Raw genomic sequence first — 57,671 nt, forward strand, 5'->3', positions numbered from 1 at the left:
ACCTCCCACTACTACACCTCGTTTTTTGCCATTTATATACTCGTTTAATTTTTCCACATCGTCAAGGCTTCTCACTGCGTAAACACCTTTTTTATCGTTTCCTTTAACTGGTGGAACAAAACTATGACTTCCAGATGCGACTATGAGAACATCATATGTTAAAATGCTGCCGTCATCCAACTTCACAATTTTTTTATCTGTATCTACCGATAGCACATTTCTCTTAAGCAAAACGTCTATATTGTTATCTTCATACCATTGATCAGGCTTTACATATAATTTTCCCAAATCAAATTGTTGGCCAAGTAAATGTGACAATTTCACCCTGTAATACGTGTTGTATTTTTCCCTTGAGATCATCGTAATCTTTGATTCACCATCGTTCTTTCTGATATTTTCAGCAGCTTGAAGTGCAGCAATTCCGTTTCCAATGATTACGAACTTCATCATCATCAGTCCTTTCTATGTAAAAAGTTTAGCTCCGTGTTATATGCGTGATGCATATAACACTTTTATGTTATACAAGCGATGAAGCAAATATTCTTCCAAAATCTCTGCACCTTTCAATATCGTCATCGCTTGGAATAAAATTAACTTTAAGACCCGGTTCAACCAAATTAAGTTTAAGACCTTTTAGCCTTTCTTCCATCAATGGTATTGCCTCGCCACTCCATCCATAAGAACCGAAAACTGCAGCAGGCTTATTTTTATTCTTTATTGGATTTATTCTATCTATGACATTCCATATAGGTTCAACAGCATCACCAGTAATTGTAGGAGAACCAAACAAAAGTCCATCTGCTTTTTCAAGCTTATCTCTAACATCATCTAAATCAACAGCTTTTGCGTTGTATATTTCAACATCTATGACACCAGAATCTTTTATGCCATTGCCAATCTCCTCAGCCATTTTTCTCGTGTTTCCGTATGCAGAAACATAGTATATAAGCACTTTCTTTTTTTGAGCTACATCTTCTTTGCTCCACTTCTCATAATCCTGCAAATACTTATCGATATTTTCCCTCAGCACAGGTCCATGTCCTACTGCTATTACATCAAGAGGAATATCCTTAATTTTTTCCAATGCCTCCAAAACCTTTGGCTTAAATGGGCTTATGATGGAATCAAAATAAAGCTTGTAAGCTTCTTTAAAATCATCTTCAAGATCGTTAAAAAGATGTTTAGGTGTATAATGGCAGCCAAAAGCATCGCATGTAAATAAAATTCTTTCTTCCTCCAGATAAGTAAACATTGTGTCAGGCCAATGAAGAAACGGTGCCATGATGAATTTTAATGTCTTACCGCCTAATTCAATAGAGTCACCATCATTTACTATTCTAAACTTAAAATCGCGGTTTATCTGTCCTTTCAAAAAAGTTATAGCCGTCCTGCTGCCAATGACTTCCGCGTTTACCGCCTCTTTGAGAAGTTTCGGCAATGCACCAGAATGATCAGGTTCTGTATGGTCTACAATGATATAATCAATGTCTTTTAAATTTACAAGGCTTTTTATCTTATCGACGTACTCATCGTAAAATGGCTCTTTTACCGTTTCAATCAATGCGATTTTTTCTTTTCCTTTTACAAGATATGAATTGTAAGATGTTCCCCATGGTGTTCTCCATACTATATCAAAATACTCAAGATCAGGATCTAAAACTCCCACCCAGTAAACATCATTTTTTATTTTAACGACTTTATCCATAATATCACCCCGTAAATAATAATTATTATCAATTAATATTTTATTTCCTTAACTTAATTATACCACTTGCTGCCAATATTGCAATAGTTAAAAAAATAATTTTTCAAAATTTAACATGTAATGCACCGCAAAAAAATAAAAACCTCAAAAGAGGTTTTCATTGAACGTGATTTACATTGACTTTGTATGTTTATCAGCTACTTTGCTTGCTCCGTATGAATCAGGTTTTACCTGTGCATCAAAGCCACAGCCTGTAACCATACCAACTACTTCTTTTATAATGTCTTTTGTCATGCCGTTCTCGCCAACATCAAGATGTATCTCTATATTAAAATCTTTCTTACCCATTTTTTCAAATTTTGATGACAATATATTTGCAAGCTCTATGCTGTAATTAGCCTCCATAAAAATCCTTTGCCTTAGAGATGGAATTTTTTTATGTTGAAACTTCCTGTAGTAATATCTGGCACCTTTTCCTTCGCGATATATGATTACCGCAGAAACAAAGCATATGACTTTGCCAGGTTGTGAATCAGTCCCTATCATAAGCTTGTACTTGGAATTTTTATCGCTTTTTATAAACTCCACAATATCATTAAACATCTTATCAATATCCAAAACGCCTTTTGTCGGATTTACAAAATTCAAGGCTATCCATCTCCTTTGATTCGCATAAGAATCCTTTTTATATATTATACACTATTTTTGTTTCTTCTGTGTTAAATTTTCATTAAACAATTAATTTTGTGACAAAGAGAATCAAATGAGATGCCGGTACAAAGACTATTTGCGCCAATAGCGTACCTATTATTTTTCCGAATACTAATAATATCACCATTGTATTTACATCTTGCTGTGTCCTTTTCCCAGCCAGTGCTTGATCTGTAATAAGTGCTGCAACAGGATCGACAATGACTGTCAAAAGGATTGTAGCAAAGCCATTGACTATTCCCGAAAGCAGACTTGCTGTAGTTCTAAATTCTGGCAGCAATGCACCTGCATACAATGACGATATAATGCCTGTTGTGTATATAGAAGTTATTATCACATTGTAAACCAGAAAGCTCTTAGGTATTTTCGTCTCTTTAATGCCTTTTAACATGCTAAACTTAGGTAAAACTATCTTAGTCCTTATTTTCTTTATGCTGCTCCACTTTAAAGACATGAGTACAAGTTTCGGCACAGATCCAGCTTTCTCCATGCCGTTTATGGCAGACGAAAACACTGAAACAAACGTAGGCATTAACGGTGCGCCTATGACAGCGCCTAATGTAGCCGACAACAATACAAATCTCATATCGATGCTTAAAGCTGAAACCAGCTTGTACTTTATGGATATATCAACAAGACTTCCTAAAAATGGTCCTTGAATCATGTTTGACAATCTTGAAATTACAGCCATTATATTGAACAATGATAATGAAACTGCCAGCTTTCTGGTCCTTACACCTGATGGCCTTATAGAATACGATAATGTATCGATCAAATTTATTATCATTGTGAAAAAGCAAACGATTAATAGTCTCTTTACATCTACCATCTGCACACATCCTAAGCTAAAATATACAAGTTAAATTATAGACATATTTGACAAAAAAAGCAATACATGACCATGATTCTGAAAGTCACACTTCATTTCGTTTTTGTGTAAAAACTGTGTTATAATTTTTTATGTCAAAACCACTATAAAAACCGCAAGAAAGGAAAGGCACATATGGAAAAACTTCGCACTAATAAATGGATAATCTTATCTGCTGTGCTTATAGGTACCGTAATGGGACCTATAGACGGCAGTGTAACAAACATAGCAATGCCACAACTGGCAAAAATATTTCACACAGATATTACCACAACCAGTTGGATTTCCATGACATACTTATTAATGCTTTCAAGTTTAATGTTGACATTTGGCAGGCTTGGAGACATGGTAGGTTATAAAAAGCTGTATCAGTACGGTTTAATAACTTTTTCCGTCACTTCCGCCATATTAAGTATGTCAAACAATATTTACATGCTTATCATTGTAAGAGCTTTTCAAGCTGTAGGTGCTGGTATGCTTATGTCAATGGCTCCAGCTATAATAACTGCTACATTCCCTCCCAGCGAAAGAGGAAAAGCATTAGGCTTTAATGCAATGGCCGTATCTATAGGGCTTTCGATAGGACCCACATTAGGCGGTTTCTTGCTTACATACTTAGGCTGGAGATCAATATTTTATATAAACATACCAATAGGCATAATCGGCTTTATATGGGCTCAAATAGTAGTTCCAGATAATAAAGGAGTGCCAGAGAAATTTGACCCATTTGGCGCATTATCGGCATTTATCTTTCTTACCGCACTTCTCCTATTTATATCTGAAGGCGGCACTTGGGGCTGGACGTCTATTCTAAGCATTATATCTCTATTAACATTTATAACATTTTTTATAGCATTTATAATAATAGAATACAAAGTAGAGTTTCCAATGTTGGACTTAAGCCTATTTAAAATAAGGTTATTTACATTTGGAAACTTAAGTACACTAATAAATTTTATGGCGCAAAACACCATGACATTCTTGACACCTTTTCTCTTGCAGAAAATCGGATATTCTACAGACTTATCCGGTATCATAATGACGTCTTTTCCTCTTATAATGCTTGTTGTCGCACCATTAAGTGGCATTTTATCTGATAGATATGGAGCACAAATTTTATCTACTATTGGCGCTTTGATTACAGCCGTTGCACTTTTCTCTATGTCAACGCTGACATTACATTCATCGATGGCATCAATAATGTTAAGATTAGGTATTTTCGGCGTTGGCAACGGAATCTTCCAAACGCCTAACAACAGCTCTATAATGGGCAGTGTATCAAGAAATAGACTCGGCATCGCATCTGCCTTCTTAGCCACAATGAGAAATGCAGGAATGGTTCTCGGTATAGCAATGGGAAGTGCAATATTTACCAACAGGCAGATGTTTTATGAATCAATAAAAATAAACAATAGCAGTGCGTTTTTATTTGGATTGAGAGACGCATATATAGTAGCAGGAATATTTTCCATAATCTGTGCATTAACATCCCTTGTTAGGGATAAAATTAATAAAAAGAATAATTTAGAAAAGGATGGAATGTAAATGGAAAAGACATTTGCTATGGTAAAGCCAGACGGTGTAAAGCGCGGGCTCATAGGCGAGATATTAAAAAGGTACGAAAGCAAAGGACTTAATCTTGTGGCTGCAAAAGTTATATGGCCTTCTTTGGAACTCCTTCAAAAGCACTATGAGGAGCACAAAGACAAACCATTTTATGCTGACTTAATTCAATATATGATGTCTGGACCTGTCTTCGCCATGGTCTTAGAAGGTGATAATGCTGTTAAAATAGTAAGGCTCTTAAACGGTCCTACAAAAATTGAAGATGCTCAACCAGGTACAATACGAGGGGATTTTTGCACAAATACGACATTCAATATAGTGCACGGCTCTGACAGCTTAGAAAGTGCAAAAAGAGAAATACTTTTATGGTTTCCAGAATACGCGAATAAAATTTAGGACAAGTAAATAAACTCTAATAGAAGAAAAATTCTATTGGAGGAGTATTCAATGATCAAAGTATACAGCAAAACCAACAAGTATGGAATCATATATGGAAAGATAGACGACTACAATTGGTATGCTTTAGTGCAAGCTGATGTCGTCGATTACGGAATAAATCCGGAGACATTGTCAAAAGGTGCTGGAAGGGTTTCAAGGCTTTTTATATACAAAGACATTGAAAGAGATGAATTAAATCAAAGCACAATATCAAAATCCATCATTGCAGACTACAGGCATAAATGGAATTTCATAAATGACGATAAGAAAGACGTAGTAAAAAAACTTGTAAACTACTTAGAACTTAGATATTCTTTGAAAGTTTTAAAAGAGGCGAAGTAACTTACTTCGCCTCTTTTTTAGGAAGTACAAAGGCAGTATACAGATTATTAAAGACAAATTCTATAGATGAAAAAAATACTACTACCAACCAATCAAACCAAGTCAAAGGTACAGTCCTAAAAACAGCGCTTAAAAATGGTATGTATATAGTTGAGAGAAAAAGCAAGAATGATGCAGTAACTGCAACTACTAAATATTTGTTAGTAAATAAGCCTAACTCAAATATCAAATGCCTCTCTGATCTACATTCAAACGAATGTATAAGCTCTACCATGACTAAAGTTGAAAACGCAATCGTTCTTGCTCTGTCCAATGTGCCGTAAGTCAATGCAAATATGTACGATGACAAGGTGCAAACAGCCATTAAAGTTCCAACGATGCCTATTCTTATTCCAAGGCCGTTTGCAAAGATGCTTTCATCTGCCTTTCTCGGTTTTAAATTCATTATGTCTTTATCAGCAGGATCAAGCCCCAACGCTAATGCGGGTAGCCCGTCTGTCACAAGATTTACCATCAAAATTTGTATAGGAACAAGCGGAAGCTCTAAAGATGACAAAGCAGCTAAAAACATCGTTATTACTTCTCCAATGTTGCATGATAATAAATATCTTATAAATTTTCTTATGTTGTCGTATATAATCCTCCCTTCTTCAATCGCCGCTACAATGGTAGCAAAATTGTCATCAGTCAAAATCATAGAAGACGCCTCTTTCGCTACATCTGTACCGCTTTTCCCCATAGAAATGCCAATATCAGCCTCTTTAATGGCAGGTGCATCATTTACACCATCGCCAGTCATGGCTACAACATATCCCCTGCTTTTTAAAGCTCTTACAATCCTCAATTTATGTTTTGGAGAAACTCTCGCGTAAACAGTCGTATTCTCTACTGCTTCATTAAGTTTCTTATCATCTAATCTATCTATCTCCTCTCCTGTCATGATGTTATCAGTTTTTGAGTGTATATTTAATTCATCTGCAATAGCTGCAGCAGTTAACTTATGATCTCCTGTTATCATTATAGGTTTAATGCCTGCCAATTTACATTTTAATACAGCATCGTATGCTTCTCTTCTGGGCGGATCTATCATTCCTTCCAATCCGACAAAGACCAAATCCCTCTCAATAACTGATGGATCACTGTATCTAACTCCTTTAGGAAGCCTCCTATAGGCAAATGCCAACACCCTAAGAGCATCCTTACTGAACTTTTCATTCGCCTCAAGTATTTTCTTTTTTTCAAAAGAGCTGAGTGGAACCTCCCTTCCATCCCTTAAAACCTTAGTGCATAGTTCGACTACAACATCTGGGGCACCCTTCGTAAATGCATACATCAAGCCATTTTCCTCAACTACGACGCTCATCCTTTTTCTGTCTGAATCAAATGGAATTTCTTCAATTCGTTTCATCTTTTTTTCTACGTATTCTTTAGATACACCTCCCAAAATTGAGGCATACATAATAGCAGCTTCTGTAGGATCACCAACGTATTTAACATCTTCTACAACTTCATTTCTTACTTTGATCTTTTCTATTTTTACATCTGCATTATTACACATATATCCTATTTCTAGTAGCCTTTTTAATGCGGGATCGTAAATAGGCTCTACTTTTCTACCATTTATTGTAAATTTAACGTTGTTTGACTTTCCTTCAATTTCTACAACACCATCATTTACAAAAATCTTTTTAACTGTCATTTTGTTTTCCGTTAAAGTGCCTGTTTTATCAGTGCAGATGACATTTGTACATCCAAGGGTCTCTACAGCCGGAAGTTTCCTGACAATCGCATTTCGCTTTAACATTCTTTGAACTCCTATTGCAAGGGACACTGTAACAACGGCAGGAAGACCTTCAGGTATGGCAGCTACTGCAAGACTGACTCCAGACAAAAACATGTAATAGATAGATTCGCCTCTAATGATTCCCATAACTACCACAAGAGCGCAAATTAATAAAGAACCTGTTACAAGGATCTTCCCTAATTTATCAAGCCTTCTTTGAAGTGGCGTCATACTGTCGTCAATATCCTTAATCATCCCTGCAATTTTGCCCATTTCAGTCCTCATGCCTACATCAACAACTAAAGCTTTGCAGCGTCCGCTTGTGACTACAGTACCCATGTATATAAAGCTATTTTTTGGCGCCACCTTCCTGTTTCCTATTTCGACAGGTTCTTTTGTTACAGGAATAGACTCACCTGTTAAAATAGATTCATCAAGCCTTAAGTTATAAGCTTCAAATACGATAGCATCTGCTGGTACTTTATCTCCTGCTTCAAGCAATATTACATCATCGACTGTTATCTCTTCTGAAGGTATTTCTTTTACAGCACCATCCCTTAAAACCTTTGAAGATGGTGCAGAAAGTTTTTTCAGAGCATCCAGCGACTGTTCGGTCCTGTATTCTTGCACAAAACCAAGAATTGCGTTAAGGATTATAATAACCGTAATCGTCACAGCATCGGCTATTTCTCCCATTAGAGCAGAAATCAACGTTGCAACTAACAAAACCATTACAATAAAATCTTTAAATTGATCTAAAAAAATATCAAAAGCAGTCAATTTTCTACCTTCATCAAGAACATTAAGACCGTATTTTAATAATCTCTTACGTGCTTCTTGTTCGCTTAACCCATTTTTGATAAATTCATTATTAAAGAAGTAAATTGTACTATTTTCTGGTTTTTTTGTCTGAAACATTTGTATCCCCCTTTGTACATTTCTCCTCATATAAAAATATGAGGTCACATGTAAAAACATGACCTCATATTTTTAGGCTTTGCCATTCATCTCTTGCAAAATCAACTATCATAGAATAATTGCTTCTCAATGGATGATTTATTACCTTGTTAAACCATTTTAGAGCTTCATCTCTATTGCCTAATATCTTGTTTAACTCACCTATCAAATATATAAGCTGTATCTCGCCTTCAAATGAATCATTTCCTTCATATGCTTTCTCATATTTGTCTAATGAAATCTTTAAGAACTTTATTTTATTTGCAGTATCTCCTAATATGTCGTATATCCAACTTATCCTCAAGCATGTCTTAGCAAACATTATATCTTTATCGTTTTTTATCTCTGAACAATATAAAGACAAAAGATACGATTCTAAAGCTTTTTTAGGAGTCCTTTCACCAGAAAACTTTCTTTTCGTCCAATTTGTAGTGATTCTTGAAAGAACCTCCTTTCTACTTTCTTCATTAATATTGTTAAAAGACTCGTTTAATGCAGCATAACCGCAATTGGGACATACAATAGGATCATAAAAAAAAGGCTCTATTCCTTCATATTTTGTATACAGATCCTTTCTGATTTCCACAACTCTTAAATGAGACATTCTAACTTTAGTATAAGTAAATTCTCTGCCACAAACTGGGCATTTTGTCTTTGCATCGTACAAAAAAGAGTTCATGTTTTCACTCCTGTCTATAAAGTCTGCAGCAACACTATTTATCCAATATATATTTCGAAACACAAGCAAAAAACATTAGCAAAATAGCTCATTTACATCATTTTTTCTTAATCAAACCATACGTTATCCCAATCAGCATCACAATTCCAGCATAACCTGCAATCGGATATATATAGTGTACTAATTTTGAAAATCCAAATCCGCTTAATATCAGTCCTACACCACCTGTAATGATTGTACAGACTTTATACAATATGCTTCTGGTATCAGTCAATCTTGCCACAAAACCATAAAGATTTCCAACAGCAGTCGTATAAATTTCTGCAATCAAAATAAAACTGTATATTAGCTTTAGCAACGTTGAAAACTTTCCGGCGATATAAAGCATAGGTATTTGATAATTTGAAACTTTAGGCATGTTCAAAAGAATGGCCACCAAGATCATCGTAGCACCGGCCCACAAGCCTAAACCTCCAAATAAAGCACCTAATTTTAAATCCGATTTATTCGTTGTTTGATTCCCAAGAGGTGCTAATATCGCTACAGACATCAATAAATTATATGAAGCGTAGATAACCCCTGATATAAAAAAATTTTTAACTGCTGCATCAAATGGCATTGATATACGACTTAACACAAAAATATCTGGTGTATAAAAAAGAGCTAATGCACTTATCAAAAATACTCCCAGCAATAAAATCGGCACCACAAAAGAAATAGCAGAAATAACACCTGCTATTCCTGTCAACACTGTCATAACAGATATCACAGCCATCAAAACAGCTCCAAACTGAGATGGTAGCCCAAACTGTTCTTTAAAAATCGCTGCCGTACCTGCCAGCATTGCCGTAAAAGCTCCAAATAAAAAAAATATGATTACATAATCCATTATTTTGCCAAAAAAAGGGCCTCCAACATCCATAATAACCTCATAATGTGAAGAAGCATTAAGCCTATTGCCCAATAATAAAATAAAATACCCATATACGATAAACATAATGGCTGCGGCAAAAAGACCCACGAATCCTTTAACACCGTGGTATCCAAAGAATTGCAGTACTTCCTGTCCAGACGCAAATCCAGCCCCCACCACAGTACCTATATATGTTGCAGCAATTGAAAATACCGACAATCCTTTATTCTTCAAGATTGCGCCTCCTAAACGCTTTTTTAATAATATATATATTCTCCTAAACGATTTTTATTTATAATCACTTTTAATATTATGAAACTCTCTATAAAATCTTTCAATAACAATAAAAATCCCATCTTAACAAAGCGGGATTTTTATTGTTTAACTCTATTATTTTTTTTCAACTTTGGCACTGGTACTTTTCCAATATTCTGCAAAAAATACCACAAACACACTTACCATAAGACCTAATATAAAGGCAATTGCTATATTTAATGATTTCTTCGGCGATACAGGTTTATCAGGAACGATGGCTTTTGATGTAACCATTATGCCTTGCTCACCTAAGTTAGATGCTTTTACAAGTTGAAGCATGTTGTACTTTTCCAGCATTATATCTCTTGTATTCTTTAAAAGATTCAATTTAGTTTGATTTTGTTCATATTCAGTCTTGTTTGCTGGATTTATAATGTTTAATTCATTTGTGGCCGCTTCGATCTTTGAATTTTGAAGATTTATGAGGTTCTCTATCGTGGCTATAAGTTTATCTGTCTGCCTATTGTTTCTTGATACTATGTAAGATTTAAAATTTGCTGCAATAGCATCAGCTATTTTAGCCGCTAATTTGGGATCTTTCTCTTTTACAGTAATTGTTATTAAATTAGTGTTATCAATTGTTTGCACGTCAATTTCATTTTTGAAATTATCAAGCGTGTATCTTTTAGGGTCAAGCTTTAATTGTTTAATCGTGTTTAACAATACTTGTGGATTCGTGACCTCTTCTTTATATGTATTTACTGTCATATCTTGATACTTTAAAATAGAAGATAATAAATACGACAAATCTTTATCCGCCGTATCGCTTTGTATCATTGACCCATCACTGCTATTTTGATTAGGCAAAACAACTGTTGTATTTGAACCAAAAAATCCTGTCTGTGGCGTTATATCTGACACACTTAAAGTCGTAGTTGCTTCATAAGTTGGTTTTATCACAAAAAAGCTCAATAAACCAGCTATCAATACAGATACAATAGTTATCAAAGCGATAGTCTTTCGCCATTTCCATATAATCTCCAATAATTCTCTCAAAGAAATTTCTTCTTCCATCTTATTCCTCCTATATTGTTATTTATTTTTCACTGTGTGTAGCTACCTCTTCGGCAATAGCTGCAATTTCTTTCAAGTATTTTCTAAATTCATCTTTCAAATCATCTCTCTTTAAGGCGTACTCTACCGTCGCTTTCAAGTACCCCATCTTATCTCCCACATCATACCTCTTACCTTCAAAATTATATGCATATATGGCTTCATACTCCAATAACACTTTAAGCGCATCAGTAAGCTGTATCTCTCCACCTGCTCCAGGCTTTACATCTTTCAATATTTCAAATATCCTTGGCGATATTATGTACCTTCCTAATATCGCCATGTTTGATGGCGCTTCATCTATTCTTGGCTTCTCTATAAGGTTGTTTACTCTATACAGCCTATCGTCAATCATATTGGCATCTACTATGCCGTATTTGTCTACTTCACTCTTTGGCACTTCTTGTACGCCTATTATAGAGCAGTTGTACCTTTCGTATTGTTCTATCATCTGTTTTAATACGGGTACTTCTGCATCAACTATGTCATCACCTAATAAAACTGCAAATGGCTCATCTCCTACAAATGCTCTGGCACAGTAAATAGCATGGCCTAATCCCTTTGGCTCTTTCTGCCTTATATAATGTATGTCAACCATATTTGTTATGTCTTCAACGAGGCTTAAAAGATTTTCTTTGCCTTTCTTCTTAAGCTCCAATTCCAATTCTATCGATTTGTCAAAATGGTCTTCTATCGCTCTTTTGTTTCTTCCTGTTATTATGAGTATATCCTCTATGCCTGAGTTTACAGCTTCTTCAACTATATACTGAATCGTAGGCTTGTCTACTATTGGCAGCATTTCCTTTGGCTGTGCTTTTGTTGCAGGCAAAAACCTTGTCCCAAGTCCTGCCGCAGGTATTATAGCTTTTCTTATTTTCATGCGTATTCCTCCATCACATCACGAAACTTCTGATAGCTTATCTTCGTTTTTATCTAAATTTTCCACAATTCGGATGCCTAAATCAACCAGGTTGACATTTCCAGATACATTTAGCCTAACTTTTACCCTTCCTTTCCGTTTGTCGATTTTTTCGATAAGACCTTCAAACCCTTTAAGCGGTCCATCGATGATTTTTACCTTTCCGCCTACTTTTATGCCTGTCGAAAATCCGACTATATCGGAGTCTCCTATAAGTGCCAGTATGATATTTATTTCTTCTTCTCTTACCTCAGCAGGCTCAATCCCATCTTTTAAAAATTTTAAAAAGCGAGGTAATCTTTTAATATCATTGTAAAGTTCGTGGCTCATGCACGTCTTTATAAATACGTAACCTGGAAATAAAAACTTTATTTTCTCTACACGGTTCTTGCCTTTTCTTTCAATTATTGCCCTTTTAGGTATCAACACTCTAATAGATTTTCTTTTCAATTTACAAAATAGCAATTCAATCAACCTTTTTACTTTCAGTTCATCTCCCGTTCTAGTATATATAACATACCATTTTTCATCATCTTCCACATATGCTGCCTCCTTTTGATGTGTTTTTAAGATGTATTCGACATGAGACATTAAAAATCCTTCTTTAGTGACCGTTTACAACAAAAAAATCATAAAATTTTTCCAACACAAAAGGGACGTGATATTTTTCACAGTCCCTTCGTACATTTCTATTTAAGCTCAACACCGTATTCTTTTAGCACACCTGCAAGCTCATCTTTTATCTCTTCAAGCCTTTTCTCAGTATCAGCTTCACACCTTACAATCAATTCAGGGCCTGTATTAGATGCTCTAACAAGCCCCCATCCGCCATTAAACATGACTCTTGCGCCGTCAATGTCTATTAAATCGTACCCTTTTTCTCTAAAATGTTCCGTCACACCCTTTACAACGTCAAATTTCTTATCATCATCGCAGTGCAATCTCAATTCAGGCGTTGACGGATATTTTGGCACATCAGAAAGAAGCTCTGACAATGTCTTATCCGTATTAGAAAGTATTCTTAAAAGCCTTGCTGCAGCATACGCCGCGTCATCATAGCCATAATACTCATCAGCAAAGAACATGTGGCCTGACATCTCACCTGTAAAAACAGCATTGATTTCTTTCATCTTTGCCTTTATAAGGCTGTGACCAGTTTTATAAAAGATCGGATTTCCACCAAGTTTCTTTATCTCTTCAGGCAATGCCTTTGAACATTTAACTTCAACAATAGCATCTGCGCCAGGGTGCTTTTTCATTATTTCTCTCCAGTAAAGCACCATCAGCATATCGCCCCATATTATATTGCCTTTTTCGTCAACGACGCCAATTCTATCTCCGTCACCGTCAAAAGCTATGCCAACGTCTGCGCCAAGTCTTTTAACCTCACTTATCAAGTCTTTCAGATTGTCTGCGTTCACTGGATCAGGAAAATGGTTTGGAAATGTTGGATCTGATTCGCAGTACAGTGGGTATACTTCGCACCCCAGCCCGTATATAATATCAGGATATATGTTTGAACATGTACCGTTTCCACAGTCTACAACAACTTTAAGCTTTTTATCGCCAAGTTTTACCTTATCCTGAATCATCTTTATGTAGCTTTGTATTGGATATGCGTATTTCAAAGAACCTATCCCCGTCTTGAAATCGCCTTTTTCCGCAATATGATAGAGCTTCTTAAGCTCATCACCATATATAGTTGATGGTCCAAATGCAACTTTAAATCCGTTAAACTGCGGTGGATTGTGGCTTGCCGTTATCATAAGCCCTGCATCGTAATTGTATAGTATTCGGGAATAGTAAAAAGCAGGCGTCGACAGAACACCGATATCCAACACATTGCAACCTGTAGATGTAAGTCCATTTACTACTGCATTTCTTATAGGCTTTGATGATATCCTGTTGTCTCTGCCTACAATTACATCTTTTATGCCTTTTTCATTTTGAATATATGTACCGAAGGCTTTACCAATAAGCTCTGCTGTTTCTTCGGTAAGGTCATCATTCCATACACCGCGTATATCGTACATCCTGAACATATTTTGATTTAGAGCCATAAAACTCCCTCCTTTAAAATTAGCGTTTCATAATATATTATATACTAAAATATTACATTCACAAGCCGCATCAATAAAATTCTGTCAAATTAACAATTGCGTTTTAAATATTTCTTATATTATTGACAATACATCTTTAATGATATCATCGAGAATAAGCTCTTGATAACCAGTTTTTTTCAATATCTTCATCTTGTCAGTCAAAGGCTTTAATTGAGCCGTATCGATTTTATCTAGCATTTTAAGCCTTGATTCCGTCAATGTCTTATCTGACAAGGCTTTTATGTAGTCCTCAACATCATACCTCCAAAAATGAAATCTGTCAGGATATCTTTTAAAAAGTCTTTGGGCTATTTGTATACCTTCAGGGTCAAAATCACCTGAATAATATATGTCTGTGCCATTTTTATACAGCATATCTAAGAGGACAAGCAGAGATAATCTGGGCTGGCCATATGCACATACAAGCGGAACAGGCTTCTTAATAAAATCGCATACGGACAAAAAAACACCTGGATTTTCTAATACAAATACCTTTTTTGATGGGCTCTCGACCATATCCAGCGCGCTCAAATTGTAAAGCGGTACTTGCAAAACTTCATTGCACTCATACGCAGCTTTAAACACCTTGTCACTCTTACCTTTGCTATATGCCAAAAGTCCTTTAAGCGTCACGAAATTCGATATCTCGTCAATCACTATGCCAGTCCTATATAAAAGCTCAGCAATCTCTTCCGAATTTTTTATATCATTGACTCCGAAAATCGTAGCCAGTGCATTTATGAACATTTTACCGCAGTCAGTATTTACATCGAATCTATGTGGATCTCTAGTGATGTACGATGAAAATACTGGTAACCTTAATTTCTTTCCTTCATAAACTGGAAGTTTATTCAGTGCATCACATACGTATTTTATATCTCTTTTAAGCAACATACGATCACTGTCATATCTTTGGTTTATCGTTCTTACTCCTACAGCTTTATTTTCATAAACAGATTTCAACCATTGCCAACAATTAGTCCCTTCATACTCGGATAAAAACCTGTTAAAGAACTTTTCTTTTTCATTTTCATACTGATACATGTCCTCTTTTTTACTGGTTAACTTTTCATCAAAATACGATTCTAATATATCAATCAAACTGTATTTTTCAAATCTCGTATTTAAAAATGTCTCTGCAAATTTATTGACATCAATACTTATCGATTTTCGTTTGCTAAAGTCCTTCTTAAAATGGTTAGACAATACTACTTTCTCAGAATTTGTCAAATCATCAAGTTTGATTACACCACCTATCCTTCCTATGCTTTTATATTTATCCCTAATAGCTTTAAATATCCTTTCATACCCTTTGTTTTTTCTAAAAAATGCTATATCATCGGCTTTCATCTACTCACCTACTCTTGTAAATGCAACCTCATTGTATGAAAAATCATCTGCCGCTTTAACACTTTTTTTAATTCCAGTAACTAAATGCCTAACCTTTCCATCCCATTTATATCTTACCAACGATACATAACTTGCATTTTTAGGTCTTATAAGCTCATATATAGATAGCTCTGGCACTGTATCGTAATCGCCCCACAGTACTTGAGAGTTCATGATGAAATTCAATCCCAAGTCTTCTATAAGCTTAAACATATCTCTTATATTGTTATCATCCACCCCTGCAAAAGCTTCATCAAGTGATATAATCTTTGGAGCTTGTGATGACGCTGATTGATACATGGAGTACACGGCTGAGAAAAGAGGTATATACATAGCCATGGCTTTCTCTCCACCGCTGAACTTGTAAAAGGCATTGTTTGTAAGTTCTTTGCGATTTTCCCCTTCTTTTTTGAAATATAACTTAAACTCAAACCAATCTCTATAGTCGAGAATACTTTTCATAATCTGGTGGAATGTATCAGTGCTGCTGTTTTCTTCATATATTTTCTTTGCACTTTCAACCTTTGATCTAAAATGATTTACTACTAAATTAAAATCTTCTTCTTTCATCATATCTGCGTCAAGCTTTAAAAGCTCCACAAGCTCCCTTGTATTAAGTTCTTGCTCGTTTGTAGCAGCTTTTGGCTTCCATTCCAATTGAAACTTAAGACCGCTTGAAGTATCTCGCTGTGACATTAACTCATTCATCTTTTTTACCCATTCTTCTGCCTTAAAGATTCTGCTTCTTATTTTGCGCCCTACATTGTGCATGATTATGTCCTCAAAAAGCTGCCTATCTTTTTCTTTCATAAGGTTTTCGTTTATCTTTATATCTTCATCTATCATGTTATAAAGTCCATAAAGGGATATCTTTTTGTCATTTACTTTCGCTGTTATTTGATATCTTCTTAAATCTTTATATATTTCTTGATAATCATTAATATCCAAATCACTTTGTCCATTTTCAACCACATCTAACGAAAGCCCAAATTCCACAAGCTCATTTATACAGACATAAAACGCATTTCTAATCTTTTCTGTGACACTATCTTTATCAAACTTTGCAAACATTTCTTTGTACTGTGATTGAATAGTCTTAGCTGCTTTATAAACGTCGTCTATATCTTTAATCTCATCAACGAATCCAAATATTATCTCATCTTTTAACCCTTTATGGTATATGTTCAAAATGTCATGGTTTTTCCTTATTTCCTCTCTCAATCTTTCATACTCTTTTTCTTGTAGGACTACTCTCTCTTTAAGCGCAGCAGTTTTAGCAGTTAAATCATTTATTTCCTTTGGTATATCTTCAATCCTTTTTATGCACTGTGAAAGCTCCTTTTGAAGGTCCTCTATACCAAGTTTTTCAATGGTTTCTTTTAATACATTGATCTTTTCTATGCTGTTTTTTATCTTCGTATCTAATACATCAATCTCAAAATTGTAATTATCAATGTCATACTCGATATCTTGTTTCTGCATTTTTCTAGTCTCTACACTTCTTAAGACAGTAATATAGCTATTGTAGTTTATCTGTAATTTCTGCAGGAGATTTTTGTACTCATCTAATTGTTCTAAAGCACTTTCGTAAGATTTGGCGTCTGCATGAATGCCAATTCCCGACGTCAACTTTCTAACAATTGCTTTCTTTTCTTGAAGCACATCAAAAAGCTTCTTAGCAGCAATTATTGCGTCGTTTAATCTATTTTCAGTAAACTTTTGATTAGATTGGGCTTCTTTCAATTCCTTTAACGCTTCTTCCAAATCATCTTTTCCTGGGAAATTTTTATATTCTACGTCTAAATCACTTAGCTGAGATTTTATTAACAATTGTCTATCATTTAATTCTCTTATCTCATCTTTTATGATGCTTATTTCCTTAGCTATGGATGATATCATCTCATCTTTAAAACGCCGTCTCGACTCAAAACCTATATACCTTGACTTTACATTCCCTGCAGCTTTTCCCTTTAAAACTCCTATTCCATACGTGCCATCATCATTTATATATGTTGCATCCTCTTCCTCATAGATAAATACATTGCTTAAAGCATCTGAAATTTCGTCTAATCCGACACCGCTATTTGAATCGACAACATTAAAATACTGCAATACATTAAGCTTCATGTTAAAAGTCCCCGGAACGATATACTTATCTGCCATGTCCTTATCCATTTTCATTGCTCTGTCTAAATCGCTTCTTGACACAATAAGTGCATCCAAGATTCCCATGTCTATAAGAGCTGATTCAATATTTCCCTTTGTATCATCATCAATATCATTTTTAAAATCAATCGCTTTATAAAGTGGTACATATGCAATTCCCGCTTTATCCAGTCTTTTTCTGTTTTCTAAAACTTGTTCACTGCGCTCTGGCTCAGGATCCTCCGTCTCTTTCCATTTTCTTAATTCCTCTTCTTTTTCATCCAGCTTAGAATTTTTTAAGTCTAATTCATTTTTAACTTTAATCAAGTCCATCTGAAACTTCTCTCTGATATCCTCGTATGGCTTCCTTACAAATGAAATAAGATCTTCATAAGTACTTGTTTTCCCGTATGATAGCACTATTCTGGAAAGTTCTTCGATTTTTTCTCTATTGAGCTTCAAAAATTTATTCGTATCTGACCAATCGTAAATTTTATCAATAAACCTGTTTTTTTCTTCATCAAACAAAATCTCAATTTCATTGATTTTTCGCTTTAAATGCTCATTTGCCTTTCTCAATCTATCTTCTTCTAACAATGCTTCATTGTATTTTTTGTTTGCATCTGCCTCCTCATTGATAGCATCTAATGCCTTTCTCACTTTTCCTGTATACTCTTTTAGTGAATTGTTCCAAAAGTCAAAGTCAAAATCTTTACCATAAGACTTTTTTAATTCTTCTTCTGAAAAGCTGTGCTCATCAAAATTGACTTCTTCAGATATAGAAGCCATATCTAAAAGATTTTCTCTTATTCTTTCATCAATACTATATTCTCTACCGTAAAGCTCCTTTAGTTCTTCTTCTATTTGGAAATATCTCTCTTGTTTCTTTTTAAGCTGAACCTCTTTTAAATCCTTGTCTTTTCTATATTGTTTCAAAATATTTTCTTCTTCAACAAGCTCTCTTTGTGTATTAAAAGCATCGTTTTTTCTTAGTTGAATTTCTTTATTTTTCAAAGCTTGGAGCTCGCTTTCAAGTTCTGATATCCTATTTTCACCATAGAAAACATCTTGATTATTTTTTTCAATACTTTGCAACAATTCATCGCTTTGTTTTTGCACTTTGGAAAGCTCATTTTTCTGCGTCAGAAGCTTTTCTGCTTTGTAATAAAGCATAAATCTATTGTACCTATCGTATTCATTTTTAAGCTTCTTTAAAGATTTCATGTTTTTATTCAGCGAATCCAAATGCAGCTTTATTTGATCCATGTTTTCTATCGTTTCAGACATAGGTCTTAAATCATCATCTGTCAAAGTTGAAAGAGACGCATTCAATATGTCGTAAATACGGCTTGGCCTTAAATCATTGGAAAGCTTTGGACTCCTAAGCTGTATTAAAAGCTTTATAAGTTCATCATAGTCATCAATGCTTGAAAAGCCAAATATATTTTTATTTACTAATTCCATGTATTCTCTTTGTGTGTCAACTACTTCTCCGCCACTTCCAATGCAATTTTTAAGCTCTTTTTTGGATAGAGGTATTTTGACTCTTTTCCCATCCATTCCTGTCTCTAACTTGTAAAGCAATATGTCAATGCCTATACGCCGTCCATCTTTAATGATAAATCCCCAAAAATCCATACTTTGATGTCTTTTTGCTTTAAGGCCTATGCCTATAGAGATATAATTATCTTTATTTTCCCTCTTAAATTCCATATAAAGATAGCCAGTTCTCTCGTCAATTCCATTTACATCTTCTTCACCTAAAAGATAATCCTCAAGCCTTCTGGCTCTTGAGCCAAATGAATCCAGTCTTTCAGGGCTTTTATTGCCATCTAAAAGAAGAGGTATGAAGCTCTGCATAGTTACAGATTTTCCTGAACCATTGGAACCTCTTAGAAGAAGCCTCCCTCCAGAAAATTCAAACACTTCATCATCATAGTACCAAAAATTAAGAAGACCAGCTCTGCTAATTACCCATCTATCATTCATTTTGAATTGCTCCTTTAAAATCATTTCGATATTCACCAATAAACTTTCCTAAGATCGGCATCAAAGTATATGAGTGGGTATCATCATTGTATATTACCATTTTCCAACTTTTCATAAACTCTGTAATTTCATCAAATAATTTTTCATCACTCATATCAGTGTAAATCTTGCTCCATCCGCTTTTAAACCTACTCTTTACATCTGATACGATGCTCATAAATTGTCCCTCTGTAATTTCAATACAATCATCTATTCCTACATTTAAACTGCCAGAATCTATCATATCTCTTAAGACATAGGCTATTTGAAGCACTATGTCAGATATATTTTTATTGTCTGGAAAGTAAGATGAAGCATATTTATTCTCATCAAAAATTATGTATGCAGACGTTTTGTGAATGTGCAATTTTGCATCGAGATAATCGTCAAAATCTTTTTCTAATGTATTTCTGTAGTTTTTTATATAGATAAAATCTTGATCGTCGGTTCCCTCATAGTAGACGGCTGGAGATAGAAGCAGTTTTCTGTAAACTCTATGTCTTCTCTCAAGGACTTTGTTGTCCTCATATCTGTCGTCTTTCATAAAATCTTCCAACATCATCTCTTCATTTATTTCGCTGTTCATAATTCTCATAAAGTACCTTGAAAGCCCCGTATTTTCATATAAAACCTCTACATCACGACTATCGGCAAATCTTTCATGCTCTCCATCATCCACTTTTATCATTTTCAGCTTTTCTGCAAAATTGAGTACCCTCACGAGGGCTTTTCTATGCTTAAATAAGGTCCAGTCAACGCTCTCAATGCCTTCGTACTGCATCTCGATATACTCCGTTATATTTGAAAGTATAAATTGATCACCTATGCCCATGTCCTCTAAAAATGCAAGGAGAAGACATAGAAACGCATAATCCATCGGGCTCTGAAATTCTTCAATTCCCATCCACTCCTCAGCATCACCAGGTATTTTCTCCAACTTTATAATAATCGGATTCACAATAAGACGATATCCTAACTTATCCTCTACAAATGATCTTAATTTCTTTTCATTGTCACGTATTCTATTAAACATTTCTGTATCTTCTTTTGTAACCCAAAAGTTTTCTAAAAGGACTTTAAGTTCTTCCAACTAAAAACACCACCGTATCAATTTAAAAACTCAATCGTTACATCAGGCATTTCAAGAATCCCATCTGTACATTTTAGAACTATCGTCTTGTTCCTTGAAATGCTGACTTTGTATGTCCTTCCATCTTCTGACTTTGCTATATTTTTAGGTTGACTTAAGGATTTGCTTATCCAATTTAAAAGGGTTGTCCTTATAAAAGGCTTAATTATTGGTAACTCTTTTAAAACTATCTTTCCGTCAATAATATACTTTGATATTTCCTCAATCTCACTGTGTCTTTCTTCAAGGTACTGCTTTAAGCACATCTCTTTTTCTTCTGCCCTATCTATTATAGCATTTGTCTTTGTGGATTGTGTATAGCTTCTGGTCTTAGGCCTTATAGAGAATTTACACGGCACGTCATCCCATACGCTTTCATTTATGCTTTCAGTCCCTTTGTCAAAATCGCCGTACAAATGTCTCGTGTGAAAAACTCCAAAAACAACTGATGAAAGCTTATGTGCATAAGTTATATCATCAGTGTTTGCAAATATCTTAGAAAGCTTTATATACTCACTTTTCCTGCTGGCAGTCTTTAACCTGTTTTCAGAGATTCTGGCCGCATACATCGTGATCTTTCTTATTATCTCATTTGATATTTCAAGAAGCCTGTACGCTTCACTATCTTCATCGCCATTTCCTCTAAACCAAAATACTATGTTGTCCCACTTGCTCAATATATTTTCTTTAATGTCGTTTATATCAAAATCTTTATCCAACCTCGGTATGTTCTCCTCATAAATAAGCAATTTTTCTACAATACCATCTAACGGCTTTTTATCAATCTTATTTAAAAGCGATAAAATAGCCTGAGAAAACCTCTGCAAATCCTTTATATATCCTCTTAAATACTCAGTAAGCTTGTCTTTGTATATCAAGAAAGCATCTGTCTTCATAAGTTCATCTGCATTTGAACTTTGCAAGCTGGCAATGTAGTCTATGGCGTTATGATAAATATTTTCAAAATCTGAAGTAAAATCTTTCCACCATCTGTATACAACTTCTAAGTCATCGCTTTTAGATATATCATCAATTTTCTTTAAGTTTTCATACAATCTTTGGAATAAAGATGGCTCTAAAGAACCACCATAGCCTTTTATTTTTTCTAGATTAATTGTCATCCTTTCTATTTCTATCGAATACTCGCTAAGCATGTATCTAAATTTTTTATTTTTAAATTCTTCTGCAGATTGAGCTCTTCCAGTATCCTGCTCAGCTATCAAGTTTTTCCACTCAGTCAGCGACTTTAAATCCTGCTCACACTTATCCAATGTATAGTCGTAGAACAAATCAAAACCTTTTACATAATTATACACATCCTCTTTAGTTAGCCAGTATCTAAGCCGCTCATAATTTTGGTAAAAATATCGCATGATGAGGCGATACCTTGATGCATTATCAGCAGTAAGGTATCTTGCCTCATCAATAGGTTTTATGACATTAAAATTTATTTTATCAGACATAATTTTTCACCTTTAAAATGTACTGCCATTGTATCCCCAATTTTCACCGGCAAATTCTTGAATAACTATGTACACATTGTCCTTAGGATATTTTAAATTACTTTCAAAAATATTGCAGATTCTGGCTGAAATCTTCTCCTTTTGTTCTCTTGTAAGCTTTCCTATTAACTGTATCTCAACGATTGCCCCCTTATCTAAAGGTTCTCCGTGAAAGTATATGTCGTCACCTTCTGCAAATCTCACCATAAGCCAATTTTCGCTTTTACCGGCTACATCCATCATCATAGATGCAAACTCTGTCTTTAAAGTATTTTTCAAGTTGTCACTTAATTTTTCCTTTGTTATTGAATTAATTATAGGCATGCAGATACACTCCTTTACATATAGAAATTTAATAACTTATTAACAATTATAAATTAATGTGCAGAATTCATCAATAAAAATAGAAAATATTGTGCTATCATTGAAATCTTCATCAAATGATAGCACAATACCATTTATTAATCAATCTCTGGACTTTTTAATGACTGCACCATATCGACTTTCTTAAGCTGGAAGTGCACTACGACGCTTACGAGAATAGAAAATCCCATTGTGATAAGTGCAGAATACAAAAAGCTCATCGATTCAATATTTCTTCCAAACATCAATATGTCGACTTCTACGGTTGACATGAGATACCTGTGTAGAAAGACGCCCATCACAAACCCTAATAAAATTCCTATGATTGTCAAGATAAAATTCTCTCTCATGACGTACAGAGAAACTTCTTCATCGTAAAATCCCAAAACTTTCATCGTGGCAAGCTCTCTTATCCTTTCGGTTATATTGATATTTGTCAGATTGTAAAGAACCACAAAAGCAAGCGTACCTGCAGATACAATCAAGACTAATACCACCGACAGCAAATTGTTTACGACGTCCTGAAACGTCTTTTTAACAGATGAAATAAAATTGACCGTCATTACAGCTTTTGACTTCAATATCTTTTGAGATATTTCATCTTCTTTTGTACTTGAACTATCATTGATCTTCGCCAGTATCTCGTTTGATGTCATCTTCTTGTTAAACACTTTCTCATACAAAGATGAGCTCATATAAACGTAATGTTGTAAATAATTCTCTGCTATGCCATCAATTTTAACTTTCACTTTTCCTCCACTGCCTGTATCCAAGTACATATAGTCGCCATTTCTTACTTTAAGCATATTAGAAAGTTTTTCCGTTATTACAACTCCATCATCTTTTAGAGGTATCTCTGCACCTGTATTTCTATTTCTCAAGACTATAAAATCTCTAAACTTGTTTTTATCTCCTGTGACGACGAGAAATGCAGTCTTTTTCACATTTCCTTTTATAGCATCAATGCTGGATTGATTAAGCATAATGCTTTCTTTTATATTTTTGTCATTATTTATAGCATTTGTAAGCTCATTTAGATCTTCTTTAGAAGCGTCACTTTTAAAGGTCGTTATCATCTGATATTTGAAGATTTCATTGAACTGCTTAGAAACAATGATATTTATTGAGTCTCTTATTCCAAATCCAGTAAGTAGCAGTGCAGTGCATCCACCTATTCCTATTACAGTCATTAAAAATCTTCTTTTGTATCTAAATATGTTTCTGGCAGTCACTTTCTGCATAAAATCCAGTCGAGACCAAATAAATCTCATGTTTTCCAGTAGAACCCTTTTACCTGCTATAGGCGCTTTAAGTCTCATTAGCGATGCAGGGACTTCTCTCAGATCATTAAAACACACAAGCGCTGCAACAGCCGTAGTGGAAACAAGTGCAGCAAAAATCCCCACAAAAGCATAATATGAATTAAATTCTGTAATCACAGGTGGCAGTGTATACATCATCCCGTACGCATTGAAAATTATCCTCGGCAATATGTTGAAACCCAAAAGCAAACCAGCAAATCCGCCTAATATTGTGGCAACAGATGAATAAATGACAAATTTGAGCATTATGGAAAGTCTGCCATAACCTAAAGCTTTTAAAATTCCCATCTGGGTCCTCTGTTCTTCCACCATCCTGGTCATAGAAGTTAAACTTACTAAAGCCGCAACCAAGAAAAAGATGGTCGGAAATACATTGCCTAATGCTTTTATCCTGTCTGCTTCGTCCCCGTACTCCACATAACCTATGTTAGATTTTCTATCTAATATATACCATGTAGGCTTTTTTAAATCTTTAAGTTTCTCTTCCGAGGATGCAATTTTGGCTTTTGCTTCACTTATCTCTTTATCGAATTCTGCTTTATTAGCCTCATATTTCTTATAATTATCATTAAGCTTTAAGAAGGCATCATTTAGCTGTTTTGCTGCATTATCTATTTGCATTTGACCTTGAATCTTGGCTTTGCTTAAAGCCAATTCCTGTTCTTTTATGTTTTCCTGTGAAGCAGCTAATTGTGCTTTGGCACTTTCAAGCTGCGATCTCTTTTCACTTAATTGCGCCATATTCTCATCTAATGCTTTTTTGCTGGCATTAAGTTCATCTATTTGTTTTGATACACTTGCGATTTGTGCATTTAATTCATCTACCTTTGGTTTTAGCTGATCTTTCAAAGATGGGTTATTGCTTATCTCAAAATTCAATTGATTTAGGGAACTATTAAGTTCGTCGTACGTCGAACTTAATTTTTTCATGTTTTCATCGTAATTTAATTCTTTTTCTTTTGCCTGTATCTCAGCTTCTGCATTGTTTAATTCTATCTCATTTTGTGATATATTGGCTTGAGAATTAGCAATCTGATTTTTCCCATCGTCAATTTTTTTCTGGTTTAAAGCCATTTGCTCATTAAAACTGGCTTGTTTTTTGTTTAACTGGATTTGAGAATTTTGAAGTGTAATTTTTGTCTCATCAAGCTTTGCTTTGGCATCAGCCAATTCTTTATTGTATTTAGCTTCTTTGTCTTCAAGCTCTTTCTTAGCATCATCGATTTCCTTTTGTGCTTTACTTCTAATTTCTTCATATCTAACTTCGCTTCGGATTTTACTCAATTTTATTAAATCATCTTTTACAGGTTGAATGAAATTGTAGTATTCATCTGAAAATGTGGAAAATTTTTTTGCACCATCTACCAGCACATCTATTTCAGTGTAGGCATCCATTGAAAAATCAGAATTAGGTACCATCATAAAAGCCTGTATCTGGCCATTTCCCACATTGCTGGAACCTCTATCTCTTGATATATAATAAGGCGTTTCGACTACACCTACTATCTTGAATTTTTTGTTTTTTATATTGTCTTGATTTTGAGAATCCAAATTTATAGTTACAGTATCGCCTATTGAAAATCCTAAATCTTTAAGGAATTTTGTCTCCACCACACACTCAGAATTGTTTTCAGGAAACCTGCCTTCTAAAAGTTTAGGTTTATTTACATAATTTTTATCATTCTTAATTTTAACTGGATCTACACTTATGACTTTTACTACAAACCCCTTATTATTTTTATCAACAACAGCATCAACTGTGTAAAATGGGTATGCCGATAGTACACCTTTTACAGATTTGATGCTATTCAAATCATCACTTGTAAGACCCATTGTAGATAAAATTTGTACATCAAACAAATTATAATCAGCAGCGTATTTTGAGGCAGTAAGCTTCATGTCTTGGCTGGCAGCTTTTATTCCACCAAAAACACCTACTCCCATCAACACGATGAAAAACAATGATAAAAATCTTTTTCTCGTATTAGATATTTCTCTAAATATGTCTTTCATCAAAGATTTTCCCATTTACCATTCTATCCTTTCTATAGGCACTGGAGAATCATTAATAGACATCTTATCTATGCTGCCATTTCTAAGGCTTATAACTTTATCCGCCATTGGTGCAATCGCTTTATTGTGGGTTATTATTATGATGGTCATTCCTAATCTCCTGCATGTATCGTGTAATAGCTTTAAAATTGCCCTGCCAGTCTTATAGTCTAATGCCCCTGTTGGTTCATCACATAATAACAATTTAGGGTTTTTAGCCAATGCTCTGGCTATAGCCACCCTTTGCTGCTCACCACCTGATAATTGGGAAGGAAAATTATTTAACCTTTCAGAAAGTCCTACATCTCTAAGCACTTCTACAGGATCCATTGGATTATCGCAGATGTCCGTTGCCAGTTCTACATTCTCTAAAGCAGTAAGATTGGGGACCAGATTGTAAAATTGAAACACAAACCCAATATCTTTTCTGCGGTAAGTCGTCAATTGTCGCTGATTGTACTTGCTTATGTCATTTCCATCTACAATTATTTCACCCTCATCACAAGTATCCATTCCACCAAGCATATTAAGAACTGTCGTCTTACCTGCCCCACTCTCACCTACTATAACTGTAAATTCCCCTTTATCTATATTGAAACTTACTCCAGATACAGCAGTAATGGTTATTTCTCCCATCCTATACCTTTTTACAAGGTTTTTAACTTCTACAAAGTTTCCCATTAACATCTACTCCCATTTATATGATTAAACAACTGTTTAAAATACTTGTTTTAAGTTTAGCACAATAAGACTATTTAATCAATATTCTATGTCTAAAAAGCAAAAAAATGACAATAGAACATTTACCTTAAAATACTTTCTATTAAAAGCACTAAGTACTGTCTTAATTCTTCAGAATCGCTTATATTTAAAATGCTTTTTTCATCACCATAAATACTCACTACAACGTGATTTATGACAGTACCCAAAATTCCTGAAAAAAGCTGCAGATATTTGAAATTTAAAACTCTACTGTCTTCTATTTTTGTTATGTCTTTAATAATATTTTCAACTATCTTTTGTACTTCATCATTAAAATATATCTTTTTAATTATTACTGGATTGTAACTTTTATCATCATGTGTCAGTTTAACAATTATGGAAATCAATGCCGGATATTTGTACATGTACTCTATTAAATTTAGTGCCCACTTAAAAATCCTATTTTGAGGTGTCAAAGTTGTATCCAATAAAATATCATAACCTGATTTTAAAAGTTTCTCTGCGTAGTAGTTCTCTACTTCTTTTAGCAGGTTATTTTTATTGCCGAAGTAGTAATTTATGGACGCGACATTAACACCAGCTTTTTCAGTAATCTCTCTGATTGTCGCCTCTCCTTTCATGCCAACTATGTCAATCGTCGCATTTAAAATCTTTTCTTTTGTTTCCAATTGTTCCCCATTCATCAGTATCCACTCTCTCTCTAAAATCTAAAAATATAGTATCATAATGTAAAACTGTGTTCAATAATTTATATAGTTCCAAAAATTACTTCAAAATAAAGTAAAAGTTGTAAATCCATTTTTGTAATATGGACTTACAACCTTTTTCGTATGACGATTAATCCTGTTCACCATATACACTATTTGTCACCGTATCATCAGAACCATAGACATCTTGCGATACAGTGTCATTTGTCTGTCCATAAACGCTTTGCGATACTGTACTACCTTGTTGATTTCCATCTTCTATATCGACATCGCCTGTTTTATCGTCATAATTGATATTTACTCCAAGTGTTTCTGCTATAAACCTTATGGGCACAAAAGTCCTATTGCTTATTTCCATTGCTGGCATGCTTAAAGTCACTTCGCTGCCGTTGACATACACTTTTGATCCATTTAAGTCAAATACAATTGTCGTACCACCTTTTGTTATAGTAACAGTATTTGTTGCAGCATCCCAATTTACATTTGCTCCTAAGCTTTCAACAACAGCTCTGACTGGAATAAGCATGGTACCGCTTTTGATTACAGGAGGAACATCAAACTTGATTTCTCTACCTTTTGCTCTGACTTTTCCATGATAAAACGTGTAATTTACTTCTTTACTTTTACCAAAAGATACTTCTTCTCTACTTTCACTTTTTACAGTTATTGCACTTTCCTGTCTTAAAGCATTTCTGTGATTTTCCCTCGGTTTTGCCGCAACAAGCGATACAGAACCTATAACAATCGCCGCTGAAAGTGCAAATGCCACTATCTTTTTCACACTATCACCTCCTCTTAATTTAATATTCGGTTAAAAAATTTTTTTCTTAAGCCGTAAAAAATCATCCACCATGTCGTCTTACTATCGACATTAGTGGATGATTTTAAATAAATGTTATTTCAATAACTTCGTCTCACCAGAATCTATCTTCACTGCTTCACCGTCTACTCCAATCCATACAGGTATTGCTGATGGATTATATACAATGCTGCCATCAGCGCTAAATTTTAAGCTTTTTAGTGCATTTATATAATTCACAATTTCAATATTTGTAGCGTACCAAACATCTTCGTCAAATGATGCCATCTTGCAAAATTCTTCTATCAAATCCCAATTGCCATTTCTCTCAAATTCGAAGCTGTGTCCCCAAACATAGAATAAAGGCATTTGCTCCCACGCTGGCACATTTTTAAAGTCATTAAGCTTTCCTATTACATTTTGATCATGGTGACACGTTGGATGCCATTCTAAAAAGTCATTTGGTATTCTAAAGCTTCTTGTAGAATTAACAGTCCTTGAATACTCAATTCCAAATGATTTAAGCTCTTTTGCCAAAGCATGACTGTAATCGCCAAATGGATATGCCATACCTCGTACCTGATAGCCCACCAATGCCTCAAGATTCTTTCTATCTTCCATTATTTGATACACCAATTCTTCCTTTGATATTAAGGTAAGGTACGGGTGGTCTACTGTATGGACAGCAACTTCATGTCCTTCATATAGTTTCTTTATTTCTTCTTTTGATACATAAGGTTCAGAGTCAAACATACCTGAATTAAGATTGAACGTCCCTTTTATGCCGTATTTATTGAAGATTTCAACCAATTTTCTGTCGTAAACCTGTCCATCGTCATAGCTCATAGTCAATGCTTTTCTTTTGCCGTTAGGGTAATAATCAAAGCGTATTCTCACTTTCATTATCTCCTTTTCAAAATTTCTATCCTAAGCAACCTCTGTATATAATTTTACCCCTTTACAGCTCCTACTACAAGGCTCTTTTGCACCTGTTCGCTAAGCAAGACATATATTAAAATTGTAGGAATCGTAGCGATTACAAGTCCAGCACCTATAGGACCCCATTCCGTCTGGTATTGTCCAGATAGGGACATTATACCGACTGTCAATGTCTTTATGGCATCGCTGTTTATAAAAGTATTCGCAAACATAAGCTCATTCCACGTCGACAAATAGGTAAAGATCGCTATTGTCGCCAATGCAGGCCTTATAAGCGGCAGTATGATGTAATAAAACGACTTATATATGCTGCATCCATCTAAAAAAGCAGATTCTTCAAGTTCTTTTGGTATCGTATAGAGAAATCCAGTCAAAATAAATATGCCCATCGGTATAGCAAATGCCACATAAGGTATCACTAACGATGCATACGTGTTAAGCAAGTTCAAATTTTTCAATATTATAAAGAGTGGAAGCAGTGTAGCGTGTATCGGCACCATCATACCCGTCAAAAATATGGTTAAAACCAATTTGCTGTACTTCCATTTCATCCTTACGATGGCATAAGCACTTGTTGCAACTAAAACACTTGATATTACTATGGTCAAAATAGTGACAATAGAGCTATTTATAAAGTACCTGCCTACATTGCCGCTGGACAATGCTTCAGAATAGTTTGACCACTGCCATATACGTGGAAAACCTAAAATATTGCCGCCAAAAATTTCAGTATTGTTTTTAACAGAAAACAAAAACAGCCAAAACAATGGGTATAACTGTATTATAGCCCAGATAACAAGCATAGCTTCCAATAGGTAAAAACCAATTTTTTTCCCACCGCTTTTATTTTTTTTGTTTGCTACAATCTCCATTTTCACACCACCTTTAATATGCTTCATCTTTTCCAAATAGTTTTTGTATGATAACTGTTCCAATCAGTGATTCCAATATGATAAATATCGCCATAGCACTACCATAACCATACTGATATCTAAAGAATATCATGTTGTACATAAGTGTTGATGGCACTTCACTGGCATGAAGCGGTCCACCATTTGTCAAAACGTATATTAAATCAAAAGCTTTAAAAGAACCAATGACAGCAAATATGACGCAGACTTTTAGTATCGGCTTCATAAGTGGTATTGTTATCCTGAATGCAATCTGCGATTCTGTGGCGCCATCAATTTTAGCAGCTTCGTATATATCAGTAGGTATAGACTTTGCCGATGCATACATAAGTAGCATGTGATAGCCAATGTACTGCCACAGTATAGGTACAAATACTGCCCCAAGGGCCGTCTTAGTATTTCCCAACCATTGATTTGTAAGTGATTGCAGCCCTATCTTAGTCAGTATAAAATTCAAAAGCCCGTAATTAGGATTGTATATTTTCATCCAAAGTTGTCCTATGACGACAGTGGACAAAATGACCGGAATGAAGTAAACAGTCCTGTAAAACTTCTCGCCTTTAATCCCTCTTGAGAGAATAAGAGCTAGTAAAAGAGAAATAGGTAGCTGAATGAAAACAGATAACACAGCTAAAATAAATGAATTTTTCACCGAGATAATAAATCCATCTGTATTGTTTATAAATAGGTTCTTATAATTTTGAAGCCCAATAAATACCCCTTTGCTGAATCCATCCCATTTTAGCAAACTGTAGTAGAAAGAAAAAAATATAGGAAGCAGTACGATAACTAAAAAGACCAAAAAAGCCGGAAACACAAAGAGGAATATAGCCTTTTTATCGCTTAAGATTTTTTCCATAGGAAACCTCCTAACAAAAATGATAGAAACAAATAATAGTAACTAATCATTGTATAGCTAAACAATTTCCTGCTAATTATGGATTAATTAGCAGGAAATTGAAAATATCATTATTTTCCGTTTATCTTTTGTTGCATCTGTTTTGCATAGTCCTGTGGCGTAATCTGTTTTGCAAACAATTGTGCTACTAAATCTTTATGAATCTGTGCAGCATCGCCATTAAGATAAATATCCCAAGCAGGAACACTGCCTTTAGCATTTGCAACGATATTATTCATAATCTGAATCTCTAATGGATCAACTTTTGATTGATCTACACTATCGTATTTCCACTCTGGCAAGCCAGCAGCTATCAAATACTCCATGTCTGATAGTTGTTTTGCAAGGTATTTTGCGGCTTTGACAGCTTCATCCTTATGTTTTGAATTTGCACTAACCATTAATGCTCCAACTGAACCTCCAATATACTCTGTAGGATCGCCTTTGCCGCCTTCAATTGTCGGGAATCTTACTGCTTCAATCTTGCCTTTTACAAGAGATGATGGGTCTGAATCGAATGCCGCTGCATCGAAATTTCCTCCAAAGTACATAGCAGCTTTTCCTTGATTGAATTCTGCTGTGGCTTCATCCCTCGTAAGCCCCATAAATCCAGAATCAAATGCACCTGCATTAACCATGTCTTGAAGCTTCTGAGCTGCATCTACAAATGCTTGGTTGTCAAATGATGCTTTGCCGTTTAAAGCATCTCTCGTAAGCTGCACACCGCCTTCGCGAAGCGCTATCATATCATAGTACCACATTCCAGGCCATTCATCTTTCTCACCTAAAGCAAATGGTGTTATGCCTTTCGACTTAAACGTCTTTATGGCATCAATAAGTTCGCTAAATGTTGTAGGAACCTTTACATTGTATTTATCAAAAAGCTCTTTGTTTATATAAAGTACACTTGCTTGTTGATCAAATGGGATACCATATATTTTGCCATCATACGTAACATTATCAAAAGCACCTGGTAACAATTGATCTTTTGTTCCATCATTTAAATAGCTATCTAATTGGAGAATTTTGCCTGATTCTACAAAAGGTTGTGAAAATCCTCCAGCCCACGTCTCAAAAATATCTGGTGCTTCATTTGCTGCTATTGCTGTCTTTATCTTCGTCTTGTAAGCATCATTTTCTGTTACGCTTTCTACAATCTGTACATTCGGATTTTCTTTATTCCACTGATCGATGATCTCCTTAACTTTTGTTTTTGCTGGTTCACCAGTATATAGATTCCAGAACGTAAGCGTTATCTTTTCAGATGAACCTGATGACTTCGATGAATTAGAAGCATTAGAGTTATTTGAGTTGTTTGAGCTAGTACCACATGCTGATGCTGAAATAATCAGTACAACCGATAGTAATACTAGTATGAGTTTTTTAAATCTTTTCATTGCCACGCATCCTTTCTAAATTTGTTATTGTAATGTTTACATCTTTCACTTATATGATAAAGCATCATTAAACTTTATTGAATACAAATTTTTTACCACAATCTTTAATTTATTTACCTATTCATTTTTCATGCATATTTTAAAATACCGCAAAGCAGCTAAAACGCTTTGCGGTATACATCATTTTATTTTCCATTGATTTTTTCTTGCATCTGTTTAGCGTAATCCTGTGGAGTAATTTGTTTTGCAAATAATTGTGCTACCAAATCTTTATGTGTCTGTGCTTGATCCCCTTCAAGGTACAGATCCCACGCAAGGACGCTGTCTTTAGAATTCGCCACGATGTTATTCATTATCTGTATCTCTAAAGGATCGACTTTTGACTGATCTACACTATCGTATTTCCATGTAGGCAAAGCAGCTCCAACTTTGTAAAACTCAAGAGACATATTCTCAGCCAAATATTTTGCAGCCTTTACAGCCTCGTCTTTATATTTAGTATTGGCATTTACAAGTAAAACATCGCTGCCACCGCCAATGTATTCAGTCGGATCTCCTTTACCTCCCTCGATGGTAGGAAATCTTACAGCTTCAACCTTGCCTTTAACTAATGAAGAATCTACTTCAAATGAAGCTGCATCAAAATTTCCTCCGAAGTACATAGCAGCCTTGCCTTGATTGAATTCTGCTGTCGCTTCATCTCTTGTAAGACCCATGACACCTTGGTCAAACGCACCAGCATTTACCATCTCTTGTAGCTTTTCTGCCGCATCAACGAATGCCTGATCTTCAAAAGAAGCTTTTCCATTTAGCGCATCTCTGGAAAGCTGTGCGCCAGCTTCCCGAAGCGCTATCATGTCATAGTACCACATTCCAGGCCATTCATCTTTCTCACCTAAAGCAAATGGTGTTATACCTTTCGACTTAAATGTCTTTATAGCGTCGATAAGTTCGCTAAATGTTGTAGGTATCTTTACATTGTACTTGTCAAAAAGCTCTTTGTTTACATAGAGTACGCTGGCTTGCTGTGCAAATGTCAGACCGTAAACCTTTCCATTATACGTAATATTATTGAGCGCTCCAGGCAACATCTTATCTTTTGTACCATCATTTAAATAATCGTCAAGAGCCAATATCTTTCCTGCATCAACAAATGGCTTTGAAAATCCTCCACCCCAAGCATATATAATATCAGGAGCTTCATTTGCTGCTATTGCAGTCTTTATCTTCGTCTTATACGCATCATTCTCAGTTATACTTTGCTCTATCTGCACATTAGGATTCTCTTGATTCCATTTGTCTACTATATTTTTGACTATGGTCTTTTGCGGGTCGTTAGTGAAGATATTCCAGAATGTAAGCGTTATCTTTTGAGTTGTACCAGATGAATTTGAAGACTTAGATGCATTAGAATTACTTGAACCTTTTGAACCTGTACTACATGCTGATGTGCTGACTATCAACATAATTGATAGTAAAACCAGCATGATTTTTTTAAACACCTTCATGCCTTCACATCCTTTCTATTACTTTGATTAAATTGTTTACAATAATATAATAAAATACCATATATTTAGAATGAATATAAATTTTTTACTACAATCTTAAATATTTTTACTTGTTTAATACAAAGATAGTCCATCGTCAAATACGACAAAAAAGTGCTTTAATATTATGTTAGTCTTATATACATAATTTATTGACTTATCTAATGTATGAGAGTAAATTTTATTTATAAACAATTACATATCATTGGAGGGATTATAATGAGCCTAAATACTTCAGATGAATTAAACCACCGCAAAGGAATCGTTAAAATAAGGCTAACTAAAAAAGACGGTTCACCTATAAAAGACGCTGAAGTCACTGTGTCGCAAGTGAAGCATAAATTTTTATTTGGATGCGGAGCATTCGATTCTCTTCCACTTGCCAATGGTGAATTAGAAGAAAACGATAAAGAAAAAATTGAGGAACGTTTTGAAAAATTTTTTGATGTATTTAATTATGCCACGATTCCCTTTTATTGGGGTAGATTTGAACCTGAAAAAGGAAAGCCAGATACAAATAGACTCAAAAAAGCATCAGAGTGGCTTGTATCAAAAGGCTGCATTGTAAAAGGGCATCCACTTTGCTGGCATACCGTAACAGCACCTTGGCTCTTAGATATGAGCAATGAAGACATATTAAAAGCTCAGCTTGAACGCATAAAACGTGAAGTAAGCGATTTTAAAGGATTAGTTGACATATGGGATGTAATAAATGAAGTCGTCATCATGCCTATTTTTGATAAGTACGACAATGGAATAACCAGGATATGCAAAGAATTAGGCCGCATTCGCCTTGTAAAAGAAGTTTTTAATGAAGCAAAAAAGGCTAATCCTGATGCAGTTTTACTTATAAATGACTTTAATACATCAATTTCATACGAAATACTCATAGAAGGATGCCTTGAAGCTGGAATCCCTATTGATGCCATAGGAATTCAGTCACACATGCATCAAGGATATTGGGGCGTCGAGAAGACTTTAGAAGTACTTGAGAGATTTTCCCATTTCAACATTCCATTGCATTTTACAGAAAATACGTTGTTATCCGGACATTTGATGCCACCCGAGATAGAGGATTTAAATGACTACCAAATAAGTGATTGGCCGTCAACACCTGATGGTGAAGAACAACAAGCAATGGAAATTGTAAAGCATTATAAGACTCTTTTTGTGCATCCAATGGTAGAATCAATCACATGGTGGAATTTTTGTGATGAAAATGCATGGCTTGGTGCACCTGCAGGTCTTCTTAGACGTGACAATTCATGCAAACCATCATACTATGAATTAAAAAAGCTTATAAAAGATGAATGGTGGACGCATCCTACACGACTTGTCACAAGCAATACAGGCGAATTCGAATTCACAGGCTTTTTAGGAGAATATGAATTAATCGTCGGCAATAGAAAATTTCACTTTAACCTCGATAAAAGAAGCACATCAATAGAAATTACAGTCTAAGTTAATACAAAGCAAAAGACAGAAGGAATAATTTTTCCCTCTGTCTTTTTGCTTACAGATTATTTGTTTTTTCTAATAAACTGTATACGATAGCCGCTGCTTCCGCTCTCGTAGCATTTCCTTTAGGTGCAAATACGTTGTTGGGCTCTCCATTTACTATTCCTAATTTCGCTGCATTTGCTACTACGTTTCTTGCCCAATCGCTTATGGATTTGTCATCGCTAAATGATGTGGCACCTAAGTTTTCCTCTTTGTACTGTGTCAGCACCTCGTATGCCCTCATGGCTATTGCTGTCATCTCTTCTCTTGTTATGCTGTCATTTGGCCTTGCGTTCTTTCCATCACCTTCTATTAATCCTGCTTTGTATGCTGCCTCTATTGCGTTTGCATACCAGTCTCCACTCTTTACATCGCTAAATTCTCCGCTGTATGCTTCTTCTTTTATGTTTAATAGCCTCAGTATCATTGCTGTGAATTCTGCTCTCGTTACTGTCTTGTTTGGTTCATACTGGGTGTCCGTCATTCCTTCTACTATGTGCCTTGACGCTAATACTTCTATTACGTCTTTCGCCCAATTGTCTTTTATGTCATTAAATGTCTTGTCGTACTCAAATGCCGCATATTGTGAGAAGTGCGTCGCATTGAATGTTATTGTTCCAGATGACACGTCTACTTTTCCACCCACGTATTCCCATTGATTTGTCGTTGGGTTGTAGTAGTACACTGCTACTTTCCTTGGATCGTTGGCTTTTGATATATTTAATGTTACCTCCACTGGTTTTGCCAATGTTACATTGCCACTGCTACTACCTATTGTTATGTCTACTACATTAGAAAGCGGCACATAATTTGTCACATTAGGCTTTCCATTGTCTTTTATTGATACATTGACACCGTTTTGTATCTGGTTTTGGTTAAGTGCGTCTTTCGTAAGTGATATTGATGCGTTGTCTGATTTTATGACGATGTCTTTGCCGTTAGCTGCACTTGTATCTAAAATATCTTTAGAAATCTGTACGACTTTCTGTTGTCCTTGACCTATTGTGGTTATGTCAAATACTACTTTCTTGTCTTTTGAATTTACTATCAGGTCTTTAGCTTTTCCTGCATCAAGCGTCAATGTAATAACGTTACCATTCTTATTGACTGTTCCAATTGTACTGTTAGTATTGTTGGTATTACCGTTTGTAGTACTTGCAATTCCCGTGCTATTTGTGCCACCACCAGATGGCTTACCTGTCAGCATCAAGTTTCCAAACCCAGAAGTATCTTGCCATGAATTTCCGCTTGGATCACACCATGTGACAATACCTGTCCTCTTACCATTCTCATCTGCATCATTAACTTGCAAGTCAAATCCTATGACAGTGCCATTTGACGGAGTGATACTCGTCCAAGGGATAGCTTCTTCTACAATATATCCACTTTCTGTAAGGCTAGTTGCCGACTTAAAACCATTTGAATTAGTGCTTGCACCAAAACTTTGTTCATTGTCATAGTTAACTCTAAACTGTCCATCATCACTTTCATAATAAGTTGTTTTATCATTATTCTGATCTACAAAAACTTCTACAGAATCTTGTTCATATGGATTAACACTAGATTTATTCAAATTTGGATCTGTAACAACTGCCAAAACATAAAGGTACTTATCGTCCCACATCATTTTTGCTGTCGCAGTAGCACCATTTGAGCCTAAAACCCATGTATTTGTTGTAATAGGTTCAATATTATTCCAAATATCATCTACTTTGCCATCAATAACAGGAGTACCATATATAGCTGTTGCTATTTGTGCAGATTTTGACAACACTAGATCTCCAAAATACGATGTATTAGTATCTTGACTGTTTGTATAATCATTCCAAACTGTTATTGCATCTATATTGCCACTACCTTCATCATCATTTATTCTAATATCAAATCCAATTTTACTATTGACTGCAGGACTTATATCTTCAATTGGAATGGCTATCTGTGCTACGTATCCATAATTATTAGATGTTACATATTTTGTAATATTTGAACTCCCTGTACCATCCCTTTTAATTGTATAATGTTCATCATCAGTTTCATAAGAAGTAGATTTATTGTCATTCTTGTCTACAAAAATCTCAATACCATCATTATTAGATGGAGTATTATCTGAAATCTGTATTAGTAAATATAAGTTTTTAGTATCCCACATAGATTTAACAGTAGCAGTTGCACCAACAACACCTTTAACATAAGTATTTGCATAAAATGGTTTTACAAGTTTCCAAGAACTATCAATATTTGCTCCAATCGTAGGTGATCCTTCTAAAGCTTTTGCAGATTGAATATCGGGTATAGCTTTGCTTGGATCTACTACTGCCCAAAATGCTGGCTTCGCCTGCAACTTTGAATCAAAAAGCAGTGGAGCATTTGGTTTACTAAGCCAAGTCACATCATCCGAAACTCCCCAAAAAACTACAGCAGTTATATATTGTTTTTCAGCTTTAAATAAATCAAACAATTGTTTATACAATCTCGCTTGTTTAAGCAGTGCTTCATTCGATACATTACCGTTCATATTCATATCTAATTCGGTTACCTGTATTTCCACACCTAATGAAGCAAGTTTTTCTATAGAAGCTTTTATATTGTCTATATTTGAATTTATATTTATGTGCATTTGCATGCCTATTCCACTTATCGGCACACCTTCACTTTTTAACTTTTTCACTAAGTCATACATAGCCTGTGTTTTAACACCATTATTTTCGATGTTGTAATCATTAATAAACAATTTCATAGATGGATCTGCTTCATGCGCATATTCAAAAGCTTTTTCTATATAATCAGGTCCTATAATTTGTAACCACTTAGAATTTCTTAAATTGCCATTGTCATCAATAACCTCATTTACTACATCCCATCCAATTATTGGATTCTGAGAACCATATTTTGTTTTAAAATGGTCTAACACAGTTGTTATGTGAGTTTTTAATCTTTGAAGTAGTAAATCCCTTGAAGCTGGTTTAGACGGATCAGATGGATCCTGGAAAAACCAATCCGGAACCTGATTATGCCAAAGCAATGTATGACCTCTCATCTTCATATTATGTGCTATTGCATAATCAACAATCTTATCAGCATTATCAAAAGTAAAGTTTCCTTCTGTAGGCTGCAAGCTTTCCGGTTTCATGGCATTTTCTGCAACAAGCATATTAAAATGTTTAGCCGTCAATTGAGCATGTGGATCCGTATCATTTAATCTGCTTGGATCAACCGCAACACCGATCGGGAAATAATCTTTGAATGCTGAATATAAATCCGGAATATCATTTTGTATTGTAATTTGATTATTTGAAATTTCACCTATTACAGAAAAATCATCAATGTAAAACTCTAAAGTAGGATTTTGAGATTCTACATAGATGCTAATGCCGCTGTAATCTGCATCAGGTAAAGTAAAATTGCCTTTTATTTCTGTCCATTCGCCTTTATTGACATTAGCAAAATCATCAACTTGTATATAATTATCTTTGTCAGAAGTCGCTTTGACAGTAGCCTTAATTTGCTCTGTATCGTTGCCATCAACAAATTTCACCCAAAAATCCACATTGTATTGCTGCCCTGGAACTATTTTACCAGTCAAATCATAACTAGGTCCATTCCAATTAGCTGTCCTCCCTGTCGTCAATAAGCTATAATCCCCACTATGAGCTACTCCATACACTGCTTTAACAACAGACGAACCTGTTCCAACCCATCCAGAAGTATTTCCATTTTCAAAAGTTCCATTTGCAATGACATTTCCTACTTGTATTGGATTCTGTGGTGTCACTACAACATCATCAATATAGTATTCCAACGTTGGATCAGGTGATTCCACGTACATATATAATGTTTTTAATGTTCCAGTATAATCTAATGTATAAGTTCCGTTTATAGTAGTCCATGAATCTTCAGAAACTTGTTTTTGCCAAACTATTGTATCATAATGATTGCCATTGTCATCTTCTCTAAACATAGTAACAGTAATCAAAGGATTAGATGAATTTTGTCCAGAAACAAGTCTAACTTTAAGCGATACATTATATGATTCACCTTTCTGCATTTTCCCTAAAAAGCTATATGCAGGTCCTTCATATGTCTGTGTTCTACCTGTAACTTTCATACTGTATTGCCCAATTGCTTGCTCAGTCGTTACTGCTAATGTAGGATTACCTTGCTTAATCCAGCCATCAATTGTGCCGGTTTCGAAGTCTCCATTAGAAACCAGATTTGTATTATTTGTATTAATATCATCCGCAAATGCTCTTATGTGTGGGAAAAACAATGATGTCCCAAAAATCATTATGAAAACTGTAATAATAGATACAACTTTATTTACAATACTCTTCATTCTTACTTCCTCCCTCATTAAAGTTAATTATTGAAAAATTTATTTACTATCACCTCGCAATTTGCATGACTTTGTCTAAATAAATATTTTTAAATACCCCCTTTCATCATTTATATAAATCAAAAACATATTAACCCTTAACACTGCCAATAGTTAAACCCTTCACAAAATACTTCTGCAAGAATGGATAAACCATCATAATTGGAACAACCGCTACTATCGTCATAGCTGCTCTTATGCTTTCTGGGGTAACTGTATTGGAATTGTTTCTTAGTCCCATATCAAATGATGCTTGCTGTGTAAACTGCTGAGTCGACTGCAAAACTTTCTGCAATTCATACTGTAATGTGCTTAAATTTGGATTCATTGAACAAAAAAGCATTGTATCAAACCATGAATTCCATTGTCCAACTGCAACAAAAAGCGTTATCGTCGCTAATACTGGTACACTAAGTGGAAATATGATAGAAAATATTATTCTTAGTTCGCTTGCACCATCTAATTTCGCTGATTCTACAAGACTAGCTGGTAAACCATCAATATAACTTCTTACAACCATTATATTCCATGCGCTTACTATCCCTGGCAAAATGTAAACCCAAAAATTGTTCATAAGATGTAAGTCTCTGATCAACAAGTAATATGGAATTAAGCCACTTGTAAAATACATTGAATAAGTAAAAATTTTCGAAACGATTCCTCTTAAAACAAAATCCCTTCTGCTTATGGCATATGCGACTATTATGCTTGCAATAACATTTAAAACAGAACCTATGATAGCTCTTAATGCAGAGATTATCGTTGCATTGTAAATCTCAGAATCATTTAAAATTGAAACGTAATTAAAAGTCGTAAATTTCCTTGGAAACAGATAAATTCCACCTCTCACTGTATCTATAGCATCGTTAAATGAAACTGCTAATACATGTACAAATGGATACAGGGTGACTATTATTACAATCGTGAGAATAATGTAATTGATTGTGTCAAATACAATGTCTTCTGTACTCAACCTTATTCTATTATTTCTAGCCACTTTATAACCTCCTGAAATTTTGTAAATTAGATTAAAATGCACTTTCACCACTAAGTGCCTTCGATATTCTATTTGCTAATGTAACCATTGCTAAAGAAACAACTGAGTTAAATATACCGGCTGCTGTCGCAAATGAAAATCTCCCCATTGGTATACCATAATTGTATACATACAATTCCAATGTCTGTGAGTAGTCTATAACCATCGGATTTGATAATAGAAATACTTGTTCAAATCCTGCGTTTAATATCCATCCTGCATTTAATATTAAAAGTATTTTTATGGTTGGCACTATTGATGGTAATGTTATGGAGAAAATCCTTCTTATTCTGCCTGCTCCATCTATACTTGCCGCCTCATATAACTCACTGTCTATGGCAGTCATTGCCGCCAGGTAAATTATTGAATTCCATCCAACTTCTTTCCACATATCTGAAAGCGCCATCAAGGGCCAGAAAAGATGTGGAACTCCTATAAAGTTTATAGACTGCTTTATAATGTGAAATTTTAGAAGTAGTTGATTTATAACTCCATCTGGTGATAAGACATCAAGGACGATACTTGCTGCAACAACCCATGAAACGAAATGAGGCAAATATGATATAGTTTGCACCGTCTTTTTGAATTTCACATTTCTAACTTCATTTATCAGAATCGCCAATGTTATTGAAGAAAAAAATCCAAGAAAATATTTTAAAATACTAATTCCTAACGTATTTCGTATTGATTGATAAAAAGTTGGATCTTCAAACAACATTTTGAAATTTTCAAGTCCGACCCAAGGAGATTGGTTTATTCCAACAGCTGGATTAAAATTTTTAAATGCTATTATCCATCCCCACAACGGCACATAGCTAAATATAATCAGCAATACAAGAAACGGTATTACAATCAATACCAGTTCCTTTTGCTGAGCTAATTTTCTAAAAAACTTCTTTCTCTTGTCTTTTTTATCATTTACCATCTTTTCTTCTGATAAAACTTCTACTCTAGCATCTGTAACAGCCATGTTCAATCCTCCAAATAATATTTTAAGCGTAATGAAGTACGAAAATCGTACTTCATTACAAGATTTTTTAATTATATTGATTTATTATTTCGCGCCCCAATGCTGTATTCTCCAATCAATTTGCTTCTGGATATATGGCACTTCAAGATCGTAATTGGCTTTCTGCATTTCAGAAACGTACTCTTTCCAAATGCTTTCAAACTGATCTGGTTTTGCTGGTATCATTTGTGCTACATATTTTCTTGTAAGGTCAGATGCTTTTTGGTTTGCAATCTTAATCTGCTGTTCACTATCTGGTATGCTTATATCGTATACAAAGCCATAAGGTGTTTCAATTGGTGGTGCCATCATTTGCGACAAATTGGTTATATTATATGCTTTTAATACTTCTTGTTCGTATGGTTTGTATGAACTTGCTATATATTCTGGAGTATCTTGCGGTGATGCAAAATTGCCATCTGCAAGTTTTTCACCATCATTTGGATGTGGGAAATACCAATATTGTCCGATTCCTTCTTGTTTAGTATAATTGCTATCTTTATATTGAGTTAATTGGTCTGGTGTCATGTACATCTTTCCGTCTTTTACTGAATAATCTTTGCCTTCGATGCCCCAGTTTTCAAGCTTCAAAGCTTCATCGCTGGACATAGCATCTAAGAATTTGAATGCGGCAACAGGATCTTTGCAGCTCTTTGTTATAACAATGCCTGCACTATTTCCTGTCATATTCATGCTGTTATAGTCTTCTTTTGTAACACCATCGAAAGTAACAGGCAAAGCAAAAGGTACTCTATCATAAAGTTTTTGCTGCTCTAGTGAATTAATTGCATTTTGGATATCCCAACGCTGATCGTAAAATCCTAAAACTCTTCCTGATGAAATCAAAGATAGATATGAATCATAATTTCTAGTAAACATCTGCTTGTCAAGTATGCCTTTGTTCCATTCTTCGTTCAACTTTTTATAATAATCATGTGCCCATTGGCTTATTGCAAATGGATGTGCTTTATTGTTTTCATCAACCCATACATCGCCTGTATTTGCATTTCCAGCTAAGTAACTTGGAACACCAGTTAACGTAAATATCTTCCAACTGTCAGTAAGAGCAGTAAATCCTACTACTGGCTGTCCATTATATGTCGGATGCTTTTTAACATAATCTTCGATTATGTTAAAATACTGATCAAGCGTTAATTTCTTAGGCCATCCAGCATCTCTTAAAACCTCTAATGGAAGATAGAAACCTGAATATGGATATAGGTATTGTGCTTTTCTTGCCGGTGTCAAATAATAAATATGTCCATCTTTTGGGTCTCTCATCTTGTTTAAATCTTCTTGAGAATACCATCTTTTAATGTTTGTTCCGTATTTGTCGATCAAATCATCAAGAGGCACTAGATCATTAGCTTCTCTAAAAAGTTCAAATGTGTTATTACTTGCCACAATTAAATCAGGCAAATCGCCACCACTTATCATAAGTGTCGCTTTTGATGTCTCATCTGTGCCAACAAGATAACTTACTTGTAAATTAACACCTGTTAAATCAGAAAGCTTTTTCCAGACAGGTGTCTTTGTATAGTCGTATGGCGTAGCTGTTGATGTATCATAGAAAAGTGTGAATGTCTTCTTTTCTTTAGTATTATTGCTAGATGTGTTTTTGCTTGTATTATTGCTGGTTGTTTTTGTGTTACTGCAGCCTGTCAAAAGAGCTGAGATAACCATTACAATCGTCAGAATTAAAATAAATAATTTTTTCCCTTTCATCATTTCCCCTCCCGTAAATGTTGAAAAATTTAGAAAAGACTGAAGATACTCTCTATATTATCACCACCTCCGTATAGTTCAAATATATTTTTTATATATGAGTAGAGAAATATTTTTAAATGATCAAACAAGTGTTTAAATATTTACAACATATCTACCCATATATACCATCATTTTGCACTTAACGTTTACTAGTGTTGTCAAATAAACCTTCGTATTGAATAAAGGAACTTAAAAGAAATTAAATAAAACAAATGAATATAAATGAATAAAAATGAATTATTGTTGATACTTGTTTTTATTTCTAACTCTTACTTATAAGAGAATTATATATCAAAAAATTTTTAAAAAAATAGAATTTTTTTACCTGATTCTTTAATTTTTTTACTTTGTCTAATCAACAAATAAACTGGTTACTTTTTTTCTAAAGATGTGATAAAATATAGATAAAGTATTTTGTTTAAATGTCACAAAAGTGATGTTATATAATTTTATGTCATTCAATGCATTAAAAAAATTAGCTCCAAAGGAGTAAATAAGATGTTTGACAAGGTAATTAAAAAGTTTGGAGATCTAAGTATATCCTCTAAAATAGTGTTGTATTACTTGTTTGTGCTTATTATTTCGATTTCTTTTCTTTCGATTGCGTACCAAGAAATAAATAATAGTATAACCAGCAACAAGGTTATGCAAGTTTCAAATGAAATTGTCTCTAATATTAATTCCAGCATAGAGTCTTTAATAAACACCGTAGACAATCAGTCTAAAATATTAATATCTAGCCAAATTCTGCAGTCAGCATTGGCAAATGGAAATGCAGGCAACTATGCAAGCTATATACAGCCAATGAGCAAATATTTGTCAGATTTTTTAAACTTTAATGACTTTATTTCGTCTATATATATTTTTGACAACTTAGGAAACGAATACTTTGTTGATAATGTCTCTTTTAAAAGCATCAGTTTGTCTACAATAAAGACAGCTAAATGGTATGACAGGCTTGTAAGTTTAAGTGGAAAATATATACTAGAAGCAAATGATGGAAATCTCATAGATCAAAGCAATGGCAATAAAGGATATGTATCATTTATAAGAGTCATAAACGATATAAATAGTCAGAAGCCAGCCGGAATCATGATAATAAATATTTCTGAATCTTATTTGTACAAGTATATAAATAGTTCAATAAATACCTATACGTCTGGCATAATAATAAGAGATGAAAATGGCAATACAATAATTAAGCCGACAAACATCAGCAAAAATTTAAACAGTGAAATATATACATTCATCAGTCCAAATGGCTCAACAGTTAGAAAGATAGATGGTAAAGTCTATATAATATCAGACTTGAAAAATGACTTCGGCTGGAATATCATCAGCATAACGCCGTTTAATGAACTTAATAGCCAATTTTGGATCTACAACATAATACTTCTTTTTGTCATAGTCATAAACATAGTATTGCTTTTGCTGGGGCTTCTCTTTATATCGCTTTTTATATCACAACCTATAGTAAAGTTAGTAAACTCCATGAAAGGCATAAAAGACGGTAAATTTGAAAAAGTAGACATCGCCACAGGAAACGACGAGATAGGTATGTTAAAAGACGTGTACAACAAGATGATCGATGAAATAAAAAAGCTAATCGGCGATATAATAAATGAGCAGAAGATGAAAAGAAAGCTAGAACTGGAAGTAATGCAATCGCAGATAAAGCCTCATTTCCTGTTTAATTCTTTTGATGCAATAAGTGCGTTGATTTTGATGAATGACACGAAAAACGCCAGTAAAATTGTGAAAGCCTTAGGAAAGTTTTATAGATCTTTTTTGATGAACGGCAATGAAGAAATAACGATAAAAGATGAATTAGAAATAATAGATAATTATCTTACAATTCAAAAGATACGCTTTGGCAATAAATTTGACGTTATAAAAGAAATTGACGATAGAACATTGCCTTATAAAATACCTAAGCTGATACTTCAGCCTTTAGTAGAAAATGCATTAAACCACGGCGTAAGAGGAAAAGACGGGCAAGGCATAATAACAATAAAATCTCTTTACGCTTCAAATCAAATAACCCTTATTGTCTCTGACAATGGAAAAGGCATGAGTGAAGAAAAGCTAAGGGAAATAGAATCTGGTCAATCAAAAGGAGTTGGGCTAAGATCTACAATTGAAAGGCTAAAAATCTACTACAATTACAACGATGTTGTGAAGATTCAAAGTAAACCAGACGAAGGAACAACTATTGTAATAACTATTCCAATAAATGAGGAGGACTAAGATGTCTGAAAATAACATTAAGGTATTTATAATAGATGATGAATATTTGGAAAGAAGTCTTTTGAAGCAATGCATAAATTGGGAATCGTTAGGAATGGAGATTGTGGGAGAAGCTTCAAATGCAAATGAAGGCATAAAATTAATCGATGAATTAAAACCAGATATCGTCTTTACCGATATAAAAATGCCCGGTATAGACGGCATCGAATTTAGTGAATTTATTTTAAAGAGACACCCATCATTAATAATTATAGTCCTTACAGGCTACAATGATTTTAATTACGCTCAAAAATCTGTAAAATTAGGTATCTTTGATTTTTTGCTTAAACCTATTGACGAAAATGAAGTCTTAAACACAGTAAAAAAAGTGAAATCGTACATTGAAGAAAAGAAAAAAGAAAAGAGAGAACTTGAAGATTTAAAAAAGCAATTATATGAAAACCTACCTTATCTAAGAGAGCGTTTTTTGAATGAGCTGATTACTAGTAATTTATCTGAAAATTCAATAAATGAAAAGCTTGATTTCTTTAAATTTCACTTTAAAAATGGAAATTTTCAAATTGCTGCAATAGAAATCGTAAATTCAACGAACATGAGTGAAGAATCTCGCTTGATTCAAAATTTTAAAGTCAGTAACTATATCAAAAGCTATTTCAAAAAGTTAAAAAATATCATTGTATTCTCTGACCAGATGAATAGAATCGTCATCCTAAGCAACGATGAGAAGATAGATCTATATAAAATTTGCATGCGTCTTAAAAACAAAATAAATAAAGAGCTTGATTGTACTTTAAATATCGGCATCGGCAACATAAAAGAACACATCGGCGAAATTAGAACGTCCTACATGGAAGCCATCGATGCATTAAATTATCACATTGCAGTTGGAAATAACAATATAATACATTATAGAGATGTCCAATTTAAAGAAAGTAAATCGGAAAGCGACACAATGCATCTTTTAAATGAATTAAAATTTTATCTGAAATCCGGATTAGAAGACGATGCGATAAATACTGTAAAAGAAGTTTTTTCTTTGATCGATGTTAAAAGTGAAAACGCACTTAAGTTAATACACGTAAGTGCATTAAACATTATTTCGGTCTGTTTCTCAGTCTCTCTCGAATTAAAAGAGAATTTTGACGATATATATTTATCCGAAATAAACACCTACAACAAGATAGTGAATATAGAGACGCTGCCTGAGATGGTAGAATTCTTATCGTCCATAGTAATAAACACAATAAAGGCTGTCAATAAAGAACAGATTAGCAACATAAACAATTTGATTGATGATGTTAAAAAGTTCATAGATGAAAATCTTAGCGACAGCAATTTGTCACTATCATTCGTAGCAAAGCATTTTTATTTAAATCCCAGCTATTTAAGCCGGACATTCAAAAAGGAAACAGGCATAAACTTCATAGAATACTTGACAAATAAGCGAATGGAAAAGGCAATAAGCCTTATTAAAGAGAAGAACATGAAGTCATTTGAAATCGCCAATGCCGTAGGCATACAAGACCCAAACTACTTCTCATCGTGTTTTAAAAAATACACAGGCTTAAACGTAAGCGAATATAAAAAATTGATAAAAAATACAATTTAAGGAGATGCATAAGCATCTCCTTATGAATTTATCTCCAATATAAACTGCATCGCTAAATCTCCAAACCCTCTCATAGGCTCATGCCCATAATCAGGATACACTTTTATATCCTTTTTTGATTTTATGTTATTGTAGGCTGCAAAAACAGTAGACGGTGGACACACCTGATCCATAAGTCCAACGCACATTAAGACGTCGCCTTTTATCCTTTTTGCAAGATTTTTAACGTCTATATATCCAAGCTTAGTAAATACTTCATTCTCCCTTTCATGCCTTGGATCAAAAAGCCTAAAATAGTCTGTAATCTCTTGGTATGCGTTTTTTGCAAGGTCTAAATCCCATACTCTCTTATAATCAGATAAGAAAGGATATTCAGATACTACCTTGCGTATCCTTGGCTCCAATGCAGCACATGCCAACGACAAACCTCCACCCTGAGAAGGTCCCATGACTGCAACCCTATCTTCATCAACTTCTGGCATGTCCATAACTATTCCAGCCAATTGAGCAGTATCTAAGAAAATATGCCTAAAAAGCATATTGTCAGCATCATCGTCTAACCCTCTTATAATATGCCCATTTAGAGTATTTCCCTTTACACCGCCTACATCTTGAGACTGCCCTCCTTGACCTCTTGCGTCCATAGCCACAACAGTAAAACCTGCCGCCACATAATTTAATTTGTCATTCCAGTCACCTGAATTTGATGAATATCCATGAAATCTTATCAGCGCTGGATGCTTTCCTTCTGTCTTAGGCTTTATATACTTTGCATGGATTCTTGCACCACGCACACCTGTAAAGTACAAATCGTAGCACTCTGCAAAAGGCACTTGAAAGCTACTTTTTTTGAGTTCAATCTTAGGATCAATTGACCTCATCTCATCTAAAGCCCTCTCCCAATACTCGTCGAAATCTTCAGGGCATGGATTTGTACCAGTGTATTCTTTTAGTTTTTGCAATGGCATGTCAAAAAGCCCCATATCGATCCCTCCAAATGCATTTCAATATCCATTTATCTTGCTGTCATCAAGTCCTATATATGTGCTTGATTCGTCAATCCTTTCTGTCAACTCATACAGCACAACCGCATTTTTCCCTAATTTAAACTTTAGATTTAAGTATCCGTCATTGGTAACAGCATAACTTGTCATTATCTCCGGCTTTGCAATTTCTCTAAGCGTATTTATCTCTTTTTTGCTGGGATACCTTGGTCTACCCATGTGTATCCACGTCCCCCATGGATTGCCATGTTCTTCATCTATTAACTGCCTCTTAATAAATACGTCTCTAAATCCAACTGGTACCTCAATTTCATATTCTTTATCTGGATTTTCAGTCTTATCCATAACTTCATTCCACGCTATAAGTGCGACAGAGCCATCATCTCTCCTCGTCACAAGCATGTGCTCATCCCTATAAAGTATTTCTTCTCCCATGGCATTAAAGAATTTAAATGTGTAAAAGGTAGGTTTTGGTATCATATTCAATGCCACAAGTCCAAATCCTCCATGAAACTGTGATCTGGGCACATCTCTTTCTTCGAAAACGTCGCTAAACGTCCAGTAAGAGAATGAATCGACGTAATCTCCGCCTTCGCTTAAAATCCTGGCAATATAGGCAGCATTAAATGGCGTATCGTGTACAGGATTTTGGGGGCTGTAAGATGTATTGTATTCTGTTATGTGAAATGGAAGGTTCGGAAAATGTGAGTTTCTTATGATCTCTCTCACTGTTTTAAATTCATTTAGCATGTATTCTGATGGCATAATCTCTTGATATATAAGGTGTGGCGTATATTCACCTTGTTTGGATGTATACGCATGTCGCGACACAAAATCTACAGGAACATTTTCTTCATAGCAGAAATTCAAAAAGTCTTCTATCCAATAGTCAGCACCACCGCATATAGCAGGTCCTCCGACTTGCAAATTCTCATTTACTTCTTTTATCGCCTTTGCAGTAACCTTGTACAGCTTAAAATACTCCTTCTCATCAGCATCCTTCCAAAATCCTTTTAAGTTTGGCTCATTCCATATTTCAAATGGCCATTTTACCACTTCGTCTATGCCATACCTTGATATGAAATGCGAAACAACAGCTTTTATAAGGTTTTCCCACTTTTCATAATCCTTGGGAGGGGTAACATTACCCTCCCAATAAAAAACTGTCTGTGTACCAGATGCTAATCTTTTAGGCATAAATCCGATTTCCACAAATGGCCTTATACCCATTTCTAAAAATGAGTCGAAAATCCTATCTATATAAGTAAAATTGTAAAAAGGCTTTATTTCATCGCCTACCACATCTTCTCTGTATATTCCTACATCGTCACACAAAAGGCCATGTCCTCTTATATACTTAAAATCTATGTTTTCTTTCACAAATTTTAATGTATCAACGTACTCCTTTTGAAGTGCAAGGCCAAGCCTGCCTGTCCCTACGCAATATCTCCACCTATCAGAAAACTTCTTATTAGAGAAATCTGGTACTTTCACTTTAATCATGCTAAGACCCCCAAAGTCTATTTCATCCACAATACACTTGTTACAAGTCTCGGATACAAGCGACTTCCTCTTGGTGTACCTGTATCGCTGTTTACTTGATCTGTTGCACAATCTTCGCTGCAAGACACCTGTTGCCACATTGCGTGTACCCTATCCCACTCAATTTCTTTATCGCCAAAGTCTATATTAAGCACATCTTTTATCACATATTGACACAAGAAAATTTTGCTGTTCCACGTATTCTTGCTGGTTGACGAAAGCTTCCAACCGCCAGACACTTCATCTATGCATATACCTGGCTTCATAATCGTCATTACATGCTTCTTTAAAACTTTTATAAGCTCGCCAAATACACCATCTTCACTTACAAAGTCAGTATATCCTACAACATATGGATATACCAATGCTTCTACAGCAGGTATTATTCTGGATGTATTGCCTTTTTCAAACACTGCAGGTATATACTGATTGTCTTCGTCAAATTTTCCGACGATAGTATTGGCAGCCTGTTTTGCCTTTTCTAAAGCTTTTTCTGCCTTTTCACCAAGATCATTTTCTTTAAACAAGCCGTGTAACATCACGTAAGCTGCCCATGTCTTTACCCCAAGGTATAGATTATTTCTCGCTTGTCCTAAGCTTTCGTCAAGGCTATCGTAAGTCGTTATTTCCGATCCTGTCTCGCACCTTGAACTATCAACATCCATTATACCATCATTATTTTTATCTCTTGCCACAAGAGAATCGAAACAATCTTCAAATACCCCAATGTTTTTCTTTAACCATTCTTTATCGTTCATTTTTATTGCATAGACAGAACCTGTCAAAACCCAATTCAAAAGCTCCTCATGTGCCATGTAGCTGAAACACCCAGTCAGATTTGGAAGCTCATACGATGAATAACCTTCTTTGAAAAAACCATCTGCAACGCCCATATCATGCGTAAATGCAAGACCTGCTTGATCTCTGTAACTGTACTTTTCATAGTACAGATCCAACGTGTTTGTGATCGTCCAAGGATGAAATCTCATTTCCCAGAAGACATGGTCAACTGTCAAATCAAATGTATTTATCATAATGTATTCGCCTTCGTTTACTACCCAAAGAGGCATACCATCATCCCGCTTTAAAAGTTCTGTGCTGGCATAATAACTGTGGGCTGCATGTGCCAACAAAAACTGCCTGTATTCATTTAAGCCACTTTTCTTAAGCTCTTCGTCTCTTTCTCTCGCTAAGTTTAAGTAATAATCTTGATTGTCCAGTCCAAATGATAATACTTCTTCCAGCGACTTGAAAACAGATGTATAGTAAAATTCAGTATCGATTCCTGTCGTGATGACGCCGCTTTGATACGTTGCCAATGCCACAGTATATGTCCTTTTCTCCCCTCTAGGTACTTTAAATATCAAAGATGGTGCTCTGCCAAGCCCATGATTTTGATAGTTGTCATTTGCCCATGAAGTCAAAATATCAAGCCTTGAAAGCTCTCTTACATCATCGCTCTTTTTGACAGCAAAACCGTATTTTCTACCGTACACTCCTCCCAAGTACTTTCCATCCGTAAGCTCGGATAATATCCTTTTTGGGCCTTCAAAGCCAAATATCATTTCAGCATCCTTATCGCTTCCAGTATTATCCATCGTCAACTGTATAAAAATCACAGGTGCCAGTGCAAGTTTCTTTTCGTCTTCATTCATCAAAGAAGGATCTTTTACGTATCCAAACGGAGTAATGATAGAAAATTTAAAATCTCCCGCTGTCCAAGTATCTGATGCCCAACCTAACTCTCTCTCTATCTCATCTTCGCCAAAGACTCTTATATTCTTTTCTTTCTTGCTTGTAGAGACTTCTCCTGTAAACTCCTCTTCTGCATTTTTTGTATCATCTTTAATAAATGGCAATAAGCTTATAACACCATCTCTTTTGTATCCAATGTAGACATTGTTTTCAGGCGGCCGAACATCATTTAATACGACGCCGCCACCTTTACCGCATTTACCAATTACAAAACTTGAGAAAGCACCAAATGCGCTGTGGTGCGCATAAAAAGATTTACTTATCATTTAAAACACCTCTTCTTAAGATTATAAATTTCATTCAACCTTTATAGCTTTTGTTTGAGCTTCTAACGCCAACTCTATAGCTTTAAAAATGTGCTCCTGCGTCATGGCATTTTCCGTCCTGTTTAATGAGTCCAGTATCAAGTCACCAAAGAAAGGAAATCCTACCTTCCCCTTTACATCTATCAAAAATTCACCATCTTTGTTTACTAAGTACACATGATCTGGAGCATTTTCTCTGGCAACATCGATATACTTTCTTAGCTCTATGTAGCCTTCTGTGCCTAATATAAACAGCCTTCCATCGCCCCATGTGCCAAGTCCCTCAGGTGTAAACCAATCAAGCCTGAAATAGCCTGTTGCACCATTATCTCCAATTAGCGTTACGTCGCCAAAATCTTCAAATGTAGGATATTGCTTGTGATTGTAATTTGCTACTTTTGATGATTGGACTTTTGCGTCTTTTGCACCTGTATAATACAAAAACTGCTCTATCTGATGACTGCCTATGTCACATAGTATGCCTCCAAATTTGTCTTTTTCGTAAAACCAATCTGGCCTTCCTTTTCCTTCTCTGTGTGGTCCCATCCCTAATACTTGTATTACTCTGCCTATTGCTCCTTTTTCTATTAACTGTCCAGCATAAACTGATGCTTCATTGTGAAGCCTCTCTCCATAGTACACGGCATATTTTTTATTTGTCTTTTCGACTTTTTCTTTTGCTTTTTCTAATTGCTGCCATGTTGTCATTGGAGGTTTATCTGCAAAGTAGTCTTTTCCTGCATCCATTGCTTTTAATCCTATGTCACATCTTTCTGATGGTATTGCTGCACTTGCTACTAATCTTACTTCACTGTACATCAGTATTTCATCTTCACTGCGAGCTTTTTTAGCAGTAGGAAATGCTTTTATGAATTTTTCTACTTTCTCTGGATCTTTGTCGTAGACCCACTTTACTTCAGCACCAGCTTCTACTAGTCCTTTTGTCATGCCATATATGTGCCCATGATCTAATCCAATGGCTGCAAATTTAAATTCTCCTTCACTGCAGACTTTTTTAGCTTTGCTTTCAGGCATATAGTACATACCGTTTTCTTTGCTCATTTGGTGTTCCTCCTTTATTTACTTTATTTCCCTTCCAAATGTTATGCGTTCGTCGTTGAAATTTTCTACAAACGTTTTTTTCTCATAAAAATGAGGCACTCTTGCCATTATGCCATCTACTGTATAGAATGGATCATCTTTTTCAAGTGGCAATTTGACAGCTTCTTTTGTTGTAGCTGCTTTGTATATGGCAGTTATAAGCTCTATAGCATTTCTTCCATCGCTACCACTTACCAAGATTTCATGGTTTGATTCTAACGCTTTTAATACATCGTCAATCTGTGGAGTGTGCCCGCTGTACTTTGTCACATCAAGACTGTCGTAGTATCTTTGTATTTTCTTTTCCAGTTCTTCGTCTTCTCCAGATGGAAAACCATTACTGGATGCTGTAGATGCATATACTTTCCATGGCACTGATATCCTGGCCTTTTTCCCTTGAAGCACAATTTGTTGCTCTTCTCCATGATGAACAACTGAACTGGTTATCTGGGCTAATGCACCGCTTTTGTACTTAAGTATGGCTATTGATATGTCTTCAACTTCGGCGTTATCATGTGCCACATTGCTCATTACAGCCTGCACTTCTTCAGGCATCCCCAAAAGCCATATAAGCATGTCTATATGGTGTATTGCATGATTTAGTGTGCAACCACCACCTTCTTTTTCCCATGTGCCTCTCCACCACAGATCGTAGTATGAATGACCTCTCCACCAAAATGAGTCAACTTGTGCATGTACTATATCCCCCGCTAAGCCTGACTCTACAATCTTTTTTAGTTTCATGAATTGAGTCCTAAAGCGATTCTGTGCTATTACCGACAAGAGTTTTTTGTTTTTCCTTGATGCTTCAATCATCCTGTCGCATTCTTCTAATGATGATGCCATCGGTTTTTCTACGATTACATTCTTTCCAGCATTTAAACTTTCCACTGCAATGACTGCATGTGTGTAAGGCGGTGTGCATATGTCCACCAGATCAATATCTCCTCTTTTCAATATTTCTTTGTAATCGCTGTACAAAGTGGCATCATCTAAGCCAAGCCGCTTCTTTTTTTCATAAGCTTTGTCTTCGTAGATATCGGCTATGGCGACGATCTTACACCTGTCTTTAAACTCTAAAAAGCCTTGTATGTGGGCAGATGAAATATTACCTGCCCCAATTATGGCTATATTAATCATAATAAACTTCCTCCAATCAATCAACTAAGTTATTAATCTAAATTTTTCGATTTTCACTGTATTTCTGCCTCAATCTCCCTCTAAAGCAGCTATTCATAAATTTTCCTTCCATATTCATCTTTTATTCCAGTCTTCCTGTAAAAATAAGTGTTTACAACATCTCTCCACTCTTTAGCATCAACTACCTGTATGTCAAACTTCTCTAACACAACTTCATATACCTCATCGTCTATTTTCCCTTTCAATTTTATCCAAGCATCCCTCATTTTTTCTGCTCGCTCTACACCTTCAAAATGTGTATCGTATATGTGTTGGATAACCGTCTTACCTGATTTTAGCTTGTGGCCATAAGGCACATGGTGGAAAAATAACAAAAGCTCATCAGGACATGTATCAATATTTTCGTACATCTTTGCAACAGGCTCTTTGTACTGGGCTGTGTAACCTGTACCTGTTGCTACAGTCCTATCGACGCCTATTCCCTTAAAATCTGCATAATGATACGTGCCCCAATGAGAATACTCATATCCGTCAACATTAGGGCCGTAATGATGGCCTGGGTTTACCATCCATCCTATCCCAAGAGGGCTTGTGTATTCCTCATATATCTCTCTCGATTCCAAAAGCATCGGTACGACTGTATTCAAAACATCTTCATCACATCCAAATGTAAGTCTCACCCATTCCTCAGCAATCTCTCTTGATGAAAGATCTGGATTCCACGCAAGCCTTCCAAAGCCATAAAGATTTGATTGCGCAAGAGGATGTCCTGTCCAGCACTCACTATCTCCTACATTTGCCACCCCCACAATTCCACCGTGCTTTGAACCAAACAAGCTGCCGCTTACGACTTTCTTTACAAACGAGCCTTCTCCTTTCGCAAATGTATCAAAGTCTAAAGCTTCCTTCCAAAGTGGCACAAGGTAACATAAATGTTTCTGTTGTCCAGTGTACTCTTGAGTAATCTGAAACTCCATAAAAACATTTGTCTTCTCCATTGCACCAAATAATGGTGTAATCGGTTCTCTGATTTGAAAATCCATCGGTCCATTTTTAACTTGCAAAACCACGTTATCCATAAATTTCCCATCTAATGGCTTGAAATTGTCATAAGCAGCTTTTGCTCTGTCTGTAGAGCGGTCTCTCCAGTCCACCATGCAGTTGTATACAAAAGTCCTCCAAATGACAATGCCGCCATAGGGTTTTAGTGCTTCAGCCAACATATTTGCACCATCGGCGTGATTACGGCCGTATGTGAATGGTCCAGGTCTAAACTCTGAATCAGCCTTCACCAAAAATCCACCGAAGTCAGGAATATAACTGTATATTTTTGATGTCACATCTTTCCACCACTTCTTAACTCCATCGTCAAGCGGATCTGCGGTAGAAAGACCACCTATCTCGACTGGGGAAGCAAAATTTATGCTTAAGTACGTCTTTATGCCGTAATCTCTAAATACATCTGCTATCTTCGCCACATCAGGCAAAAATTCATCTGTAATAAGCTTAGTCTCTTGTTGATGGACATTGACATTATTTATTACGACTCCATTTACCGCAATAGACGCAAGTAGCCTTGCATAATCTTTTATCCTGGAAAGGTCTTGGACTATGCAATTATCTTTAAAGAAGATAGATTTTCCCGCATATCCTCTTTCAATATTGCCATCCATATTATCCCAATGATTTAATATCCTAAAATCATTTTGAGGATTGTCAATGCACGATGCATCTTCCAGATTTTTACCGCTAAATATAGATCTTATGAGGTGAAAAACACCATATAAAACGCCTTTTTCGCTTCCACCGATTATAGACAGTACATTGTGATTATCCTTTTTTACAACATTTAATGCAAAGCCTTCACTTTTAAGTTCTCTTTCTAAATCCACTTTTAATCCTTCTGCCTTAAAATCATCCAGTGTGCCTATAAAAATGCAATTTGACTTTGGTATATTTTCGATTATTTCTATGTCGACATCTTTAATATTCGATAAAGCTTTTTTTAGCTCATTAACCGCATTACTAATAATCCTATTATTGCCTTTAACAACAATATATTTAAAATAATCCTCATATCCATCAGGCACTTTTTCATCGCAAAGTTCATACCTAAGCCAACAGTCATACATTCTGCCAACAAATTTCTTATCGCTAATCATAATATCACTCTCCACAAGTCAATTATATAATATAATACCATTATTTTGAACATTTAATCAAATTTACCTTACTAACATTTTTCCCTTTGAAGGCGTAAGCCATCAAAGGGAAAATAGAATAAACATCATCCATTATTTGTTTTTGCTGCTTTTGTATACATCGTTTGTAAGTTTAACTAATTGATCTACACCTTTAGCATTGACCTGTTGTACATAGCTATTCCAGTCTTTGTCGATAGATGCAACACCTGTTATGAATTTCAACATCATCTGTTCTACATAGTCAGAAATTGGCTGGCTAAGCATATTAGCTTGCTCTCTCTGGCTTTCAGTAAACGGCACAGGCGGTGCAACTGGTAACAGTTTTCTTTGAGTATTCACTTGGTTTTCAAAATTTGCTACTTCTGGAGTCATCATTGATTCAGCAAGATCTTTTGGTCCACCATACAATAAGCAGAACACACCACCAGAAAAGCCGTAATCCTTCTGCAGATTCTTTGTACCACTTGGGTTCAGATTCATATAATTTACGTCAGGCATAAGCTGGAACTTGCCATTGACTTTCTGATACGTTACGCCTTCAACGCCCCACTTTGTAAGGGTCTCACCTGCTTCGCTGTACCACAACCAGTCTACGAACTTAAGAAGTTGTGGGAAGTTTGGATCGTCTTTAGCTTTTGCTGAAATCATTATACCGTTTTCAAGACGGTTGCCTGCAATAACTCCACCTTTTGGTCCTGCCAATGGCAAAATCTGTGTCACTTTAAAGTTACCTTTTCCTAATGTCTGATTCATCTGATTGATCATATTCTGGATTTCCTGCGTATTTGTCATGATGACAAATGACTTACCTGTTACAAACTTCTGTACTGCTTGATCGTCTGTCTGTGTGAAGCTGGCTGGATCAAGAAGCCCTTCTT

General features: G+C 35.1%; 42 protein-coding genes (2 of these 42 cut by a window edge). 6 read left to right on the forward strand and 36 right to left on the reverse strand.

What is annotated here, in order from left to right; translation table 11 throughout:
• The 4 genes from BVF91_RS08445 to BVF91_RS08460 all read right to left on the reverse strand — a co-directional run.
• Positions 1–450, reverse strand: partial view of an NAD(P)/FAD-dependent oxidoreductase gene (locus tag BVF91_RS08445; RefSeq protein ID WP_240495855.1) — the 5' end (the start) only. 741 nt of this gene lie to the left of the window's left edge; only the first 450 of its 1,191 coding nucleotides appear in the window; the start codon lies at positions 448–450; the stop codon falls past the left edge of the window.
• A gap of 67 nt (positions 451–517) precedes the next feature.
• The gene (locus BVF91_RS08450) at positions 518–1,705 is read right to left on the reverse strand and encodes an FprA family A-type flavoprotein (RefSeq protein ID WP_085112984.1); all 1,188 of its coding nucleotides are present in this window, start codon (positions 1,703–1,705) and stop codon (positions 518–520) included.
• 171 nt (positions 1,706–1,876) lie between these two features.
• Entirely contained in the window at positions 1,877–2,353 is a 477-nt protein-coding gene (locus BVF91_RS08455; protein ID WP_038069401.1) for a ribonuclease H-like YkuK family protein, read from the reverse strand.
• Between the two features lie 82 nt (positions 2,354–2,435).
• Positions 2,436–3,245, reverse strand: a complete 810-nt coding sequence (locus BVF91_RS08460) for a lipid II flippase Amj family protein (RefSeq protein ID WP_085112985.1) — start codon at positions 3,243–3,245, stop codon at positions 2,436–2,438.
• Positions 3,246–3,419: 174 nt separating this feature from the next.
• Here BVF91_RS08460 and BVF91_RS08465 point away from each other — a divergent pair, with 174 nt between their 5' ends.
• The 3 genes from BVF91_RS08465 to BVF91_RS08475 are packed head-to-tail and all read left to right on the forward strand — an operon-like array spanning position 3,420 to position 5,630.
• Entirely contained in the window at positions 3,420–4,829 is a 1,410-nt protein-coding gene (locus BVF91_RS08465) for an MFS transporter (protein ID WP_085112986.1), read from the forward strand.
• Entirely contained in the window at positions 4,830–5,246 is a 417-nt protein-coding gene (gene ndk / locus BVF91_RS08470) for a nucleoside-diphosphate kinase (RefSeq protein WP_085112987.1), read from the forward strand.
• Positions 5,247–5,297: 51 nt separating this feature from the next.
• Positions 5,298–5,630: a hypothetical protein gene (locus tag BVF91_RS08475; RefSeq protein WP_085112988.1), complete on the forward strand. Its 333-nt coding sequence runs from the start codon at positions 5,298–5,300 to the stop codon at positions 5,628–5,630.
• A gap of 1 nt (position 5,631) precedes the next feature.
• Here the strand turns inward: BVF91_RS08475 and BVF91_RS08480 are convergent, their stop codons facing one another.
• From BVF91_RS08480 to BVF91_RS08580, 21 genes are all read right to left on the reverse strand, one after another.
• Complete coding sequence (locus BVF91_RS08480; protein ID WP_085112989.1) at positions 5,632–8,331, reverse strand: calcium-translocating P-type ATPase, SERCA-type; 2,700 nt, start codon at positions 8,329–8,331, stop codon at positions 5,632–5,634.
• 64 nt (positions 8,332–8,395) lie between these two features.
• Positions 8,396–9,049 carry a DUF2225 domain-containing protein gene (locus BVF91_RS08485; protein WP_085112990.1) on the reverse strand — a complete coding sequence of 218 codons (654 nt, stop codon included), beginning with the start codon at positions 9,047–9,049 and terminating at the stop codon, positions 8,396–8,398.
• 97 nt (positions 9,050–9,146) lie between these two features.
• On the reverse strand, positions 9,147–10,196 hold the full coding sequence (locus tag BVF91_RS08490) for a YkvI family membrane protein (protein ID WP_085112991.1): 1,050 nt from the start codon (positions 10,194–10,196) through the stop codon (positions 9,147–9,149).
• Positions 10,197–10,352: 156 nt separating this feature from the next.
• Positions 10,353–11,291 carry a YveK family protein gene (locus tag BVF91_RS08495; RefSeq protein WP_085112992.1) on the reverse strand — a complete coding sequence of 313 codons (939 nt, stop codon included), beginning with the start codon at positions 11,289–11,291 and terminating at the stop codon, positions 10,353–10,355.
• A gap of 22 nt (positions 11,292–11,313) precedes the next feature.
• The gene (gene galU, locus BVF91_RS08500; RefSeq protein WP_085112993.1) at positions 11,314–12,210 is read right to left on the reverse strand and encodes a UTP--glucose-1-phosphate uridylyltransferase GalU; all 897 of its coding nucleotides are present in this window, start codon (positions 12,208–12,210) and stop codon (positions 11,314–11,316) included.
• Between the two features lie 18 nt (positions 12,211–12,228).
• Positions 12,229–12,840 (reverse strand): antiterminator LoaP, encoded by a 612-nt coding sequence (gene loaP / locus BVF91_RS08505; RefSeq protein ID WP_240495856.1) that lies wholly within the window; start codon positions 12,838–12,840, stop codon positions 12,229–12,231.
• 98 nt (positions 12,841–12,938) lie between these two features.
• Positions 12,939–14,309: a phosphomannomutase/phosphoglucomutase gene (locus tag BVF91_RS08510; RefSeq protein ID WP_085112994.1), complete on the reverse strand. Its 1,371-nt coding sequence runs from the start codon at positions 14,307–14,309 to the stop codon at positions 12,939–12,941.
• A gap of 114 nt (positions 14,310–14,423) precedes the next feature.
• Positions 14,424–15,701: a TIGR02679 family protein gene (locus BVF91_RS08515; RefSeq protein ID WP_085112995.1), complete on the reverse strand. Its 1,278-nt coding sequence runs from the start codon at positions 15,699–15,701 to the stop codon at positions 14,424–14,426.
• Entirely contained in the window at positions 15,702–19,874 is a 4,173-nt protein-coding gene (locus BVF91_RS08520; RefSeq protein ID WP_085113035.1) for a TIGR02680 family protein, read from the reverse strand. It lies immediately after the preceding gene.
• On the reverse strand, positions 19,867–21,003 hold the full coding sequence (locus BVF91_RS08525; RefSeq protein WP_085112996.1) for a TIGR02678 family protein: 1,137 nt from the start codon (positions 21,001–21,003) through the stop codon (positions 19,867–19,869). The genes BVF91_RS08520 and BVF91_RS08525 overlap by 8 nt, the downstream gene beginning before the upstream one ends.
• Positions 21,004–21,020: 17 nt before the next feature.
• Complete coding sequence (locus tag BVF91_RS08530) at positions 21,021–22,505, reverse strand: TIGR02677 family protein (RefSeq protein ID WP_085112997.1); 1,485 nt, start codon at positions 22,503–22,505, stop codon at positions 21,021–21,023.
• 12 nt (positions 22,506–22,517) lie between these two features.
• On the reverse strand, positions 22,518–22,868 hold the full coding sequence (locus BVF91_RS08535; protein ID WP_085112998.1) for a phenylpyruvate tautomerase MIF-related protein: 351 nt from the start codon (positions 22,866–22,868) through the stop codon (positions 22,518–22,520).
• Between the two features lie 137 nt (positions 22,869–23,005).
• Positions 23,006–26,257: an FtsX-like permease family protein gene (locus BVF91_RS08540; RefSeq protein ID WP_085112999.1), complete on the reverse strand. Its 3,252-nt coding sequence runs from the start codon at positions 26,255–26,257 to the stop codon at positions 23,006–23,008.
• The gene (locus tag BVF91_RS08545; protein ID WP_085113000.1) at positions 26,258–26,962 is read right to left on the reverse strand and encodes an ABC transporter ATP-binding protein; all 705 of its coding nucleotides are present in this window, start codon (positions 26,960–26,962) and stop codon (positions 26,258–26,260) included. It lies immediately after the preceding gene.
• Between the two features lie 122 nt (positions 26,963–27,084).
• Positions 27,085–27,687, reverse strand: a complete 603-nt coding sequence (locus tag BVF91_RS08550; RefSeq protein ID WP_085113001.1) for a TetR/AcrR family transcriptional regulator — start codon at positions 27,685–27,687, stop codon at positions 27,085–27,087.
• A gap of 154 nt (positions 27,688–27,841) precedes the next feature.
• Entirely contained in the window at positions 27,842–28,492 is a 651-nt protein-coding gene (locus tag BVF91_RS08555; protein ID WP_085113002.1) for a copper amine oxidase N-terminal domain-containing protein, read from the reverse strand.
• 114 nt (positions 28,493–28,606) lie between these two features.
• The gene (locus tag BVF91_RS08560; protein WP_143588987.1) at positions 28,607–29,407 is read right to left on the reverse strand and encodes a polysaccharide deacetylase family protein; all 801 of its coding nucleotides are present in this window, start codon (positions 29,405–29,407) and stop codon (positions 28,607–28,609) included.
• 53 nt (positions 29,408–29,460) lie between these two features.
• Positions 29,461–30,321, reverse strand: a complete 861-nt coding sequence (locus tag BVF91_RS08565) for a carbohydrate ABC transporter permease (protein ID WP_085113004.1) — start codon at positions 30,319–30,321, stop codon at positions 29,461–29,463.
• Between the two features lie 13 nt (positions 30,322–30,334).
• A complete protein-coding gene (locus tag BVF91_RS08570) occupies positions 30,335–31,219 on the reverse strand; it encodes a carbohydrate ABC transporter permease (RefSeq protein ID WP_085113005.1) in 885 nt (294 codons plus the stop codon).
• A gap of 110 nt (positions 31,220–31,329) precedes the next feature.
• The gene (locus BVF91_RS08575) at positions 31,330–32,655 is read right to left on the reverse strand and encodes a sugar ABC transporter substrate-binding protein (RefSeq protein ID WP_085113006.1); all 1,326 of its coding nucleotides are present in this window, start codon (positions 32,653–32,655) and stop codon (positions 31,330–31,332) included.
• A 185-nt stretch (positions 32,656–32,840) separates the two neighbouring features.
• Positions 32,841–34,163: a sugar ABC transporter substrate-binding protein gene (locus BVF91_RS08580; RefSeq protein ID WP_085113007.1), complete on the reverse strand. Its 1,323-nt coding sequence runs from the start codon at positions 34,161–34,163 to the stop codon at positions 32,841–32,843.
• A gap of 258 nt (positions 34,164–34,421) precedes the next feature.
• Here BVF91_RS08580 and BVF91_RS08585 point away from each other — a divergent pair, with 258 nt between their 5' ends.
• Positions 34,422–35,663: an endo-1,4-beta-xylanase gene (locus BVF91_RS08585; protein WP_085113008.1), complete on the forward strand. Its 1,242-nt coding sequence runs from the start codon at positions 34,422–34,424 to the stop codon at positions 35,661–35,663.
• Between the two features lie 52 nt (positions 35,664–35,715).
• Here BVF91_RS08585 and BVF91_RS08590 read toward each other — a convergent pair whose 3' ends face one another.
• From BVF91_RS08590 to BVF91_RS08605, 4 genes are all read right to left on the reverse strand, one after another.
• Positions 35,716–40,035 (reverse strand): endo-1,4-beta-xylanase, encoded by a 4,320-nt coding sequence (locus BVF91_RS08590; protein WP_085113009.1) that lies wholly within the window; start codon positions 40,033–40,035, stop codon positions 35,716–35,718.
• A 130-nt stretch (positions 40,036–40,165) separates the two neighbouring features.
• The gene (locus tag BVF91_RS08595) at positions 40,166–41,071 is read right to left on the reverse strand and encodes a carbohydrate ABC transporter permease (protein ID WP_085113010.1); all 906 of its coding nucleotides are present in this window, start codon (positions 41,069–41,071) and stop codon (positions 40,166–40,168) included.
• A 31-nt stretch (positions 41,072–41,102) separates the two neighbouring features.
• On the reverse strand, positions 41,103–42,080 hold the full coding sequence (locus BVF91_RS08600; protein WP_143588989.1) for an ABC transporter permease: 978 nt from the start codon (positions 42,078–42,080) through the stop codon (positions 41,103–41,105).
• An 84-nt stretch (positions 42,081–42,164) separates the two neighbouring features.
• Positions 42,165–43,844, reverse strand: a complete 1,680-nt coding sequence (locus BVF91_RS08605) for an ABC transporter substrate-binding protein (protein ID WP_085113011.1) — start codon at positions 43,842–43,844, stop codon at positions 42,165–42,167.
• A 540-nt stretch (positions 43,845–44,384) separates the two neighbouring features.
• Here BVF91_RS08605 and BVF91_RS08610 point away from each other — a divergent pair.
• A complete protein-coding gene (locus tag BVF91_RS08610; protein WP_085113012.1) occupies positions 44,385–46,133 on the forward strand; it encodes a sensor histidine kinase in 1,749 nt (582 codons plus the stop codon).
• A gap of 1 nt (position 46,134) precedes the next feature.
• Complete coding sequence (locus BVF91_RS08615) at positions 46,135–47,742, forward strand: response regulator (protein WP_085113013.1); 1,608 nt, start codon at positions 46,135–46,137, stop codon at positions 47,740–47,742.
• A gap of 20 nt (positions 47,743–47,762) precedes the next feature.
• Here BVF91_RS08615 and BVF91_RS08620 read toward each other — a convergent pair whose 3' ends face one another.
• From BVF91_RS08620 to BVF91_RS08650, 7 genes are all read right to left on the reverse strand, one after another.
• A complete protein-coding gene (locus BVF91_RS08620; protein ID WP_085113014.1) occupies positions 47,763–48,725 on the reverse strand; it encodes an acetylxylan esterase in 963 nt (320 codons plus the stop codon).
• 21 nt (positions 48,726–48,746) lie between these two features.
• Positions 48,747–50,249, reverse strand: coding sequence for a GH39 family glycosyl hydrolase (locus BVF91_RS08625; protein ID WP_085113015.1), 1,503 nt, complete (start codon positions 50,247–50,249; stop codon positions 48,747–48,749).
• A 17-nt stretch (positions 50,250–50,266) separates the two neighbouring features.
• Positions 50,267–52,309, reverse strand: a complete 2,043-nt coding sequence (locus BVF91_RS08630; protein WP_085113016.1) for a glycoside hydrolase family 52 protein — start codon at positions 52,307–52,309, stop codon at positions 50,267–50,269.
• Between the two features lie 30 nt (positions 52,310–52,339).
• Complete coding sequence (locus BVF91_RS08635; protein ID WP_085113017.1) at positions 52,340–53,410, reverse strand: Gfo/Idh/MocA family protein; 1,071 nt, start codon at positions 53,408–53,410, stop codon at positions 52,340–52,342.
• Between the two features lie 18 nt (positions 53,411–53,428).
• A complete protein-coding gene (locus BVF91_RS08640) occupies positions 53,429–54,589 on the reverse strand; it encodes a Gfo/Idh/MocA family protein (protein WP_085113018.1) in 1,161 nt (386 codons plus the stop codon).
• A gap of 89 nt (positions 54,590–54,678) precedes the next feature.
• Positions 54,679–56,751, reverse strand: a complete 2,073-nt coding sequence (locus tag BVF91_RS08645) for an alpha-glucuronidase family glycosyl hydrolase (RefSeq protein WP_085113019.1) — start codon at positions 56,749–56,751, stop codon at positions 54,679–54,681.
• 132 nt (positions 56,752–56,883) lie between these two features.
• Positions 56,884–57,671: the end of an ABC transporter substrate-binding protein gene (locus BVF91_RS08650; protein ID WP_085113020.1), read on the reverse strand. It continues 880 nt past the right edge of the window; only the last 788 of its 1,668 coding nucleotides appear in the window; its start codon lies beyond the right edge, outside the window — the gene reads right to left on this strand; it ends in the stop codon at positions 56,884–56,886.

It is taken from the genome of Thermoanaerobacterium sp. PSU-2, from assembly GCF_002102475.1.
GTDB lineage: Bacteria > Bacillota > Thermoanaerobacteria > Thermoanaerobacterales > Thermoanaerobacteraceae > Thermoanaerobacterium.

Coding starts and splice junctions, on each gene's coding strand:
- BVF91_RS08450 (WP_085112984.1), bottom strand. CDS start 1,705: ATGGATAAAGTCGTTAAAATAAAAAATGATGTTTACTGGGTGGGAGTT.
- BVF91_RS08460 (WP_085112985.1), bottom strand. CDS start 3,245: ATGGTAGATGTAAAGAGACTATTAATCGTTTGCTTTTTCACAATGATA.
- BVF91_RS08465 (WP_085112986.1), top strand. CDS start 3,420: ATGGAAAAACTTCGCACTAATAAATGGATAATCTTATCTGCTGTGCTT.
- ndk (WP_085112987.1), top strand. CDS start 4,830: ATGGAAAAGACATTTGCTATGGTAAAGCCAGACGGTGTAAAGCGCGGG.
- BVF91_RS08475 (WP_085112988.1), top strand. CDS start 5,298: ATGATCAAAGTATACAGCAAAACCAACAAGTATGGAATCATATATGGA.
- BVF91_RS08480 (WP_085112989.1), bottom strand. CDS start 8,331: ATGTTTCAGACAAAAAAACCAGAAAATAGTACAATTTACTTCTTTAAT.
- BVF91_RS08485 (WP_085112990.1), bottom strand. CDS start 9,049: ATGAACTCTTTTTTGTACGATGCAAAGACAAAATGCCCAGTTTGTGGC.
- BVF91_RS08495 (WP_085112992.1), bottom strand. CDS start 11,291: ATGGAAGAAGAAATTTCTTTGAGAGAATTATTGGAGATTATATGGAAA.
- galU (WP_085112993.1), bottom strand. CDS start 12,210: ATGAAAATAAGAAAAGCTATAATACCTGCGGCAGGACTTGGGACAAGG.
- loaP (WP_240495856.1), bottom strand. CDS start 12,840: ATGTCTCATGTCGAATACATCTTAAAAACACATCAAAAGGAGGCAGCA.
- BVF91_RS08510 (WP_085112994.1), bottom strand. CDS start 14,309: ATGGCTCTAAATCAAAATATGTTCAGGATGTACGATATACGCGGTGTA.
- BVF91_RS08515 (WP_085112995.1), bottom strand. CDS start 15,701: ATGAAAGCCGATGATATAGCATTTTTTAGAAAAAACAAAGGGTATGAA.
- BVF91_RS08520 (WP_085113035.1), bottom strand. CDS start 19,874: ATGAATGATAGATGGGTAATTAGCAGAGCTGGTCTTCTTAATTTTTGG.
- BVF91_RS08530 (WP_085112997.1), bottom strand. CDS start 22,505: ATGTCTGATAAAATAAATTTTAATGTCATAAAACCTATTGATGAGGCA.
- BVF91_RS08535 (WP_085112998.1), bottom strand. CDS start 22,868: ATGCCTATAATTAATTCAATAACAAAGGAAAAATTAAGTGACAACTTG.
- BVF91_RS08540 (WP_085112999.1), bottom strand. CDS start 26,257: ATGGGAAAATCTTTGATGAAAGACATATTTAGAGAAATATCTAATACG.
- BVF91_RS08545 (WP_085113000.1), bottom strand. CDS start 26,962: ATGGGAAACTTTGTAGAAGTTAAAAACCTTGTAAAAAGGTATAGGATG.
- BVF91_RS08550 (WP_085113001.1), bottom strand. CDS start 27,687: ATGAATGGGGAACAATTGGAAACAAAAGAAAAGATTTTAAATGCGACG.
- BVF91_RS08565 (WP_085113004.1), bottom strand. CDS start 30,321: ATGGAGATTGTAGCAAACAAAAAAAATAAAAGCGGTGGGAAAAAAATT.
- BVF91_RS08570 (WP_085113005.1), bottom strand. CDS start 31,219: ATGGAAAAAATCTTAAGCGATAAAAAGGCTATATTCCTCTTTGTGTTT.
- BVF91_RS08575 (WP_085113006.1), bottom strand. CDS start 32,655: ATGAAAAGATTTAAAAAACTCATACTAGTATTACTATCGGTTGTACTG.
- BVF91_RS08580 (WP_085113007.1), bottom strand. CDS start 34,163: ATGAAGGTGTTTAAAAAAATCATGCTGGTTTTACTATCAATTATGTTG.
- BVF91_RS08585 (WP_085113008.1), top strand. CDS start 34,422: ATGAGCCTAAATACTTCAGATGAATTAAACCACCGCAAAGGAATCGTT.
- BVF91_RS08590 (WP_085113009.1), bottom strand. CDS start 40,035: ATGAAGAGTATTGTAAATAAAGTTGTATCTATTATTACAGTTTTCATA.
- BVF91_RS08600 (WP_143588989.1), bottom strand. CDS start 42,080: ATGGCTGTTACAGATGCTAGAGTAGAAGTTTTATCAGAAGAAAAGATG.
- BVF91_RS08605 (WP_085113011.1), bottom strand. CDS start 43,844: ATGAAAGGGAAAAAATTATTTATTTTAATTCTGACGATTGTAATGGTT.
- BVF91_RS08610 (WP_085113012.1), top strand. CDS start 44,385: ATGTTTGACAAGGTAATTAAAAAGTTTGGAGATCTAAGTATATCCTCT.
- BVF91_RS08615 (WP_085113013.1), top strand. CDS start 46,135: ATGTCTGAAAATAACATTAAGGTATTTATAATAGATGATGAATATTTG.
- BVF91_RS08620 (WP_085113014.1), bottom strand. CDS start 48,725: ATGGGGCTTTTTGACATGCCATTGCAAAAACTAAAAGAATACACTGGT.
- BVF91_RS08625 (WP_085113015.1), bottom strand. CDS start 50,249: ATGATTAAAGTGAAAGTACCAGATTTCTCTAATAAGAAGTTTTCTGAT.
- BVF91_RS08630 (WP_085113016.1), bottom strand. CDS start 52,309: ATGATAAGTAAATCTTTTTATGCGCACCACAGCGCATTTGGTGCTTTC.
- BVF91_RS08635 (WP_085113017.1), bottom strand. CDS start 53,410: ATGAGCAAAGAAAACGGTATGTACTATATGCCTGAAAGCAAAGCTAAA.
- BVF91_RS08640 (WP_085113018.1), bottom strand. CDS start 54,589: ATGATTAATATAGCCATAATTGGGGCAGGTAATATTTCATCTGCCCAC.
- BVF91_RS08645 (WP_085113019.1), bottom strand. CDS start 56,751: ATGATTAGCGATAAGAAATTTGTTGGCAGAATGTATGACTGTTGGCTT.